This is a genomic window from Acinetobacter sp. ANC 5378 (assembly GCF_013004315.1).
Taxonomy (GTDB): Bacteria; Pseudomonadota; Gammaproteobacteria; order Pseudomonadales; family Moraxellaceae; genus Acinetobacter.
This window is the reverse complement of record NZ_JABERK010000062.1, coordinates 1-56008: the sequence shown is the minus strand read 5'-3', so window position 1 is coordinate 56008 and position 56008 is coordinate 1. Positions and strand designations below refer to the sequence as shown.

Annotated in this window: 68 protein-coding genes, 1 rRNA gene and 1 pseudogene (1 of these 70 cut by a window edge); 50 read left to right on the top strand and 20 right to left on the bottom strand. The window is 40.4% G+C overall.

Annotation, left to right across the window (positions count from 1 at the left end; all coding sequences use genetic code 11):
* The 4 genes from HLH16_RS13030 to HLH16_RS13015 all read right to left on the bottom strand — a co-directional run.
* Positions 1–846 carry the 5' portion of an NAD(P)(+) transhydrogenase (Re/Si-specific) subunit beta gene (locus tag HLH16_RS13030; protein WP_131288677.1) on the bottom strand. The gene continues 609 nt to the left of window position 1, outside the view, so the window shows 846 of its 1455 coding nt (coding positions 1–846); the start codon lies at positions 844–846; its stop codon lies beyond the left edge, outside the window.
* Positions 847–1173 carry a proton-translocating transhydrogenase family protein gene (locus tag HLH16_RS13025; protein WP_131288679.1) on the bottom strand — a complete coding sequence of 109 codons (327 nt, stop codon included), beginning with the start codon at positions 1171–1173 and terminating at the stop codon, positions 847–849.
* Positions 1174–1184: 11 nt separating this feature from the next.
* The gene (locus HLH16_RS13020; protein WP_171529643.1) at positions 1185–2312 is read right to left on the bottom strand and encodes a Re/Si-specific NAD(P)(+) transhydrogenase subunit alpha; all 1128 of its coding nucleotides are present in this window, start codon (positions 2310–2312) and stop codon (positions 1185–1187) included.
* A 124-nt stretch (positions 2313–2436) separates the two neighbouring features.
* Complete coding sequence (locus HLH16_RS13015; protein ID WP_171529642.1) at positions 2437–2622, bottom strand: hypothetical protein; 186 nt, start codon at positions 2620–2622, stop codon at positions 2437–2439.
* Between the two features lie 679 nt (positions 2623–3301).
* Here HLH16_RS13015 and HLH16_RS13010 point away from each other — a divergent pair.
* On the top strand, positions 3302–4228 hold the full coding sequence (locus HLH16_RS13010) for a DMT family transporter (RefSeq protein ID WP_171529641.1): 927 nt from the start codon (positions 3302–3304) through the stop codon (positions 4226–4228).
* Positions 4229–4454: 226 nt separating this feature from the next.
* The gene (locus HLH16_RS13005) at positions 4455–5648 is read left to right on the top strand and encodes an MFS transporter (RefSeq protein WP_171529640.1); all 1194 of its coding nucleotides are present in this window, start codon (positions 4455–4457) and stop codon (positions 5646–5648) included.
* Between the two features lie 54 nt (positions 5649–5702).
* Here HLH16_RS13005 and HLH16_RS13000 read toward each other — a convergent pair whose 3' ends face one another.
* The 4 genes from HLH16_RS13000 to HLH16_RS12985 form a co-directional block, all read right to left on the bottom strand.
* Positions 5703–6347, bottom strand: coding sequence for a hypothetical protein (locus tag HLH16_RS13000; RefSeq protein WP_131288687.1), 645 nt, complete (start codon positions 6345–6347; stop codon positions 5703–5705).
* Between the two features lie 1415 nt (positions 6348–7762).
* Positions 7763–8269: a hypothetical protein gene (locus HLH16_RS12995; protein ID WP_171529639.1), complete on the bottom strand. Its 507-nt coding sequence runs from the start codon at positions 8267–8269 to the stop codon at positions 7763–7765.
* The gene (locus tag HLH16_RS12990; RefSeq protein WP_171529638.1) at positions 8269–9264 is read right to left on the bottom strand and encodes a phage portal protein; all 996 of its coding nucleotides are present in this window, start codon (positions 9262–9264) and stop codon (positions 8269–8271) included. Before HLH16_RS12990 ends, HLH16_RS12995 begins: the two co-directional genes overlap by 1 nt.
* Positions 9264–11051, bottom strand: a complete 1788-nt coding sequence (locus HLH16_RS12985; protein WP_171529637.1) for a terminase large subunit domain-containing protein — start codon at positions 11049–11051, stop codon at positions 9264–9266. The genes HLH16_RS12990 and HLH16_RS12985 overlap by 1 nt, the downstream gene beginning before the upstream one ends.
* A gap of 158 nt (positions 11052–11209) precedes the next feature.
* Between HLH16_RS12985 and HLH16_RS12980 the strand changes: the two genes are divergently transcribed.
* From HLH16_RS12980 to HLH16_RS12855, 26 genes are all read left to right on the top strand, one after another.
* Entirely contained in the window at positions 11210–12028 is an 819-nt protein-coding gene (locus HLH16_RS12980; protein WP_171529636.1) for a GPO family capsid scaffolding protein, read from the top strand.
* Between the two features lie 52 nt (positions 12029–12080).
* Positions 12081–13070: a phage major capsid protein, P2 family gene (locus tag HLH16_RS12975; RefSeq protein WP_171529635.1), complete on the top strand. Its 990-nt coding sequence runs from the start codon at positions 12081–12083 to the stop codon at positions 13068–13070.
* A 10-nt stretch (positions 13071–13080) separates the two neighbouring features.
* Positions 13081–13827, top strand: a complete 747-nt coding sequence (gpM, locus tag HLH16_RS12970; RefSeq protein ID WP_171529634.1) for a phage terminase small subunit — start codon at positions 13081–13083, stop codon at positions 13825–13827.
* Positions 13828–13930: 103 nt separating this feature from the next.
* On the top strand, positions 13931–14395 hold the full coding sequence (locus HLH16_RS12965; protein WP_171529633.1) for a head completion/stabilization protein: 465 nt from the start codon (positions 13931–13933) through the stop codon (positions 14393–14395).
* Between the two features lie 163 nt (positions 14396–14558).
* Positions 14559–14768, top strand: a complete 210-nt coding sequence (locus tag HLH16_RS12960; RefSeq protein WP_004670236.1) for a tail protein X — start codon at positions 14559–14561, stop codon at positions 14766–14768.
* An 11-nt stretch (positions 14769–14779) separates the two neighbouring features.
* The gene (locus HLH16_RS12955) at positions 14780–15172 is read left to right on the top strand and encodes a putative holin (protein ID WP_171529632.1); all 393 of its coding nucleotides are present in this window, start codon (positions 14780–14782) and stop codon (positions 15170–15172) included.
* Positions 15169–15462, top strand: coding sequence for a phage holin family protein (locus tag HLH16_RS12950; protein ID WP_002060568.1), 294 nt, complete (start codon positions 15169–15171; stop codon positions 15460–15462). The genes HLH16_RS12955 and HLH16_RS12950 overlap by 4 nt, the downstream gene beginning before the upstream one ends.
* The gene (locus HLH16_RS12945; protein ID WP_171529631.1) at positions 15459–16316 is read left to right on the top strand and encodes an N-acetylmuramidase domain-containing protein; all 858 of its coding nucleotides are present in this window, start codon (positions 15459–15461) and stop codon (positions 16314–16316) included. Before HLH16_RS12950 ends, HLH16_RS12945 begins: the two co-directional genes overlap by 4 nt.
* Positions 16313–16840 (top strand): phage tail protein, encoded by a 528-nt coding sequence (locus HLH16_RS12940; protein WP_171529630.1) that lies wholly within the window; start codon positions 16313–16315, stop codon positions 16838–16840. The genes HLH16_RS12945 and HLH16_RS12940 overlap by 4 nt, the downstream gene beginning before the upstream one ends.
* Entirely contained in the window at positions 16837–17286 is a 450-nt protein-coding gene (locus tag HLH16_RS12935) for a phage virion morphogenesis protein (RefSeq protein WP_171529629.1), read from the top strand. The genes HLH16_RS12940 and HLH16_RS12935 overlap by 4 nt, the downstream gene beginning before the upstream one ends.
* A 77-nt stretch (positions 17287–17363) precedes the next feature.
* Positions 17364–17996 (top strand): phage baseplate assembly protein V, encoded by a 633-nt coding sequence (locus HLH16_RS12930; protein WP_171529628.1) that lies wholly within the window; start codon positions 17364–17366, stop codon positions 17994–17996.
* The gene (locus tag HLH16_RS12925; RefSeq protein ID WP_171529627.1) at positions 17993–18340 is read left to right on the top strand and encodes a GPW/gp25 family protein; all 348 of its coding nucleotides are present in this window, start codon (positions 17993–17995) and stop codon (positions 18338–18340) included. Before HLH16_RS12930 ends, HLH16_RS12925 begins: the two co-directional genes overlap by 4 nt.
* Positions 18337–19254, top strand: coding sequence for a baseplate assembly protein (locus tag HLH16_RS12920; protein WP_171529626.1), 918 nt, complete (start codon positions 18337–18339; stop codon positions 19252–19254). The genes HLH16_RS12925 and HLH16_RS12920 overlap by 4 nt, the downstream gene beginning before the upstream one ends.
* Entirely contained in the window at positions 19251–19784 is a 534-nt protein-coding gene (locus HLH16_RS12915; protein WP_171529625.1) for a phage tail protein I, read from the top strand. Before HLH16_RS12920 ends, HLH16_RS12915 begins: the two co-directional genes overlap by 4 nt.
* Positions 19781–21082, top strand: a complete 1302-nt coding sequence (locus HLH16_RS12910) for a phage tail protein (RefSeq protein WP_171529624.1) — start codon at positions 19781–19783, stop codon at positions 21080–21082. Before HLH16_RS12915 ends, HLH16_RS12910 begins: the two co-directional genes overlap by 4 nt.
* A 2-nt stretch (positions 21083–21084) precedes the next feature.
* Positions 21085–21504, top strand: coding sequence for a hypothetical protein (locus HLH16_RS12905; RefSeq protein WP_171529623.1), 420 nt, complete (start codon positions 21085–21087; stop codon positions 21502–21504).
* 111 nt (positions 21505–21615) lie between these two features.
* Positions 21616–22788 (top strand): phage tail sheath protein, encoded by a 1173-nt coding sequence (locus HLH16_RS12900; protein ID WP_171529622.1) that lies wholly within the window; start codon positions 21616–21618, stop codon positions 22786–22788.
* A gap of 10 nt (positions 22789–22798) precedes the next feature.
* Positions 22799–23314: a phage major tail tube protein gene (locus HLH16_RS12895; protein WP_171529621.1), complete on the top strand. Its 516-nt coding sequence runs from the start codon at positions 22799–22801 to the stop codon at positions 23312–23314.
* Positions 23315–23383: 69 nt separating this feature from the next.
* Positions 23384–23725 (top strand): phage tail assembly protein, encoded by a 342-nt coding sequence (locus HLH16_RS12890; protein WP_133387604.1) that lies wholly within the window; start codon positions 23384–23386, stop codon positions 23723–23725.
* The gene (locus HLH16_RS15880; protein ID WP_350644072.1) at positions 23722–23868 is read left to right on the top strand and encodes a GpE family phage tail protein; all 147 of its coding nucleotides are present in this window, start codon (positions 23722–23724) and stop codon (positions 23866–23868) included. Before HLH16_RS12890 ends, HLH16_RS15880 begins: the two co-directional genes overlap by 4 nt.
* Before the next feature lie 12 nt (positions 23869–23880).
* Positions 23881–26325: a phage tail tape measure protein gene (locus HLH16_RS12880; RefSeq protein ID WP_171529620.1), complete on the top strand. Its 2445-nt coding sequence runs from the start codon at positions 23881–23883 to the stop codon at positions 26323–26325.
* 6 nt (positions 26326–26331) lie between these two features.
* Positions 26332–26772, top strand: a complete 441-nt coding sequence (locus HLH16_RS12875; RefSeq protein WP_151839274.1) for a phage tail protein — start codon at positions 26332–26334, stop codon at positions 26770–26772.
* On the top strand, positions 26772–28085 hold the full coding sequence (locus HLH16_RS12870) for a contractile injection system protein, VgrG/Pvc8 family (RefSeq protein ID WP_171529619.1): 1314 nt from the start codon (positions 26772–26774) through the stop codon (positions 28083–28085). The genes HLH16_RS12875 and HLH16_RS12870 overlap by 1 nt, the downstream gene beginning before the upstream one ends.
* Before the next feature lie 155 nt (positions 28086–28240).
* Positions 28241–28492, top strand: coding sequence for an Ogr/Delta-like zinc finger protein (locus HLH16_RS12865; protein WP_004670219.1), 252 nt, complete (start codon positions 28241–28243; stop codon positions 28490–28492).
* The gene (locus tag HLH16_RS12860; RefSeq protein ID WP_171529618.1) at positions 28485–28685 is read left to right on the top strand and encodes a TraR/DksA C4-type zinc finger protein; all 201 of its coding nucleotides are present in this window, start codon (positions 28485–28487) and stop codon (positions 28683–28685) included. The genes HLH16_RS12865 and HLH16_RS12860 overlap by 8 nt, the downstream gene beginning before the upstream one ends.
* Positions 28686–28757: 72 nt before the next feature.
* Complete coding sequence (locus tag HLH16_RS12855; RefSeq protein ID WP_004670216.1) at positions 28758–28928, top strand: hypothetical protein; 171 nt, start codon at positions 28758–28760, stop codon at positions 28926–28928.
* A gap of 195 nt (positions 28929–29123) precedes the next feature.
* Here HLH16_RS12855 and HLH16_RS12850 read toward each other — a convergent pair whose 3' ends face one another.
* The gene (locus HLH16_RS12850) at positions 29124–30416 is read right to left on the bottom strand and encodes a hypothetical protein (RefSeq protein WP_171529617.1); all 1293 of its coding nucleotides are present in this window, start codon (positions 30414–30416) and stop codon (positions 29124–29126) included.
* A complete protein-coding gene (locus tag HLH16_RS12845) occupies positions 30391–31605 on the bottom strand; it encodes a nucleoid-associated protein (RefSeq protein ID WP_171529616.1) in 1215 nt (404 codons plus the stop codon). Before HLH16_RS12845 ends, HLH16_RS12850 begins: the two co-directional genes overlap by 26 nt.
* Positions 31606–31924: 319 nt before the next feature.
* On the opposite strand from HLH16_RS12845, the gene HLH16_RS15800 reads away from it, so the two are divergent.
* The 3 genes from HLH16_RS15800 (at position 31925) to HLH16_RS12835 (ending at position 33250) form a co-directional block, all read left to right on the top strand.
* Positions 31925–32119: a hypothetical protein gene (locus tag HLH16_RS15800; RefSeq protein WP_250850277.1), complete on the top strand. Its 195-nt coding sequence runs from the start codon at positions 31925–31927 to the stop codon at positions 32117–32119.
* Positions 32120–32121: 2 nt separating this feature from the next.
* Positions 32122–32940, top strand: a complete 819-nt coding sequence (locus tag HLH16_RS12840; RefSeq protein ID WP_171529615.1) for a Rha family transcriptional regulator — start codon at positions 32122–32124, stop codon at positions 32938–32940.
* Between the two features lie 103 nt (positions 32941–33043).
* Positions 33044–33250, top strand: a complete 207-nt coding sequence (locus HLH16_RS12835) for a hypothetical protein (RefSeq protein ID WP_171529614.1) — start codon at positions 33044–33046, stop codon at positions 33248–33250.
* 55 nt (positions 33251–33305) lie between these two features.
* Here HLH16_RS12835 and HLH16_RS12830 read toward each other — a convergent pair whose 3' ends face one another.
* Positions 33306–33632 carry a helix-turn-helix domain-containing protein gene (locus HLH16_RS12830; protein WP_171529613.1) on the bottom strand — a complete coding sequence of 109 codons (327 nt, stop codon included), beginning with the start codon at positions 33630–33632 and terminating at the stop codon, positions 33306–33308.
* A gap of 102 nt (positions 33633–33734) precedes the next feature.
* Here HLH16_RS12830 and HLH16_RS12825 point away from each other — a divergent pair, with 102 nt between their 5' ends.
* The 8 genes and pseudogenes from HLH16_RS12825 to HLH16_RS12790 all read left to right on the top strand — a co-directional run bounded on the left by HLH16_RS12825 (position 33735) and on the right by HLH16_RS12790 (position 38854).
* Positions 33735–33929: a hypothetical protein gene (locus tag HLH16_RS12825; protein ID WP_171529612.1), complete on the top strand. Its 195-nt coding sequence runs from the start codon at positions 33735–33737 to the stop codon at positions 33927–33929.
* 49 nt (positions 33930–33978) lie between these two features.
* Entirely contained in the window at positions 33979–34218 is a 240-nt protein-coding gene (locus HLH16_RS12820) for a hypothetical protein (protein WP_171529611.1), read from the top strand.
* Positions 34218–36977, top strand: coding sequence for a toprim domain-containing protein (locus HLH16_RS12815; protein WP_171529610.1), 2760 nt, complete (start codon positions 34218–34220; stop codon positions 36975–36977). The genes HLH16_RS12820 and HLH16_RS12815 overlap by 1 nt, the downstream gene beginning before the upstream one ends.
* Positions 36977–37225: a hypothetical protein gene (locus tag HLH16_RS12810; protein ID WP_171529609.1), complete on the top strand. Its 249-nt coding sequence runs from the start codon at positions 36977–36979 to the stop codon at positions 37223–37225. The genes HLH16_RS12815 and HLH16_RS12810 overlap by 1 nt, the downstream gene beginning before the upstream one ends.
* On the top strand, positions 37225–37713 hold the full coding sequence (locus HLH16_RS12805) for a hypothetical protein (protein WP_171529608.1): 489 nt from the start codon (positions 37225–37227) through the stop codon (positions 37711–37713). The genes HLH16_RS12810 and HLH16_RS12805 overlap by 1 nt, the downstream gene beginning before the upstream one ends.
* Positions 37701–38039 (top strand): annotated as a pseudogene (gene ssb / locus HLH16_RS12800) (single-stranded DNA-binding protein); the annotation flags it as partial. The gene HLH16_RS12805 and the pseudogene ssb, both read left to right, overlap by 13 nt.
* A 30-nt stretch (positions 38040–38069) precedes the next feature.
* A complete protein-coding gene (locus HLH16_RS12795) occupies positions 38070–38579 on the top strand; it encodes a hypothetical protein (protein ID WP_171529606.1) in 510 nt (169 codons plus the stop codon).
* Entirely contained in the window at positions 38576–38854 is a 279-nt protein-coding gene (locus HLH16_RS12790; RefSeq protein WP_171529605.1) for a pyocin activator PrtN family protein, read from the top strand. The genes HLH16_RS12795 and HLH16_RS12790 overlap by 4 nt, the downstream gene beginning before the upstream one ends.
* Positions 38855–39094: 240 nt before the next feature.
* Here the strand turns inward: HLH16_RS12790 and HLH16_RS12785 are convergent, their stop codons facing one another.
* Positions 39095–40240, bottom strand: coding sequence for a tyrosine-type recombinase/integrase (locus HLH16_RS12785; RefSeq protein ID WP_171529604.1), 1146 nt, complete (start codon positions 40238–40240; stop codon positions 39095–39097).
* Between the two features lie 101 nt (positions 40241–40341).
* Between HLH16_RS12785 and dusA the strand changes: the two genes are divergently transcribed.
* Positions 40342–41394, top strand: a complete 1053-nt coding sequence (gene dusA / locus HLH16_RS12780) for a tRNA dihydrouridine(20/20a) synthase DusA (RefSeq protein ID WP_171529652.1) — start codon at positions 40342–40344, stop codon at positions 41392–41394.
* A 208-nt stretch (positions 41395–41602) separates the two neighbouring features.
* Here the strand turns inward: dusA and HLH16_RS12775 are convergent, their stop codons facing one another.
* A complete protein-coding gene (locus HLH16_RS12775; protein WP_171529603.1) occupies positions 41603–41980 on the bottom strand; it encodes a cytochrome b562 in 378 nt (125 codons plus the stop codon).
* Between the two features lie 167 nt (positions 41981–42147).
* Complete coding sequence (gene coaBC, locus HLH16_RS12770) at positions 42148–43413, bottom strand: bifunctional phosphopantothenoylcysteine decarboxylase/phosphopantothenate--cysteine ligase CoaBC (protein WP_131288693.1); 1266 nt, start codon at positions 43411–43413, stop codon at positions 42148–42150.
* Between the two features lie 113 nt (positions 43414–43526).
* Between coaBC and radC the strand changes: the two genes are divergently transcribed.
* Together radC and HLH16_RS12760 are read left to right on the top strand one after the other, a co-directional pair.
* On the top strand, positions 43527–44219 hold the full coding sequence (gene radC / locus HLH16_RS12765; protein ID WP_171529602.1) for a RadC family protein: 693 nt from the start codon (positions 43527–43529) through the stop codon (positions 44217–44219).
* Between the two features lie 71 nt (positions 44220–44290).
* Complete coding sequence (locus HLH16_RS12760; RefSeq protein ID WP_131288697.1) at positions 44291–45202, top strand: bestrophin family protein; 912 nt, start codon at positions 44291–44293, stop codon at positions 45200–45202.
* Between the two features lie 101 nt (positions 45203–45303).
* On the opposite strand, the gene HLH16_RS12755 is transcribed toward HLH16_RS12760, so the two are convergent.
* The gene (locus HLH16_RS12755; protein WP_171529601.1) at positions 45304–46155 is read right to left on the bottom strand and encodes a PHP domain-containing protein; all 852 of its coding nucleotides are present in this window, start codon (positions 46153–46155) and stop codon (positions 45304–45306) included.
* A 45-nt stretch (positions 46156–46200) separates the two neighbouring features.
* Between HLH16_RS12755 and HLH16_RS12750 the strand changes: the two genes are divergently transcribed.
* Genes HLH16_RS12750 through mnmC form a run of 4 tightly spaced genes read left to right on the top strand, consistent with a single transcriptional unit; the run spans position 46201 to position 49636 of the window.
* Positions 46201–46815, top strand: coding sequence for an inner membrane-spanning protein YciB (locus tag HLH16_RS12750; protein ID WP_171529600.1), 615 nt, complete (start codon positions 46201–46203; stop codon positions 46813–46815).
* Between the two features lie 26 nt (positions 46816–46841).
* Complete coding sequence (locus HLH16_RS12745; protein ID WP_171529599.1) at positions 46842–47144, top strand: YciI family protein; 303 nt, start codon at positions 46842–46844, stop codon at positions 47142–47144.
* A gap of 4 nt (positions 47145–47148) precedes the next feature.
* On the top strand, positions 47149–47676 hold the full coding sequence (locus HLH16_RS12740) for an SH3 domain-containing protein (RefSeq protein ID WP_171529598.1): 528 nt from the start codon (positions 47149–47151) through the stop codon (positions 47674–47676).
* 40 nt (positions 47677–47716) lie between these two features.
* Complete coding sequence (gene mnmC / locus HLH16_RS12735; protein WP_171529597.1) at positions 47717–49636, top strand: bifunctional tRNA (5-methylaminomethyl-2-thiouridine)(34)-methyltransferase MnmC2/FAD-dependent 5-carboxymethylaminomethyl-2-thiouridine(34) oxidoreductase MnmC1; 1920 nt, start codon at positions 47717–47719, stop codon at positions 49634–49636.
* Between the two features lie 96 nt (positions 49637–49732).
* On the opposite strand, the gene HLH16_RS12730 is transcribed toward mnmC, so the two are convergent.
* Entirely contained in the window at positions 49733–50047 is a 315-nt protein-coding gene (locus HLH16_RS12730) for a rhodanese-like domain-containing protein (protein ID WP_171529596.1), read from the bottom strand.
* Between the two features lie 91 nt (positions 50048–50138).
* Here HLH16_RS12730 and HLH16_RS12725 point away from each other — a divergent pair, with 91 nt between their 5' ends.
* Together HLH16_RS12725 and HLH16_RS12720 are read left to right on the top strand one after the other, a co-directional pair.
* On the top strand, positions 50139–50627 hold the full coding sequence (locus tag HLH16_RS12725) for a YajQ family cyclic di-GMP-binding protein (protein WP_067723050.1): 489 nt from the start codon (positions 50139–50141) through the stop codon (positions 50625–50627).
* A 29-nt stretch (positions 50628–50656) separates the two neighbouring features.
* Positions 50657–51157: a DUF4442 domain-containing protein gene (locus tag HLH16_RS12720; RefSeq protein WP_171529595.1), complete on the top strand. Its 501-nt coding sequence runs from the start codon at positions 50657–50659 to the stop codon at positions 51155–51157.
* Between the two features lie 154 nt (positions 51158–51311).
* On the opposite strand, the gene HLH16_RS12715 is transcribed toward HLH16_RS12720, so the two are convergent.
* The 3 genes from HLH16_RS12715 to HLH16_RS12705 are packed head-to-tail and all read right to left on the bottom strand — an operon-like array spanning position 51312 to position 53070.
* A complete protein-coding gene (locus HLH16_RS12715) occupies positions 51312–51734 on the bottom strand; it encodes an acyl-CoA thioesterase (protein WP_171529594.1) in 423 nt (140 codons plus the stop codon).
* Between the two features lies 1 nt (position 51735).
* Positions 51736–52173, bottom strand: coding sequence for a thioredoxin TrxC (gene trxC, locus HLH16_RS12710; protein WP_131288712.1), 438 nt, complete (start codon positions 52171–52173; stop codon positions 51736–51738).
* Positions 52174–53070: an alpha/beta hydrolase gene (locus HLH16_RS12705; protein WP_171529593.1), complete on the bottom strand. Its 897-nt coding sequence runs from the start codon at positions 53068–53070 to the stop codon at positions 52174–52176.
* A gap of 124 nt (positions 53071–53194) precedes the next feature.
* On the opposite strand from HLH16_RS12705, the gene HLH16_RS12700 reads away from it, so the two are divergent.
* Together HLH16_RS12700 and HLH16_RS12695 are read left to right on the top strand one after the other, a co-directional pair.
* A complete protein-coding gene (locus tag HLH16_RS12700) occupies positions 53195–53530 on the top strand; it encodes a protein tyrosine phosphatase family protein (protein ID WP_171529592.1) in 336 nt (111 codons plus the stop codon).
* Positions 53531–54152: 622 nt separating this feature from the next.
* Complete coding sequence (locus tag HLH16_RS12695; RefSeq protein ID WP_171529591.1) at positions 54153–55526, top strand: dihydrolipoyl dehydrogenase; 1374 nt, start codon at positions 54153–54155, stop codon at positions 55524–55526.
* A 198-nt stretch (positions 55527–55724) separates the two neighbouring features.
* On the opposite strand, the gene rrf is transcribed toward HLH16_RS12695, so the two are convergent.
* Positions 55725–55839, bottom strand: a 5S ribosomal RNA gene (rrf, locus tag HLH16_RS12690).
* Between the last annotated feature and the right edge of the window lie 169 nt (positions 55840–56008).

Below are 56008 nucleotides of genomic sequence, written 5' to 3'. Positions count from 1 at the left end.
GATGATCGAACGGTTCATTGCTTTACACATAATGTAAGACAGAATCGCACCTGATGAACCCACCAGCGAGCCTGCAACAATCAACATATTATTTTCTAAAGTGAAACCAATACCTGCTGCTGCCCAACCCGAGAATGAGTTCAATAGCGATACCACAACTGGCATATCACCGCCACCGACTGGTGCAATCCATACCCAGCCAAATACCAGTGCCAGAGCTGTCATTGCCCAGAAAGCTTGCATATTGCCGGTTGAGAAGAACACGAAGCCAGACGCTAACATCGCAAGGAAAATGATCGCTTGTACTGGTTTAACCCATGCACCTGAAATCGTTTTTGCCCATTTTTTTGCAGCCAATTTGCCATAAGCAAATACAGAGGCAGTGAAGGTAATCGCCCCCACAAAACAACCCACAAACAATTCAAATAAATGAACTTTGCTCATGTGTGCATGTTGAACACCTGCAGCAGTCAAAGCCGCTTCATTTTGTGTAAATAATGCAGTTAACTGGTTGTTATGCAGAATGGCAGCAATTGCAATTAAAACAGCCGCCAAACCGACCAATGAGTGCATCAGTGCAACAGTTTCAGGCATCTGCGTCATCGGAACAGTACGTGCACGTGCAATACCAACTACACCACCGAGTACCATTGCACCGATAATCATCCAGACCACAGGATGTTCAGCCACAAAGAAAGTAGTAATCACAGCAATCGCCATCGCGATCATGCCGTAACGGTTACCTTTAATCGCGGTCTTAGGACCAGACAAACCACGAAGCGTTAAGATAAAAAGAACGGCGCCTACCAAGTAGAACCAATCCGCATAGTCTCGAATAAATTCCATTTATGAACCCTCTTTTTTCTTTTGCTTCGGCTTAAACATTTCAAGCATACGTGCAGTCACGGCAAAGCCACCGAAAATGTTGATACTTGCCAAGAACACAGCGATAGCACCCAAAATGCTCACAATGTTCACGCTTTGGAAAGCCACGTTGGCCTCTACCCCAATTACCGGCAAACCTACAGTTTGAATCATTGCACCCACCACAATAATGGAAGACAGTGCATTGGTGACAGCCATAAGCGGTGTGTGTAAAGCGGGTGTTACGCCCCAAACCACGTAGTAACCTACGAAGATGGCAAGGACGAAAATTGTAATCGTTTCAACCATGATCTATCTCCTTAACCACGCTTTAACAGCACTTGGCCGCCATGAGCGACGAGTAGCGCTTTTTGAATTTCTTCTTCTGGATTAATGACAAAGTTCTTGTCTTGATCAAAAAGAGTTTCCAGGAAATTGAAAACATTACGTGCATACAATGCCGAAGCTTCAGTCGCTACTGTTGCCGGGATATTTGGAATGCCTAAAATGGTCACGCCATTATCGGTCACGACATTTTCGCCGCACTTAGAACCTTCAACGTTACCGCCTGATTCAACCGCCATATCAAGGATGATTGAACCTGGTTTCATTTTGGCAACCGTTTCAGCACGAATTAAACGTGGTGCATCACGGCCTGGTAACAGTGCAGTGGTAATCACGATGTCTGCATTGGAAACCGCTTTATCGACAATCGCTGCCTGGTCTTTGATGTATTGCTCACCTGGCATCCATCCATAACCGTTTTTAGCAGCATCGGCAGCTTTCTGCTTTTCTTCATCAGACATTGGCACGTCTAGCCATTTACCACCTAAAGACTCAACCTGATCTCGAGCTGTTGGACGTAAATCGGTTGCTTCAACTACAGCACCTAAACGTTTTGCCGTTGCAATTGCTTGTAAACCTGCAACACCTACCCCCATGATGACTACACGGGCAGGTTTAACCGTACCTGCAGCAGTCATCAGCATTGGGAACATGCGTTGGTATTCTGCCGCAGCCAAAAGCACCGATTTATAACCAGCCAAGTTGGCTTGTGAAGACAATACATCCATATTCTGTGCGCGGGAAAGCGTACGGGGTAAAAGCTCTAAAGCAAATGCAGACACCTGCGCGGATGCAAATTGGTCAAGTTCAGTATTGCGGTACGGGTCAAACATCGCAATCACTGCGGTGTTTGGAGCAAGTTTCTGAATTTCTTCACCTTTAGGCGCACGAACTTTCAAAATAATTTGACTGCCGGTATAGGCATCATCCGTAATTTTGGCACCGACTTGTTCATATGCACTGTCAATATAAGCAGCTTTCACACCTGCTCTACGTTCAATGACCACTGTATGACCAGCACTGATCAACTTCTTTACTGTTTCTGGCGTTGCTGCCACACGATTTTCACCGACAACAGTTTCGGTTGGGATTCCGATCTGCATGAGCCTTCCTCAAGCTAATTTTTCTTAAGTAAACATTGCGGTTAGCAATGTTTCCCCCTAGATGCATTTTTGTTGAATTTTTGGATTCTAATTGAACTTTTGTAAATTACCACCCAATATTTATTTAATAAATACCCATATTTTGAACTGGTGATTCATAAAAATAATCATACGATATAGCATTTATTGGTTTCGCTTTAATTAAAATTGTTTTTATCCGCTTAAATGTCATTGCAACACTTTTTAATTTTTTGTATTTAAGCGCTGAAGGTAATTTTTTAGCAGGATTTAAAAAATTTGAATTGATCATTCTGACAATTCTAGCTTTTAGCATATATAAAACGCTAACTTAAAGATGCCCCAATTTAGGGCTAAAACAACCTATTTAATCGCTAATTTTAATGAGATTGACTAAAGTGACATTATAAGCAGACGGATTCAGCAGAAAATTAGTCTGTTTTTTAAAAGCTCATTTCTAAAAATTAGCTGCAAAGTAAATCGTATCTGATCTCTATCTTTCTTAATTTCAATTGTTATTTTTATCCACCCAGTCTTATTCACCATTCACCCTAAGTCGAATGAGGTCAAAAAAATAGTTAATTTTTTTTGCTGACCATTTCGCTTGATGATGATTTGATCGTGCTTCTACCTAATCGACTGTTTTTCGCACCAAATTAGGGCGAATATCAAGCATTTACCTCAATACCGCTATTTTTACTGCTTAAGACCATTAATTTTTGGCGTTTTATCTTTTTTTCTACTGCTCATTCACTTCCTTTATCCGATATTTGAAAAGATTCTTCATCCAATTAAGGTTTACTTTATTTTAGCGTCCCTTTCTTGAAATAAATGAAACCCATAAAAAGGATTCATTCCGAATTGGAATCTTAAGCATCAGATTTTTGCATTTCACCTCCTCAACTAAAAACTTTATAATTCATATTTCTATACGTCCTCGTTCATACTCAAAGTACGCCCAAGTAGGTAAAATGAAACTGAGTCTAACAACAACACAATTAGGTTCATTGTTCGCTGTTTGTGCCGCTTTTTTATTTAGCACCAAAGCTATTTTTATTAAACAAGCCTATGCGCTATCCCCGCTGGTCGATGGCACCATTCTCATGGCGCTAAGAATGGCCAGTGCCTTGCCTTTTTTCCTTCTCATTTGTTGGTTAAGTCGACATCAAAGTAAAAAAATTACCAGTCAAGACTGGGGTTTACTGATCTTTGCAGGCTTGATTGGTTATTATCTTGCAAGCTGGTTAGATTTCGCGGGATTGATGTATATCAGTGCCTCATTGGAACGGATTATTTTATTTTTATATCCGACGATGACGGTTCTGGCTTCAAGTGTGATCTATAAACAACGATTAAGCTTTAAAAGTCTTTTTGCGATTTTGCTCAGTTATGGCGGTACGGTCATCGTGATGTTACAGGAACAAAGTAATGTTCCGCATCAAAGTAACTTCTGGTTGGGTGCGAGTTTGGTCTTTGCCAGTGCTGTGGCATTTGCAAGCTATCTGTTATTGACACCGCGCCTGATTCAGAAATTCGGTTCATGGAATTTCACCGGTCTTGCGCTGAGCATTGCCTGTATCGGAACACTGACCCATTATTTAATTGCAATCCCGAATCCGATTGGCTTACTCGCGCAGTTACCCAGTTCCTTAATCTGGTATGGGATTGGACTGGGCTTTATGGTCACGGTTTTACCAACCGTATTATTGATGCAAAGTATTGAGCGCTTAGGTGCTTCGCAATCTGCCATGATTGCATCGATTGGCCCTATTCTGACCATTATTTTGGCGACCTTTTTCTTGGGTGAAAAAATGAATGCGATTCAATGGTTCGGCTGTGCCTTGAATATTGTGGGGGTGATGATGATTACCTTATCGAAAAAGAAACTCGCTCACTAAGCTTATTCATTCAATTACTGTTGATACGGCCGTTTGATAAATTTTAATTAAATAAACACAGCTTCCGAACTGCATTCATTTTTAATTCAGAAAATTAATAGCATGGGAAATAACCACCTTTACTTTTTTGTCGGCTAATTCCTGTCTCAGGTCTTGCTATACTCGGTCTGCTCATTGAAATGAAGCAACCGCTGATTGCCGGTAAAACATCAAGCAAGGGACTTTTATGAACACTTCTCTCGACATTAGTCAAGATAAATCTTTGTTATGGTTAATGGCTATTGCTTGTGGTTTATGCGCGGGGGCAAATTATTACTGCCAGCCTTTGATTTCATCCATTCAGCAATACTATCAGGTTCCTGAATCACAAGTGGCTCTGACCGTCACCTTTGCCCAGATCTCCTATGCATTGGGTTTACTGTTTATTGTGCCTTTGGGCGACATGCTGAATAAAAGCAAACTCATTCCCTTTCTCATGCTGGGCGCAGCCGTAGGCTTATTTATTTGTGCCAGTGCTGTGAATCTGCCGATGCTCTGGATTGGAACCATCATTGCGGGGCTTTTTTCTGTCGCTGCACAGATTCTGATTCCCTTGGCCACCATGGCGGTGAAACCGGAAAAAACCGGAGAAGTGGTCGGCTTCCTGATGAGCGGTTTACTGGTCGGTATTCTGCTTTCAACCAGTATTGCAGGATTACTTTCCGACCTGTTTCACTGGAAAATGATCTATGTAGTCAGTGGCATAGCCATGCTGGGCTTAAGTTTCTATTTAAGAGGTAAATTGCCGAGTCTGCCACGTCTGAGAATAAGCTATGCGGCAATTTTTAAATCCATGGCGATCTTATTAAAACAGGAACCACGCCTGGTGTTGCGTTCGCTTACGGGAGCGTTCGCCTTTGCCGCCATGAGTATGCTGTTCTCTACCATTGCCCTGCTGCTCACCCAGAAACCTTTTCAGCTTTCTGATGTCATGGTCGGTCTGGTCACACTCGTGGGGGTGTTTGGCGCGCTTTCAACTCAGCTGATTGGTAAATGGGCCGATCGTGGCCATATCAAAACACTGAGCTGGATCGGTTGTTCTATCCTGATCAGTAGCTGGCTATTTCTTTATTTTGGTGCGGTGTCTTTACTGAGTTATATTTTGGGCTACGGACTGATTAATCTGGGCTTGGCGATTACGCATAGCTGTAACCAGAACGTGATTTTTCGTTTACGCCCCGATGCTAAATCACGAGTCAATTCACTTTATATGACCCTATACTTTATTGGTGGTGCCTGTGGTTCTGCACTCGGTGTTTATTCATGGCAGCATGGGGGATGGAGCATGACCTGTATCACAGGACTAAGTCTGGTGATCTGTTCAGCTTTGTTTGCTTTACTCGATATGCGTTATCATGCTCGTGCAGCATCTGTTTCATAAAAAAATGAAATTGAAACAGCCTTTTACCTTGGGACTTATTTCAAATCATTGGCCTTAAGACATTTGCGCTACGGGATAAAAGGGTTTACTGAACTCTATATTTTCGACATTTTCCAATAAAATTTGGATAAAGCTCGGCACCAATACAGATAAAACACTACAGGCATTCGCTAATTGTTTCCGGTTAAGGGCGCTATTGTAGGTCGCTCCGCCTTGACTTAACTGTTGATGCAAGGTCGCTAAGCGGCTAAACAGGGATACCAATAAACTGACTGAATCATGGTTTTGCAGGATTTGCTGGAGCTGTTGTTGTTCCGTGTCAAAGGCTGAGCGCCATGTTTCCTCACTGATTTTCTGATTACGCCAGTCCCAAAAACTTTGATCCAGATAAGGGTTACTCAAGAGTAATCGAATGGTTGGCTGTTTTTTCTCCCAAAGGATACGAAATATTTTTTGATCAGCATCTTTATGGTACATCGAACTCAGAAACAGTCTTAAGGTTTGCTGTTGCTGATTGGCCGCTTGCTCCCGTGCATACAATGCATTAAATGCCACCCACTCCATAATAAACTGCATATCAAGATCATCATGAAGCACTAGGGCTTTTTTAAACCAGCTTAAACTGCGCTGGATACGTAAATTAAAAGACGTGGAATATTCATTTTTTCTACTTCTATATATTTCTTCTAGAACCAACATATTATTTTCCCTGTTGTGGTCATATCTCCAAAATACTAAAAAATTACATTACATACAAATTCTAAGCTGACCGCATAGTTGATTTTCTGGCCTTATGTAAAGGTAATGATCGCCGCAAGCTACTGTCGATTTTTTATCAAACCCCGTATAATCCGCGCTTCGGTTTTTCATCATTTCAGGTTTACGCCATGACTGCTCTCCAATCTTTACAGCCTCGCATTTCGGTTGCCCCGATGATGGACTAGACAACATTTCAAAATTTATTATTATTATCAGTGGTTTAATTCAATAATAAAAAGCACGGTGCAAATACGGTGCAAAATAACTATCGGTCCTATTATTGATAGGCACCCTCATGAATGAGGCTACCAATTTATTTTTGACATAAAAAACCCACCTTACGGTGGGATTTCTATAGTTTATTATTCTGCGGTATTGCTGCAACTACACGTTCAGGACATACGATTCCATAGTAGTCAGTTCCCTAATTCCTAGGTCACCCGTTCACGTCATAAACCAAGACATTCAATTCTTGAATTCTTTCCAGAGTTTTCAGCAGTCTTGAATCAAATCAGCCTATCGGCAACCACTCTTAGGTACGATCCTAACTTGAGAGTTTCAGGAAGTTGCTCTCTTACCAATGCTTTTCTCTTTTTATGCCCAGTGCATTATGTGCGCAATTTCATCTGGTACAGGCAAATAATATAAAAACTATCGATATATGTAAAGTTTTATAGATATATGACAGTGAGTTGATGGCCACCGTTTGAAAAAGGCTTTTTTAATGTGATTTTGATGATTTTGAAAATTTCAGGTGAGAAAAAAAAGAGGTTAGAAAAGTTAGAAAATTATAAAACAGCATTCAAATATATGATTTATAAAGATTAATTACAATTTTAAAAAGGTTAGAAAATGGTTAGATTATGGTTAGTTCTAACCTCTAATTTTGGTTAGAAGTTCTAACCTTTTATATTATTGTTTTATATAAATATTTTGACTTTTATAACTTTTTTCTAACCACTTCTAACCTTTATATGGTTAGAAATTTAATTATTAAATATCAGATACTTAAATAGCAAAAACCTTTCATTTTACTGTTTCTAACCTTTTTAAAGCACTATTGATTGAGTTGATGGAACTTTTGATAAATCGCAAGTTGTAGGCATTCATAGAATCCCTGTTGAATTATGTAGAACTGAATTTTGAGCATTCGGCTGTGTCATGCACCAGTACTGCTGTGGCTTAGAGACCCATCGGTCAGGGTCATAAATCTGTTGAATATTCGACACATTTACTGGGCAGGTGAGGTGGGGGGTCAACCGCCCGGCTTGAACCGGATTCTGTGGTTTTAGAAACTTTGGCCAAAAAAAAGCCCTCACACCTGGAGGACTTTTATTTTAGTGAAAATACTGTGATTAGCTTTGCTTATCGGGCTTCACTTGCTGTGGCCATGCCTGGTCTAATCGTTCTGCATCAATTGCGTGTTCATCAGCTGACTTTGAGATTGCTCCACCACGGACTGCCATTGTTTCGAGTACGGAATTGCAGGTCTTGGCGTATTCAATGAGGGCTTGATTGGAACCTGTGGACAGACGTTTGTCTGTATTACTGATCTGCTTTGACAACCGGTCAACAGCCAAAGCACTGTCACTGGCAGCAGCCAACGCAACTTGTAAGTTTTTATTTGCATTTTGTTCTGACTCCAATAATTGATGGGCCCATACTTTTTCCGTTTCAAGTGAAGCTGTAGCAGATTCAGATCTAGCAAGATCACGTTGTGTTTCAGCTAAAGTTTTTTGTGATTCGAGTAAATCAATTTGATGTGACTTACTTGCGCAGATGATGACTGAAAATGCCAAAGCGATGGCCAAGGCAGCCATCACGATGAATTTCCAATTTTTAATTGCCAAAGCAATATTCATTATTGTTTTTCCTGTTTGAATTGAAGTTGATGAAACTCTTTGAAGCGGATGATCTGATCACCTGCCCATTCGTTCACTGTGTTGGCGAATAAATTTTGAAGTGGAACAATTTCGGAATACCAATAGGCTTCGCGTGCTTCACTAATCGATCCGAAGCCACCGGCATTGGATGGAATGATGCCGAGCAATTGCGGTGGTGTACGTTGGGATGCAAGAACGTCATCACGTGTGACGTTTTTAATATTTAAGAATTCATCTTTGGCAGCCAATTCACTGATCGGAATCAGTTGTAAGCCATCCTTTTTCCCACCAGGTGCATGAAGGAATAAATTGCGGAAGTTACCTGGACCACGTGAATCTTTCATGGCTTGTTTAAGACCTTCCACGTCATCATCATCAATACCTGAATCGGTCATGTATAAGATGAAGCCGGCATGAGATCCGTTGTTGTAGTACTTGCGACGAAATAAAGTTGCTGATTCATTTAGCCAAACGGATTGAAGTGCAGCAATATATTCAGGCGTTCCATAAATTTCTTGATCGACATCAATGCCTTTAATGTGGCAAACAGTACCAGGTTTAAAAATATGTTCTTCAAAACCATTCAGTAGCTGTAAAAATTCCGTTGGATCTTTCATGCGTCTGGTGTACTTAGCCATGAGTCCATCATAGTGGTGTGGCTCATTCAATCGATTATCGATCCGCTGTAAATAGCCATTGCCAAAAACCAAATAGTCGAAAGCAATGCGTTCAAACTCAGATGAACTGATCAATTTATTGGGCGTGAATGACGACACCAGTTGATTCTTTTTATAAAAAACTGCAGTCGACAAATAAGGCATTGCCTTAAAAGATTTTGCCAAAGCATTCATACTGATGTGTGGTTCGTAATAATTGCCACAGAACCAAGTTTCATAGAACTGTGATAAGTCACGGCCATTCATCACCGGTTCTGCATCACCGAACGTAAATGCCTGCACTTTGCTGTCGGACATTAGTAAATCTCCATAGAGGATTTTTTAGATTTTGTTTGGTCATCAAGGGTTAAAGGTTCATTTGCGAACGCATGGAAAATGGCAAAAGCCAAATCTGCATGACCGATGTTTTCTGCACGTGATGCTTCAAATGTCATTTGTCTTTGAGAAGCCGTCAGTGTTTTTCGAATAGCCATAATTGACATAGCAACGTCAGTGGATCCGGCATCAAATTCAAAACGTCCTTTATTGATCACGTCCATTGCTTTCATGACCAATTGTGTTTTGACATCGACGCTGTAATTGAAGGTCGTTAAATTTGGAAAGAACTCAAGGACCAATTGAGCAACACCAGTGCCCATACCTGACTTGTCTAAGCCGATATATTTGACGTTATATTTGGTTGTTAATTTCTTGATGTATTGCGCTTGGCTGGCAAAGTCCATGCCTTTGAACTGATGATGTTCAAGCAAACGGAATTTTGGATAATCAGGTTCAGGTGGTGCAATGACGACAAGCCCTGCACTATCTCCACTTTCAGCTGGGTCATATCCGATCCATACCGGTTTATTACCAAATGGACGAAGTGCCAACGGTTTAAAATCTTTGGACCATACTTCCCATGAATCGACCATACATGGCTGAATGATGGACAGTGGAAATACACTATGACCATCATCAACGAATTCACACATATATAAATTGGCAAATTCTTCAGGACTGTTTTCAGCAATCAGTTCATCAATATCGAATAGATCACAGCCTTGGCGTTCAGCATCCTGAATATTGACAATATGTCGCCACATTTTGTCGCCACATAAAGCACCATCTCTTAAATTTGCATGACTGGTGTTGATCTCAATTCGATTTTCTTTGCTGCGACCTTTATTGAAAGCGTCCCCTGTCCAAAAGGCATACGCTTCATGCGTTTTACTTGAAGGTGTAGAAAAATAGGTTTTTTTGTACTGCTTTTGGGCAGCCATTGCCGATGCCACTTTTTTCAGTGTCGCAAAGCCATGCACCCAAAAGAATTCGTCAAAATATAAGTCGCCATGGTATGACTGTGCTGTCTTGGCATTGGTACCTAAAAAAATCAGCTGAACAGTATTACCACATGGAAGCGTGATTGAAATCGGATCGCCTTGCAGATCCACTTCAATGGACTGCATGACAAAGTTTTTGATGTAAGTTTTAAAGCCATGTGCTTGGGCTTTAGATGCAGACAAGAAAATCTGGTTTCGACCAGTGGTGACAGCTTTGATCAATGCTTCACGTGCAAAGTAGAATGTTGCACCAATCTGACGTGATTTTAATAAAGCACGATTTCGCTGTTCACGCGCACGGTACCACACCTTTTGATACTCAAATAAACCATGATCGAAGTCTTCAAGAAGTTTTTCGACCTGTTCTTCAGTCAGGGCATTTGGCTGTTTAGGTTTACGTGGTCCAGCATTTCTATTTTTAAGTTTTGGATTCAGATCGGTTTCGTTGCCACCGTCAGAATATTTTTCAATGCGTGCCATGCGCTCCAATTGGCGCATGAGCAAATCAATTTCCTTGAAATCACCAGGTGTTTTTTTCTCAAGAATAATCAGTTTGATCAGTTGAGCGGTTAAAGCTTCACCGACTCGACCTGCAGGTGCATCTTTGTCCCATTCATCGCGTGTTTTCCAAGCGTGAACATTTTTATCAGGCTCGTCGATGTAATCTGCAATCGAGCTGATTCGCCACCCCATCCAGTACAAAAATTTTGCTAGAAGGCGTTTGTCGAAGTTTAGATTTTTCGGTGTATCAAGTGCTTTATCCATTGGCTCATTAAGCCAACGCTATAACATTTATTCATTGTGGCTACTTTGTAAAACCCACTTAATACAAGCCCTTTGGATTGAATGTTTATGCCGTTCTTCCGATTCTGCTAACTACTTTAAATAGATTTTATCTATCGACATAGACACAGGATTCAGAAATGAAGAAATCCAAATTTTTCCGTGTTGCAGTTGCTGGATCCACGACTGATGGTCGCGTGATTGAAGCAACATGGATTCAACAAATGGCTGACAGCTACGATCCAAATACATACACAGCCTTAGGCAATCTTGAGCATTACCGCGGTTTTTCACCAAGTTCTGAATTTGGCACGTATGCAAAGGTTACAGCTTTAAAAGCTGAAGAAGTAGAAATCAACGGTACTAAGAAACTTGCATTATTTGCTCAAGTTGATGCGTTTGATCAATTGATTGAATTGCACCAACGTGGCCAAAAGCTATTTACATCCATCGAAGTCAATCCAAATTTTGCTGATACCGGTAAAGCATATTTAGTGGGTCTTGCATTCACTGACACCCCTGCTTCATTAGGTACGCAACTCATGGAGTTTGCAGCAAAACAGAATGAAGAAAACCCATTCGCAGGTCGTAAACAAGATGCAGCAAATTTGTTTACTGCAGCTGAAGAAGCATCAATCGAATTCGAAGAATCTGAATCATCAGGCATCTTCAAAAAGTTCATGGATTTGCTGAAGCCAAAACTAGAAGAAAAAGACAATAAAGATAACGGCAAATTCACGGAAATTAATCAGTGTCTTGTAGAAGTTGCAAAAACCTTTAACGACACTCAGACCAAGTTGCAAAAGGTAGAAACTGAGTTTTCGGAACTTAAAACCAAGCATTCTAAATTGGAACAAGACTTCACTGATCTTAAAGCCAAATTAGAAGGCGAAGAAAATCCAGGCACACCACCTGCCCCTGAAAACACTGGCAACTTCTCTGAACAAATCGAGTGCTAATAGTTTAATCACTGTCAGCAGTCTATAAATATTGCTTATAAGCGAGAAAAAAATGCGTAACGATACACGTAAAAAATTCAATCACAGTTTGGCAAAAGTTGCTGAACTCAACGGTGTTGAATCGGCACAGGTGCAATTCACAGTAGCACCTGCCCCAGCTCAAAAAATGGAAGAAAAAATTCAGGCGTCAAGTGAATTTCTTCAAAAAATTAATGTCATGCCTGTCGATACTCAAACTGGTGAAGCGATTGGCTTATCTGTGAATAAAACGATTGCAGGTCGTACAGATACATCAGGTAATGGTGAACGTACGCCAACAGATCCAACTGGTCTTGGTGCAGACAAATACGAATGTAAGCAGACTGATTTTGATGTGGCGATTCCATATGCAAAACTTGATGCTTGGTCAGTTTTCGCAGACTTTCACCAACGTTGGACAAATGCCGTTGCTAAAGCAATTGCATTGGATCGTATCATGATCGGTTTTAACGGAACCTCTGCAGCAGCAACAACTGATCGTACTGTGAATATAAAACTTCAAGACGTGAACATTGGTTGGCTGCAAAAAATCCGTACTAATGCGCCTGATCGTGTAATGTCGACAGTGACAGTTGGTGCAGCTGGTACATACAAAAACTTAGATGCCTTGGTGGTTGATGCAGTCAATGAATTAATTGATGAAGTCCATCAAGATGATACGGATCTGTACGTGATCTGTGGTCGTTCACTGTTGGCAGACAAAAACTTCCCGATTGTGAATGATGCATCTGACAATACCAATGTATTGGCTGGTCAAGTGCTATTAAGCCAAAAACAAATTGGTGGCTTACCTGCAGCACGTGTACCACATTTCCCTGACAATGCACTTTTGATTACGTCTTTTGACAACCTGTCAATCTACTATCAAAAAGATGCAAAACGTCGTTACATCCAAGAAAAACCAAGCAAAAACCGCATTGAAGATTATCAATCTTCAAATGAAGCGTATGTGATTGAAGCATACGAAAAAGTGGCATTGGTTGAAGGCATCACAATCGAATAATAGGTGATTTATGTTGAGTCCAGCTCGACGACATCGCCTTCAGGCTTTGGCAGCGAAAGAAGCTGCCAAGGCTGATGAATTTGGTGGTGTACGTCAAGACGCAAGCGTCTACCAATTACAACTGACCGAACTCAAAAACGATATCCATGTTTTACGTTCAATTCAGTCACAAGAAAAACGTGCTGAAGCGAAAAAAGAACTGATTCCAAAGCACATGCCTTATGTGTTGGGGATTGTTCAGTCAGGCGCAAAAGTTGAACAGGATGAAGTCATTACCACCATCATGCTGTGGTGCTTTGACTGTGGTCTATTCAATCAAGGTTTAAGCCTTGCTGAATATGCTTTAGAGCAAAACTTAAAAATGCCTGATTCATTTAGTCGCAATACTGCCACTGTCGTTGTTGAAGAAATTGGCAATGCAGCACGTGTTGCACACAAGGCAGATAAATCATTTGACCTTGATGTTCTATTTAAAGCAGATCAATTGACTAAAAAAGAAGATATGCCTGACGAAGTACGTGCAAAACTTTATGTCGCACTTGGTCGAGAATGCTTTAAGCGAGAAGATGTTTATTTGTCATCTGCATATTTCAAAGCTGCTTTAGAAAAACATGAAAATTGTGGCTGCAAACAAGAATTTCAGAAAGTTGAAAAAATTCTGAAAGATCTGAAAAAAAATTCACCTGAACCAATGCTAAATGCTGATGGTTCACAGGTCGTCGATGATCAAGGCAACTTGATGTTTCATCCGACGTAACGAGTGCCCCGCGCCAACCGAGGGGCAGAATTGACGCTGTAATGACATTTTTATGCGTAATTACAAACTCAATTCTCCACCCCTCAACTATTTGAGAATGACAATGACCGGACTAATTGCAAACGGCAACCGCAACAATGAAGAAGTTGTCATCACCAGTGATTCATTTTTCCCTGGCATATCGAGCAAAGCCATTCGTGAAGCATTGCGCTTTGATGGAAGTGTCACTGATCAGCGTTTAATTCCTGCAATTGAATCAGCCATCATTGAAGTCAATGACCAGCTCGAGTCCCTGACATCAAAAGCAGTATCACTTGCTGAAATCAGTCCAAAAACCATCACCACCAAAGGGGTGGAAAAGCCCATCACTGAAGTTTTGTATTTCCGTGCCGTTGCAGCAGCGGTTGGTGCTGAACTGACTGAAAAGTATCGTGCTTATGACACCAACAACAATGGTGGCCAAAAAGCAGATGATCTGACACCAACGATTGATGATTACCGTCGAGATCTGCGCTTTGCCATTCGTGATTTAAAAAAAATTCGTCGTTTGAATGTGGAGCTGGTATGACTCAGAAATGTAATTCATGTTTCAAAGGTTTTGATGGACGCAATGGAAATGGCTATCAGCCTTGTTCATGCCTCAAAAAACCTGAATTTGTTCCTGTGCCTGGACCAATCAAAATTGATACACGCTCAAAAAACAGAACTAGCTTCTGGGGAAAGTGGTTTAAATGAAAACTGTTTATGCCATTCAGAATGACACGGTTGACGCAATTTGTTGGCGCAACTATGGACGCTCATCTGGTGTGGTCGAAGCAGTACTTGAAGCCAATCCACACTTGTCTGAATTTGGTCCATTCCTCCCGATGGGGACAAAGGTTCAGTTACCAGAACTTCAAACACAACAAAATAAAACGCAAAGCATTCAGCTTTGGGACTGAGAACAAAAAATATGGCTGAGCCAACCACATCAACGACTGTCGCAATTACCGCTTCTGCCGGCTTGGTATCACTCCTTCCATTTGTGAATGGTGATGCACTGTTTGGTGCAGTAATTGGTGCAGCATTTTTGGCATACACCCAGGTGTCACTGAGCTATGGAAAACGTATTTTTTCACTCATGTTGTCCGTCGCTTTGGGCTATGCCTTAGCCCCTGAAATTTCAAACCGAACTGGTGTGAACAGCCACACGGTCATTGCTTGCTTTACCAGCATGTTTGCCTTGCCTGTTTTGGTGAAGGTCATGAAATGGGTGAACAAGTCGACATTGACTGAGATCTTCAACACCACTTCAAGGTTCTTTTCTGCCCTGTCCAACACTTTTGGAAAGGAGAATAAAAAATGATGCAACTCATGTTGTCGCCATTGGCACAAACAATTTTTTCCATCGTTGCCGTGCTGTGCTATGTGGCATGTGCATTCCGTATTTTATGTTTTGATCGTTTGCACCTGCAAAAATGTTCGTTTCGACTATTTGCAGTTGTTCTGATCGGTGCATTCCTTGCACAAAGTATTCATATCATTTTCATTAAAGATCCGGTCACGATTTGGGATGCCATTCTCGCGGTGTTCTTAGTGGTCTTTATTTTTCGAAGTAAAGGCAATGTCGTTTCAATGCTAAGGAGCACACCATGAGCATTTTAAAATTAGGTTCAAAAGGTTCAGCCGTCACTGAATTGCAAAAACTGCTGATTAAAAATGGCATTACTGGACGCAATAAAAAACCAATCAGCATTGATGGCGATTTTGGTGAAAATACTGAATATGCAGTGATTCAATTCCAGAAAAAGCAGAATCTTAAAGTTGATGGATTGGTCGGTGACTACACACTAAAAGCCCTACGTGGTGAATGCACCAGTAAGCTTTTAAAAGAAAGCGACTTAATTGCCGGTGCCAAACGACTAGGTGTTCCAGTAATTGTCATTAAGGCAATTGCTGAAGTTGAAACGCTGGGTGAAGGTTACTTGCCAAATGGTAAGCCTAAAATTCTATTTGAACGTCATCGCATGTATTTCTATTTGAATCAGAAATTCGGCAAAACCAAAGCCAATGCACTCATGGCTAAACACCCGAATATTGTGAATACCAAAACAGGTGGTTATCACGGTGGATCTGCTGAGTACACACGTTTAAGTCAAGCCAAACAGCTTGATGAATCATGTGCATTACAGTCGGCATCTTGGGGACGTTTCCAGCTCATGGGTGAAAATTGGAAAGCACTAGGTTATGCATCTGTTCAGGAATTTGTAGCGCAGCATGAACAAAGTGAAAGCCTTCAGTTTGAAGCATTCCTTCGCTACTGTGAAACCAAGTCTGGTGAAGTGGATGACAAAAAGTGGATGCTCATCGATGGGTTACGTCAAGAAAATTGGCACGTGGTTTTTTCACTGTATAACGGCAAAAACTATAAAAAACTGGGCTATGACACTAAGTTTTTACGTGTGATGAACCGCCTCGATCCAAACTATAAGAGTGCAAAAGCTGCATGAAAAAGCCCAATCAATTAAGAGAATATTTACTCAAAGCGATTCCTGATCTGAGTCCTGATCAGGATCGCTTATTGATCTTTACTAATAATGGTTCGCTTCGCAGTACCATGGTCAGTGGTTTTAGTTTTGAAATGTCATACACATTGGATCTGGTCATTACTGACTATGCCGGTGATGTCGATGTTATTGGTGTGGTGCTGTTCACGTGGATTGCAGAAAATCAGCCTGAATTGATGGCCAACCATGAGAAAGGCAAACAAGCCATCAGCTTTGAAGCTGAACTGATTGATAACAGTAAATATGACATTAACTTTCAAATTCCACTAACTGAACGTGTCGTCGTGAAAAAGTTGTCAGACGGTAAATTAGAACTCAGTCATCCTGAAGAACCGAAGTACACAGAATTTGAACCTGCCACTGATTTTGAAGTCATCGATCCATCGGGTGAAGTCGTTGCTTCATGGACCACTGCTGAAAAACAAGGTTGGTCATTAGATATGCCACCGACAGGTCGAAACCCATGACGAACAATGTTGAAGAACTTGCCACCTACTTACAGCCGTATTTGGAACGGTTGTCAGTGGGTGAACGTGCCAAGCTTTCAAAACAGATCGGTCGTGATTTAAGAAAAAATCAGGGCAAACGTATTTCTACACAACAAAATCCTGATGGTTCAACATACACCCCAAGGCGCAAACGCCTACGTGAACAAAAAGGCAAAATTAAGCGCAAAATGTTCACCAAATTAAAAAATACTGCTCATTTAAAATTGCTCAGCACCGCTGATGCCATTGCGATTGGCTTTGTGGGTCGTGTTGCACGTATTGCCCAAGTACATCAGGAAGGTTTAAAAGATCGTGCGGAACGTGGCGCACCGAGTGTGGTCTATCCAAAACGTGAACTTTTAGGCTTCACAGATCATGATCTAAAACTGATTGAAGACTCATTCTTAAAACATATCAATCTTTAAGTTTTTATCCTTGTAAAAACTACTTAATACAAGCCCCATCAGCTGAAATGGCTTAGCCCTTGACGCAAAGTGTTTGTATGAATGCAGATGCTAACCGTCGTCTTGAAAATATTGTTCGATTTGGAACCGTCAAGACCATCAATCCGTCTAAACCTATTCCACGTGTCATCGTCAATTTAGGCGATATCGAGACACCAGAAATCCGTTGCCTAAATATTCGTTCTGGTGACGATGCAACTTGGGACATGCCATCGGAAAATGAAGAATGTGTGGTCATTTCACCCTGTGGTGATATCGGCCCAACTAGTTTTGTTTTATATGGATTTTATAACGACGATCACCCTGCGCCCTCTGATGATTTAAACAAAAAAATTCGTATGTTTTCCGATGGCTGTGTCATCGCCTATGACATTGCGGCCCATCATTTATCTGCTGTTTTACCTTCAGGTGGCACAGCCGTTTTGACTGCTGATGGTGGAGTCACTGTGAATGGTGATACGACGATCAATGGAAATTTACAAGTCAATGGAAGTACCGCCATGACAGGAAACAATACCGTTGGAGGCAGTCAGTTAGTACAAGGATCTAGTCATTCATCAGGTCAATTTAGTACTGAAGCCGATGTTACTGCAGGCAATATCAGCCTGAAGAACCATAAAACTTCTGGTGTTCAACCTGGATCTGGTACATCGGGAGGGCCTACACCATGATGTCTAGATATACAGGATTGAGTTTGCAGAATGAAGCTGAACAGATACGCCAATCTATTCAAGATATTTTAACTACACCCATTGGTTCACGAATCATGCGTCGAAGCTATGGTTCATTACTACCTCAAATGATTGATGCACCATTTAACGATGTCACTAAATTGCAACTATATGCAGCTAGTGCAACAGCACTAATTCAATGGGAAAACCGAATAAATATTGAATCCATTTTAATTGAACAGCTAGATCAAGGTAGATTCATTTTGGAATTAAAATTAAACATCATAAATAGTAATCAGAACGAGTCTTTAAGCATCCCATTAAACTTTGGTGCTATATCATGAATATTGTCGACTTTTCTCAATTACCAACACCAACTCTCATTAAAGAATTGGATTTTGAAACTCTGCTCAACGCACGCAAAGAGAAATTTATTGCGTTATATCCAGCATCCGAACAGCAGAAATGGCGTTCAGTTCTTTCACGTGAATCAGAACCTGTTGTGAAAATACTTCAGGAAAACACTTATTTAGAAATGCTCTATCAGAATAAGTGCAATGCAGATGCACGCTCGCTGTTGCTTGCTTATGCTGAAGGTGAAGACTTAGACCATTTAGCACTCACAGAATATGGATTAACACGTTTAATCGTAACTCCTGAAGACATTTCTGCCACTCCACCATTGCCAGCTGTTTATGAATCTGATGAGCGATTACGTGAACGTTGTCTACTGTCGTATGACGGAATGAATACCGCTGGTGCGACAAATGGATATCGTTATTTCACATTATCAGCAGATGGTCGTGTTGATGGAATTAAAGTCAAATCAGATGAAGAAACACCGTGTTTTTTAGACATTGTGATTACACAAGTCGATAGTGAAAATGGTGAAGCATCAGAAGAACTGGTTCAAATTGTTCAAGCTTCTTTAGATCCAGATACAGTTCGACCAGTTGGTGATAGACCAACCGTCAAATCAAGTATTGCAACAAATTACCAAATTGAAGCATCTCTATATGTTGGTAAAAATGCTGAGGATGCATTGTTACTTGAAGCAGCACATATTCGTTTAGATAAATACATTAAAAATGCTCAAAAAAACGGTGAAAGTATTTATCTATCTGCAATTTATGCTGCATTGCATGTAGATGGTATTGAACGAGTAGAGATTATTTCACCGACATCAGATTTGGTGATGGATAGTTACCACCACCCATACTGCACTGCTAAAAATATTACTGTTGGAGGTGTAGTTTGAAAACTTTACTCCCTCCAAATTCCACAGAACTAGAACGAAAACTTGCTGAAGTAGGTAAAGATGCTTTTGATTTACCATCGATTCGTATCATCAAAGATATTGATCATGTGCCATCACAATTTTTACCTTTTATTGCTTGGCAAAAATCAGTCGATTATTGGGATGATGACTGGCAAGAAGAATTAAAGCGGAAAGTCATTAAAGAATCGAGAGATTTGCACCGATTAAAAGGCACACCTGCAGCAATTAAAAAAGCCTTAGAACCGTTTGGATATGAAGTCAATATTATTGAATGGTTTGAAGTAGAGCCTAATTTAGTACCAGGTACTTTTAAATTAGAAATCGATTTAATTGGGAAACCTCTCAACTCTGATACTACAGCAGAAATCAATCGTCTTGTTGGTGAGACTAAAGCTGCATCAAGACCTGTTACTGACATTCAATTTACGACCAATTCACCTGTTCCAGTTTATATTGCCACTGGTTATCAACGAGCAGTGACGGTATCTAGTTATACGAGATCAATATGAGCGATTACTACAATATTTTAACTAATCTTGGGCGTTCTAAGATTACAGACTTAATCACATCTGATACTGCACTTGAAAACATTCAAATTGCATTTGGTGATGGTAATGGTTCAGTCCCAACACCGGACCCTACACGTACAGCACTAGTAAATGAAGTACATCGCAGACCTGCCAACAAATTACAAAAACATCCAACTTTAACCAATAGTATTGTTGTTGATGTGGTTATACCTAATAATGTGGGTGGGTTTTGGATTCGTGAATTTGGTATTTATTTCGATGGTGTTTTAATCTGCAATGGTTCATTAGCCCCAACTTTTAAAGAAGCATCTGATGATACTGTGAATACATATCGTCTGAAGCCTTACATCAATGTTGAATCAGATCGACTTAAAGTTGTTGAAATTGAAAGTGACTTAATTAATGCAACTGAAAGTTGGACTCAAGAAAATTTCATTAATCGAAGTGAAATCGTAGACAACTTAACAACCAATGATGCAACCAAGCCTGTTTCAGCAAAACAAGCAAAAGTTCTGCAAGATAATAAGCTTGGTAAAACAGAAAATGCTGCAAGCGCAACAAAACTAGCTACAGCGCGAACAATCGCAATTTCAGGTGCAGTTACAGGTACAGCAACCTCATTCGACGGATCTGCTAATGTTGCGATTACAACCACATCATTAGATGCAACTAAACTGTCAGGTACAGCTTCTATTGCAACTACTGGTAATGCTGCAAGCGCAACAAAACTAGCTACAGCGCGAACAATTGCAATTTCAGGTGCGGTAACAGGCACAGCAACAGGGTTTGATGGTTCGTCAAACATTGCAATTTCAACAACTGAAATTGATGGTTCTAAAATCAGTAGTGGTACTGTACCTGTTGCGCGACTTCCTGCTGCATCAACAAGTGCAGCGGGTGCTGTAAAACTCAATAACACACTAACAAGCACAAGCATAAGTGAAGCCGCAACCGCTGCTCAAGTTAAGGTGCTCAATGACAAAAAGCTTAATAATAATGCATTCGGAAATGGTGTAAACGTCACATCTAGCAGAATATCAGGTGCAACTTATACAAATCCTTACGACAGACCATTAATCGTAGTCATGTCACTTGGGGATACAGACGATGCAAATTTTAAATTAAAAATAGGTGATCTTGTTTACACATCTCCTTACGATTTTCCACAAACTGGCATGTTTGCATTTACTTTTGTAGTCCCTCCTAATGCAGAATACATGGTTAAATGGGCCCCTGGATCGTGGCCTATCGGTTTAAATTTTTGGTGGGAGTTTTAATCATGCAGGTGAAGTATTTTAAAGATGCGGATGGTGAAATTCACGGTCTAATCAATGAAGTTCAGGATCATCTGATAAAAGAAGATTTTGTACCATTAACTAAAAATGAATTAGATAGATTATTTTTTCCAGAAAAGTATCTAACTGAAGAAGAAAAACTCGCGTATAAGCGTTCACAGTATCCAAAGCTCACACGCTATCAATTTATGCGTGGAATGCTTGAATATGGTTACAAATCATCTGATATTGAAGCTCAAATAATGCTCATTAAAGATGAATATACACGCGAACTCACAATGCTTGGATTTAAAGATGCTGGGTATTTTGAACGCAATGATCAAAGCATTACTGTTATGCGTAACATTCTAGAAAAAACAGATCTAGAAATTGATGAGTTTTGGGAGTTGAGTATGACTTTTTAACAAGTATCTACTTTGTAAAACCCACTTAATACAAGCCCATGCACTTGGGCTTTATTAATCCACATGCAAGCCTGTTTACTGAAATAAAACCTCAATAAACAGGCTTTTTTTATGGCAGATTCATACCACCACGGACTGCGTGTCGTTGAAATCAACGAAGGGACACGTCCGATCCGAACCATTGCCACTGCTGTTCAAGGACTCATTGCCACTGCAGAAGATGCAGATGCAACCGTTTTCCCATTGAATACGCCAGTGCTTATTACAAATACCCAAGCTGCAGTTGCAAAAGCCGGTACCGAAGGCACACTAAAAACAGCACTGCAAGCCATGGCCAATCAAGCAAATTCAATCTGTGTAGTAGTACGTGTTGCCACTGCTGAAGATGAAGCAGCACAAACAGCCAATGTCATTGGTACCGTAGATGCCACTGGGAAATATACCGGTGCAAAAGCATTGCTATTAGCGAAAGCAAAACTAGGCGTACAGCCACGCATCATTGGTGCACCCGGTCTGGACACCCAAGCCGTTGCCACTGAACTTGCAACCATTGCAAAAAAACTTCGTGCCTTTGCCTATGTCTATGCTTGGGGATGCAAAACCAAAGAAGAAGTGGTTGCCTATCGTGATGCGTTTGCAGCGCGTGAACTCATGGTGATTTGGCCAAACTTCGTGGCATTCAATGTCGACACAGCACAAACCGAAACTGTACCTGCAGTTGCAGTGGCGATGGGCTTACGTGCCAAGATCGACAACGAAATCGGTTGGCATAAAACCCTGTCAAACGTTGCAGTCAACGGTGTTACCGGTATCGATGCTGATGTGACTTGGGACCTTCAAGACCCTGCAACCGATGCTGGCTATCTCAACAGCAATGAAATCACCACACTGATTCAGCATGACGGCTTCCGTTTCTGGGGCTCACGCACCTGTTCAGACGATCCACTCTTTGCTTTTGAAAACTACACACGTACAGCACAGATCATGGCCGACACGATTGCAGAAGCACATATGTGGGCCATTGATAAACCAATGCACGGTTCATTGGTCAACGACATGTTGGAAGGCATCAAAGCCAAACAACGTGAATGGACACGCCTAGGCTATCTGATCGGTGGCGATGCTTGGTATGACCCAGAGCTAAACTCAAAAGACACGCTCAAAGCCGGCAAATTGTATATCGACTATGACTATACCCCAGTGCCACCGCTTGAAGACCTTACCTTCCGTCAGCGTATTCAAGACAGCTATTTGGCTGACTTCGCTTCAACGATCACTGCATAGGAGTTGATGCATGAGCCTTCCTCGTAAACTCAAAAATATGAACCTATTTAACGAAGGTAAAAGTTACTTAGGTGAAATTAAAACGGTCGTATTGCCAAAGCTCACACGCAAGATGGAAGACTATCGCGGTGGTGGTATGAATGCACCAATCAAAGTGGACATGGGCATGGGCGATGATGGCCTAGTGCTTGAATCCACTTTTGGTGGCTTAGACCTGCTCACATTGCGTCAGTTCGGTATGGAAAAAGTCGACGGTGTGTATATGCGTTTCGCTGGTGCTTATCAACGTGATGACACAGGCGAAGTCGATGCAGTGGAAGTCGTGATTCGTGGTCGTCATGAAGAAATTGATGGCGGTGACTCAGAACCAGGTGAAGACACTGAACATAAAGTCGTGACCAACTGTGCTTATTACAAACTCACAGTCAATGGCAAAGTTGAAATCGAAATTGACGTGCTGGGCTTCAAAGAAGTCGTAGATGGCAAAGATCGTCTCGAAGCACAACGTAAAGCAATCGGACTCTAAGTTTTCCTACCCTTGCATGGATACGTTCTGTGCAAGGTTTTTTTAATTTGTCTCTTTTAGGAATGCGACATGAATACTCAAGATCAAGAATTAAATCAGCAACTGATTCAAAACCCGAACCAAGAAACCGTTCAGCTAGAACAACCGATTCAATTTGGTGGCAATACCATTACTGAAATCACCATCCGTAAACCAAATGTCAAAGCGTTAAGCGGTGTCAGTTTACAAGCCATCTATCAGCACGACGTAAACGCATTAATCAAAGTTTTACCACGTGTCACCACGCCAGCATTAACGCCACAACAAGTGCTTGAACTAGATCCAGTCGACTTTGCACAGCTTGGAGGTCACTTGGTCACTTTTTTGTACCCGAAGGATCTACAGAAAGCGATCAAAGAGGATCAGCAATAAAACTAGTCGATGACGTAGATGAAGCGATTGCCAATATTGCTTGCATCTTCCATTGGCCACCCAGCGCATACGATGACATGGACATTATCGAATTAAGTAAATGGCATCAACTTGCGCTGAAGCGTCACCAAACCACTGTTTAAAAGAGTCCACCAATGTCAAAACTAAAATTAGAAGTCCTATTTGGAGCAGTTGATAAACTCACAGGACCAATGAAAACCATCGTTGGTGGCTCTAAAACAATGGCTGACGCACTCAAAAAAACCAATGGTGAGCTGAAGGACCTTGAAGCACAACAGCGTAAAATTTCAGGTTTCCGTCAGCTCACCGCTCAATCTGAAAAGACAGCACAGGCTTTAGCCAAAAATAAACAAACCATTTCTGAACTAAAAGCTGCATTAAAAATCAATCCTGAAGTTCAGGAAAATGTCACAGCATTGGCACGTGCTGAAGCTGCCCATAAACGCCTAACTGCTGTGCAAAAAAGCCAACGTACAGAACTCACTGGCATGGCTCAAGAATTCAACAAAGCCGGGATACAGATGGATCGGTTGAATGATGAAGAATCAGATCTAAAAAATAAGATTCATTTGACCACCATGGAGTTAAACAAACAAAAAGAATCCTTAGGCAAACATACAGAAGCCCAAAAGAAATACGAAAAAATGCAAGAACGCATGGGCAAAGCCAATGAAATGGCAAAAAAAGGACTCATGATCGCTGGTGCTGGTGCAGCTGCTTTAGCAGTACCAGTTAAACTTTCTATTGATTTTGAATCTGCCATGGCTGATGTAAAAAAAGTGGTTGATTTTGATACCCCACAGCAGTTTAAGCAAATGGAAAACGATATTATCAGCATGAGTACACGACTGCCGATGGCCGCCAAAGATATTGCAGCTATTTATGCAGCAGGTGGACAATCTGGTATTGCAAAAAATGAATTGACTCAGTTTGCTGAAACAGCTGTGAAGATGGGTGTAGCTTTCGACATTACAGCCGAAGAATCAGGACAGGCAATGGCAGAAATGCGTACAGCATTCAAAATGTCACAATCTGAAGTAACAACATTAGCGGATAAAATTAACTACCTAGGCAACAATACCCCTGCCGCGGCTAAAGGCATCATGGATATTGTGCAACGTATTGGTCCGTTGGGTGAAGTCGGTGGCTTTGCTTCTGGATCTATTGCCGCATTAGGGGCAACAATCCGTGGCATGGGCGTAGCTGAAGAAGTGGCTGCTACAGGTATTAAAAATATGATGCTTGCCTTGGTTGCAGGTGAGTCTGCCACAAAGGGACAGCACAATGCTTATATTGAATTAGGTATGGATGCTAAAAAGGTAGCTCAAGACATGCAGAAGGATGCTGAAGGAACCACATTATCTGTATTGAAAGCCATTTCAAAAATGGATAAGTACAAGCAAGCTGCCATGTTAAAAGAATTATTCGGCTCTGAGTCACTTGGATCTATCTCACCTTTGCTGACCAACATGAAAGCCCTTGAAGACAATTTAGGGAAAGTTGCAGATAAGCAAAAGTACGCTGGCAGTATGGAAAAAGAATATGCAGCACGAGCAGCAACCACTGCCAATAATATTTTTCTTGCAAAAAATGCAATGGCAGCACTGGGAATTACCATCGGCAATCAACTATTACCAGGTGTTAACAGTATTACCGAGAAATTTACTGGTGTAATAAAATCCGTACAGACTTGGGCACAAGCGAATCCAGCCTTATCCAGTTCACTAACAAAAATTGCAGTCGGTGCTATTGCCATTGTTGGTGGTCTTTCTGCCCTATCCATTGGTGCAATCGCCATCTTTGGTCCAATGATGATGGTTGGTCGAGCATTTGGTGTAGTAGCACTGGCTGCCAAAGGTATGAGCATGGCGTTACTGACCAATCCAATTACATGGATTGTTCTTGCCATTGCTGGTGCTGCCTTCCTGATTTATAAAAACTGGGCCCCGATCTCAGCATTCTTTGTCGGCATTTGGAATACCATCAAGACCGCATTCAATGGTGGCATTAAAGGCATATCAGCACTGATCATCAATTGGAGTCCAATCGGACTGTTCTATTCAGCCTTTGCCAAAGTACTGTCATGGTTCGGTGTAGATCTTCCAGCAAAGTTCACCGGCTTTGGTGCCATGATTTTAGAAGGACTCAAGAACGGTATTTTATCCAAAGTGAATGCCGTCAAAGATGCCATCACAGGTGCTGTCAGTGGTGTCATTGATAAAGCCCGGGGCATTCTAGGCATTCATTCACCCTCACGTGTCTTCATGGGCATTGGTGGCTATACCATGCAAGGCATGGCCAACGGCATTTCAAATGCCAATGGGTTACCAATTGCAGCAACATCCACCGCCACACAAGGTGTGGTCAATACTGCTGCCCAAACCAAGCCAGTCAAACCCATCAATGTTGGTCGCAATAACCCACGTTCATATATCAGCCAAGACACGATTGAAGTGCATATTCATGTCAAAGATGGATCCGTGGTCAAAGGAACGGCTGAAGCAATGCGTCAGGAACTCCAGCGAGTGGCTGAAGAACAGCAGATGAAAAAACGTAAATTTTTAACAGACACGGAGTAAAGACACATGATGATGGCTCTAGGCTTGTTTGTCTTCTCATTACGAACAGCGTCATATCAAGAACTGCAACGTGTCACCAATTGGCGACACCCTTCAAATAGTCGTGTCGGAGACTCCCCTGCTTATCAATTTATTGGTAAAGGTGAAGATGTCATTACACTTAAAGGCGTGATTTACCACGAATTGACAGGAAGTCGCGTCACATTAGACACGCTCAGACAAATGGGCGATACAGGCAAGGCATATACCTTAATTGAAGGCACAGGCAAAATTTATGGCTTAGTCATCATCAATGATTTAGATGAAACCAAAACCTATTTCTTTAAAGATGGTGCAGCACGTAAAACTGAATTCACTTTAAAACTGACCATTGTACGCGATTGGCAACCGACCTTATTAGGCACCCTGATCGGAATGGGTGTTGGCGCACTGAATAGGATTCTATAATGCTGAATAAAGTCATGAACGTCGTTGGTACGGCATTAAATTCTGTTGAAAAAATGACGGAATATCCTTACCCCATTTTTAGAGTTGAAGTCGATGGTGTGGATATCTCATCCCTTATGGCTTCACGTTTAATGTCTTTGAGCATCAAAGACAATCGTGGGCTTGTGGTGGATTCAGTGGACATCGAACTGAATGATGCAGATGGCATGCTCAGTATTCCACCCAAAGGTGCCATCATTCAGGTGTGGCTAGGTTGGTCCAATACCGGTTTATTCGACAAAGGCAAATACAAAGTCGATTCCACATCCCATCGTGGCGCACCAGATGTGCTCAGTATTTCTGCCATGGCCAATGACGTGTCAGAAGGTTTAAAACAAAAGCGTGAACGCAGCTGGAGCGACAAAACCATTCAAGAAATATTTGAAAAGGTTGGTGCTGAATATGAACTGAAAGTCATTGTTCATGAAAAATTCGCAACAAAACAAATTAAATACATTGCTCAAAATGAATCTGATGCAAATCTCATCACACGTATTGCCGATGAAAATGACGCAATAGCCACAGTGAAGAATGGGCATTTGATTTTATTACCACGTGGTGCAAGTACAACTGTTTCAGGTTTAGCCTTACCACGTGTGCAAATCACCAGAAATAAGGGCGATCAGCACAACTACACCAATGGCACAGGTACGGACAATATCACAGGCGTCAAAGCCTATTACTACACCGAAAACAAAGCCAAAAAATTGCATGTCGTAGTCGGTGACAGTGAAGACAACATGAAAGAGATCCGCTATGTGCATCGGGATAAAACCACCGCTGAACTGGCAGCAAATGCGGAATACAATCGCTGTAAACGTACTGCCCAAAAACTGACATATACTTTAGCTTTTGGCGATCCAACTTTAATCCCTGAACAGGAATTCGAATTCATTGGCTTAAAACCTGAAATTGATGACATTATCTGGTTAGGGACAAACGTCACCCATTCACTCAATGACAATGGCTTCACCACCTCAGTTGAATTAGAAGTTCAGCTGCCCGATGCCGATGATGTATCGACACTGTTTGAAGGCAAAGAAGAAAAGACTGAAGAAGAAAAAGAAAAGTCCAAAACCAAAAAGCGCACTGGTAAAAATTATGCAGATTATACCGGTGTCATTGCCTATTACAGTGAAGGTGGAAAATCCGTCAAAATCACATCGGGTGATCAGACCAAGCCTTTAAAGTTGACCCATGTCTATAAATCGAAAAAGACCGCGAATAATGCCATAAAACGTGAGCAAGAAAAAATTGACAAAGCCAAAAAATAGGACAAAAAAAAATCCTGACTTTGGGGTGGAGTCAGGATTAAATGGGTAAAAACAAAATAACGATATTTAATAACTTTTACAATAGAAACTTTAGATATAACGTAATTTTGTTGTATATTTGTTGAATATTATTTATTCAGCAGAGGCAGCAAAAAATGTCTAAACCAGGACGTACGATAAGTAATAAATGCCCTCATTGCGGCGAATCTCTTTGGATCCGTTCAAGTGAACAAGTCGATCCACTTTTAAAACGGTTATACGGTCAATGCACCAATTTACATTGTGGTTTTACAGCTCAAGGTTTTTTAACTTGGGATGCTGAACTATCCCCTTCTGCAATGCCAAACCCTGAAATTCATCTTCCTAAGTCATTAGCAAAACAAGGAAAAGGGGGAGCATGTGTCTAAGAGATTCGATATCGCACAACAGAATCAATTGGATCAAGTTCACGTGGTACCACGTGATTACAGCACACCATCACTTGATGAATGTGAACAATGCGGTAATGACATTCCACCAGAACGACAAAAGCTAGGTGCAGTCACTTTATGCATTGAATGTAAAAGTTTGGAAGAACGCCATGCCAATCGTTATCGCTGAACCATCAGATCCAATCGAATGCCCCTGCCCTGAATGCACATCACAAGATTAATAAGCAAAGGAAAAATAAAAATGGACCAACAAACTGCACTGATTTTAATTGTTGTAAACCTATTGGCTGCCGTGGTACTCATCATATGGTACTTGTTCGACCGTTATACCAAACGCATTGAAAGCTTAATTCAGCAAAATAACAAACCAAGCTGTGCATTTATTCAAACCCAAACCAAGCGTAAAGGATAAAAATATGTGGCTCTATCCTTTTTTAGTCGGTGCTATGCTGGGTGTGATCGGCAGTGCTTTATTATTTCTACACACAGTAGGATGGTTTTAAAAAAACGGTTATAATAACAACAGGATGACAGCAAAATATTCAATATGCTGTACGTGGCGTGACACGTTTTTCAGCTCCAATAAATAAGCCCCTTTCGGGGCTTTTTATTTCTCTATATTAGGTTTTTCATCAAATACATATATTGTAATTTTTATAAAAAACAATAAAACTATCACCCATAAATTAAACTCGATCTGATCCAAACCAGATATAAAGTCGTATATCATTGGAATATTTAAAATACAAATACCAATTAACACACCAATAAAAGAGGAAACTACTACTAAGTATAGTTTATGCCAGAATATTTTTTTATTAACAGGTTCAATTTCACTAGTCCATTGGAACGCTAATTCTTTTGGAAGTTTTGAAATCACATTAAATTGTTTAATTTGTATTTCAATATGTTTTAAATTATATGCTTGCTGAAAACTTGCATATAAAACCATAAATAAATAAATCAAAAATCCTGTATAGATATATTCATTAACAGTACTTTCCGCTCTGAATACAGTAATAACAGAAACAGCAAGCGGAATAGCCAGAACTTGTGTTTGTAAATCGGAAATAATTTTATTTACTTTTACAAGAAATTCATCTGCATATTTATTTATTTTCTCAATAAATTTTGAATATTTAAAATCATCTAAATATAAACTATATTTAGATCTAGTATCATTAATAATGTTTTCTACATTTTTAATTAAATGAAAAACCCTCTCACTTTTATCAATGGATGCTAAATTTTCTATAATTTCTGTAGCAATAATGACGTACAATTCATTTTTATGCGCACTTAGGACCTCAGTACCTTCTTCGGACTGTACTTTTTGTTCCATAATCCAATCTAAAAAAATTTTTAAGGATTTTTGCAGAATATCATTTGTTTGATAAAGCTTGACTAGTTCAATATATCTTTCAGCAGCTCTAGGTTGTATTGGTACTTCACAATAGTTTTTGGAGAAAAAAATTAATACATTATTCTTCTGATAGTAATTATCAGAAAGACAACGTATAAATTGAGCAAATAACGTTAATTCAGGAATGTAATCACGTTCACCATTTTTCACACGCTCAAGATTTTCATAAATTATATCAGTATCATCTAAATTAACTTTTTTACTGACATCAAATTTATGTTCAATATAACTTTGATATGACGCATAGTTCTTTGAATCTTGTAATAAATTCAATCTAAATGAGCTAGCTTCATTTTGTCTAGGAATTATATTGTGATAAGTGAAGTCATCTGCAAAAGTTCTCTCAATAAATACAGAAATTAGAGCAACATCAGCCTCTGTGACAGGTGATACTGTTCCAGAGATACTGTTATTTTCAAATTTGAGATCACTACTTAAAGCAAGTAATAGCTCAATCTTCTCTCGCTTCTGATTCATTACTGTTACCTTGGTTTAATTTCTGTCTAATCGCCTCCACGTCACGTGGTTCAACTTTAATTTGAACAAATGGATTACTCGGATCATCATTATTCAAATCTATAGTATTACCTGCATGCGATCGCATACCAGAAATTTTTATTGGCTCACTACCTGCAACATTGATATCAAATTTTAACTGGCCTAAACCTCTTACTGCTTTACTATCAGGATAGAATACATTTCCAACCTCATTATCCTGAAATCCATTTGCAATTCTATAGTCTTTAAACAAATTTGTAGATAAGTCTATTCCAAGCTGCTCCGCCATTGTAGTAATGATCGGATCGATATCAGTTGTGATGTTAACAGATTCTTTCTTTTCAGCTTTGTGGTTAAGTAAACTGTAAACTGACTTATCAATAGCATCTCTAGCATCGGGGGTAAAGGAACTTGTATCTAGATATCCCCTAAGTGTCAGCATCAAATGTTTTGTAGTTTTAGCATCATCAATTTTATATTTAACAGGAATAAAATGCTGGATGTATTGTGGAATTTGATCTTTGCCTTTTTGAACCCACCAGACATAATTAGCAGGCGTTTCATCCAAACCATTTTTTATACTTTCATAATGGTCAAGCATACCATTCAAACTTACTTTTACAGCAATTTTAAAAGTATTCGAGTTCAAACTTGTTGTATCTAAAATTTCGCCCGTATTTTCATCAATCGTTATATCATCTTGTACATTTAACAGTGCGATATAAAGATAACAAATATCATTTTGTTCATAAATTATAATTGGTACGTGGTCACCTGTTGTCCCTGGCGTATTATAAACATGGTGATCCAAAGCATGAGTAATAACTGCCATATACCGACGGCATTGCGTTTCATGAATATTTTCGACCGTTAAGTTCGTTGATTCTGTATCATGTTTATCTTCTAAAAATTTTCCATCAAAAAAATATTCTTTAGAGAGATTACTTAAGGTAGGGGACTCTCTGAAATTAGAAGCGTGTGAACTTGCAGATCCATACTTTTCTCGTTGTGCTTCTAAAAAATCAATCAACTTTCTTGTATTTTTATTATTTGAATGTAAATTACCTCTAATTAAAGGAGCACTACGATCTTCTCTTTTTTGATGTTGCGCACGAATGATTTTATTAATAATCATTGCATGAACAATAATTTCGTTAGAACTACTCACAATAGCTACCACCCCAAAAAATAATTCTTATAAAGCCACTTGACATTAACACTTTAACACTGTTACAGTTTTAGGACTACAGCAAAATCTGTGGTCAGGCGTGAGAACCTGAAACGAACACAAAAGGCGCAAATAAGTCGCGCAAGCGGCTGTTTTTTTGCGTAAAATTCGGCTATGCCTTTTTTGGCAGGCTGGATAGGGCAGCTTCGCGCTGGCCGTTTCCTTTTGTGGCGGTATTCTCACCCCTGTTCAGTCTGTCACCATTACCGTGAGAAGTGATGGTGTCAGGTTTAAAACTTGAACACAAAAGGAAAAGCCAATGAAACCATTCGCTTCTACGCATTCGCGCACCCAAAATAACGTAAAAGAACATTCCCCTATTTACGACCTTCCAGCGTATGAAACACGCCAGCGAAAACTTAAACGTAAACAAATTTTAAAAAACATCCTAGACACAACTGTGTTCTTTTCAGCATGTTCTATCGTCTTCTCATTATTGTTTTGGGGAGTATGAGCATGAACGCAATTGCACATATTGATGACGCGGTTTTTATTCAAGACCAGCAAGTTAAAACCACCAGTTTAAAAGTGGCTGAAGTTTTTGCGAAACAGCATAAAGATGTTTTACGCAAAATTGAAAGCTTAGATTGTTCGCCTGAATTTACATCAGCGCATTTTTGCGCTCATGTTCAAACCATTGAAATTGGCAATGGTGCAACACGTGAATCCAAATACTATGAAATGACCAAAGACGGTTTTATGTTTTTGGTCATGGGCTTTACTGGTGCAGCAGCCGCAAAAATCAAAGAAGCCTACATCAACACCTTTAACCAAATGGCAGCCATGCTTTACAACCTGCATGGCAACAATGAATGCATCCATATTGGTGCAGTGGTACAGCTCAAATCTGGTGGTCCTATTTATACCGTCAGTCAAATTCACCACGACAATAACGGCTTTATGCAAAATGCCGAAGTGCTTTGGCACAACAAAGGCAATCTATGCCGTGACGTATTGCCTATCGCCTGTTTATCACTAGAAACAAAGAACATCATCGACAGTAAAATGCTGAATGACTTCTGGGCAAGTGTGAATAGCTATGGCTTACATAGACTCAATCACAGTCGTAATCCATATATCTTGGCACTTAATATTTCTCAGATTTATCAGTGCATAGAAGGTTTACCACTCAAGCACCAGCTTTTTGCCATACTCATGCAAAGCCAAAGCCCTCACCCCGTGTTTATGCAAAATAACCGACAGATTTACAGCGCATTACACAGCAAAAATATCAAATGCTGGTTGTTCCAAACAAATCCACCACTCTTGAATTAGTTACAAAATCGGCCACCCTGTGCGACAAAAATTGTCGCACATGACTGTATTCTTTAAACAATTTTCAGCAAAATAAACCCACTATAAATAGACAGGGGGAACAATGAACTCAATACTGGACATTAACAGCCATAACACCATGACTGCAGAAGAAATACTGGACGAAATACGCTTTCCAATTCAAAACTTGGAACAAACACTCTCTGTACTGACCAAACTATCAATACAGCATGAAATCACAAGCGAAGAACTAAACGCTCTCCTCAACACCCTACACCACCAAGTCGTTCAGATCGCCAAAGCAATATAAAGCACTAAAAAACCCCAACTAAGGTTGGGGTAGATGATTTAGGCTTGCCCTGAAATTACTGTGCCACATAAGCCTTGACCATTTTGACAAAAGCAGCCTTGGCATCATCACCCAGACTACGATATGCCGTGACAATTTCATGCTCAGGCTCACTTAAAGTATCAGCTCTTAAACCAAACGTAATATAAAAGACATCAAATCCTGCATTACTCAAAGCAATCAGCTGATCCTGGTTCAAGGCATCACCATGCTTTTCATAACGGACTATAGATCCGACTGCTTTACCTATAATTTCAGCCATTTCAGGTTGAGTCAGCTTCAAACGGTTTCTTTCCGCTTTCAAACGCGCCCCACGCTCTAAAAAATTATCATTTATCGACATTTTTACCTCTAACACTATTGAATATTTCGATATTTCGTAATATGATCACTTTAACAGTTTAACACTGTTGATATATCGAAACTTTAAAAAAAGGTAACTCAAATGTCTACAGTCAAAGAAAACCGAACAGAAATGAGTGGCGCACATTTTACCCAACCCGAAAAAGACTACATGCGTATCCATGCAGCTAAAAACCGCACGACTATTTCTAATGTGATTCGTCAAGCCGTTGCAAATGAATTGTCAAAAATTGCAGACCCTGATAACCCTTTTTTCATTGCGAAAAATAACACCTAAGCATCTGAAAAGGCTTAGGAGTTTACAATTTCACGCAAGAGTAAACATAATGTTAACACTTCAAGATTTATCAAATAAGCGTAAAGCACAGCTTAAAAACCGAAATGGTACTGAAGCTTTATTGCAATGCATACAAGAAATGCAAAAAGAACAAGGCAATCAACGCATGATTGCTGCAATCAAACTCAAAGGCTACATAGAAGCCCTTTATGACCAGAACCACATGACTTACACAGATGCATGCGACTGGCTTCATATCATTGAAACTAAATATCAGGGTGTGAATTAATGTCAGAGATAAAGCACCGCATCATTGACCGTCTTGAACAAATGTTCAGCTTCAAGACACGTGGCGAATGGTTCCGTGAAGGGATCTGCCCACAATGCGGTAAAAAAGAACTTTATACCCATGCCCACAATCCACGTATCGTGAAATGTGGTCGCTTGGTAAAATGTGGCTATGAAGAACACGTCAAAGATATTTGTGAAGACTTATTCAAAGACTGGTCTGAATACCATCCGCAAACCGACACCAATCCAAACGCTGCAGCAGATGCATTTTTATCTGAAGGTCGTGGTTTTGACATTTCAAACCTGATTGGTAAATACACCCAACAGTTCTACAAAGATTCAAACACTGGCGAATCAAGTGCCACTGTTCGCTTTATGCTAGATGACAAAAACTATTGGGAACGTCTGATTGACCGACCAGAACGTTTTGGCAATAAAAAAGCACGCTTTAACTATGGGTTTAAAAATGCTGGCCAAGCATGGTCAGTACATGAATTAGATGAAATCTGCCGTCTAGGGGAAAAAGGCCAAGCGATCTGGATCACTGAAGGGATCTTTGATGCCATTGCACTGAGTCAGTCAGGTGTCAAAGCCATATCTTGTCTATCATGTGTCAACTACCCTTCTGCATTCTTAAAGCAAATTGCAGACCGTTGTCATGAACTCAAAATTGACAAGCCACGTTTACGCTGGGCATTCGACAATGATTCGGCAGGTAAAGGTTATACCGTTAAATGGCATGAACGTTCACGTGTTGAAGGTTGGTCATCTACTGCTGCACAACCACCGGCAAATGGCGGTAAAAAACTCGATTGGAATGACTTGTTTCAGTGGGACAAACTCAACCCTGATCAATTTCCAAAGTACAAACACTATGGTGAATTGCTCATTGCTGAAACTGCAGAAGAAGCCGGTCTTTTAATTTACAACTTCTATGAAGGTCGTCGTCACACGTTCTATTACAACCACAAATTTCGTTTGTACTGGTGGGAACTGGACTATGACAAATTCAATAAAGCAGTTCAGCACCTGGAAGACCGCAACAATGAAGCAGCAGAAAATGGTGGTCAGATCCTCACTGATAAAGAGATCCGTGCCAGTGCATTGAAGAACTGTTCAGCAGCAAAAGAAATCTGTAATGCTCAGATTGAACCGTTGTACTTCCAGCGTAATGAAATTACCGATGAATCTTGGTACTACTTCAAATTGCAAAGCCCATGGTCAGAAGCAAAAACCACATTTACTGCTGATCAAATGTCATCACGTTCTAAGTTCAAACCACGTGTCATGTCTGTGATGTCCGGTGCAATGTGGACAGGTACAGATATGCAGCTGGAGACGTTCATCAAACGTGAAACTGAACGTTTGCGTGAAGTCAAAACCATTGATTACATTGGTTATAGCCGTGAATACCAAACCTATATTTTTGAAAAATATGCCGTTCATCAAGGGCAAATCATCCCGATCAATGAGCATGACTTTTTCAAAGTAAAACGTCAGGAAATTAAAACACTGGCAAGTTCACCAGCGATCACATTGAACCCGAAAAAACAGTTTGATCCGTCATGGTGGAATGACTTCCATAAAGTCCGTGGTGCCAAAGGCATTGTGGCTTTGGCTTGGTGGATGGGTTCATATTTTGCTGAACAAATCCGTGCCATGCACAGCTCATATCCATTTATGGAAATTGTCGGTGAAGCCGGTGCAGGTAAATCACGTTTAATTGAAATGATGTGGAAACTTTCAGGTCGTAAAGACTATGAAGGCTTTGATGCCAACAAATCCACAAACGTGGCGGTGTACCGTAACTTTGCACAGATCGCAAACTTGCCAGTGGTCCTGATCGAAGGCGACCGTAATGACGTGAACGGTAATGCTGTTCAAAAGTCAAAATTCAGTTGGGATGAATTAAAAGATGCTTTCAACGGACGTGCCATCCGTTCCAAAGGTTTAAAGACTGCAGGCAATGAAACCTATGAACCACCGTTCCGTGGTGCCATTCTGATTTCTCAAAACACCGCAATTCAGGCTTCAGAAGCAATTTTGACACGTACTTTGCACTTGTACTTTGACCGTAAAGGACAGTCACTGGAAACCAAACGCATTGTCGATGAACTGGATCGCATGGAACTTGAAGATGCATGCACCTTCATGACCCATTGCCTGCGTAATGAAGACAAGATCTTGGAGACATACGCATCAAAGTTACAGTCAATTGAAGATCACTATCATGCAATTGGTATTACCCATACACGTATTGCCCTATGTCATGCACAAGTGGCCGCACTGATCGAAGCAATGACCAAACACGTTTTGCCAATCGACTTGGAAGACATGCTTGAAGCACAAGAAATGCTTGAACAAATGGCGCGTGAACGTGTTGAACAGTTGAATGGTGATCATCCTGACGTGGAAAAATTCTGGGACGCTTACGAATACCTTCAAGGCAATCGTTCACCAGAATGGGGTTTAAACCATCACCCTGCCGATGCTCAAACTGTCGCAATCAACTTAAACGAAATTTACAAAGTGGCTGCACGTAATTATCAGCAGCTGCCTGAAATCAATGAAATGAAGAAGTTACTTCGCACATCGCGCAAGTACAAATTCATTGAAAGCAACAAACAAGTGTACTCAGACCGTTTCCCTGCAGATGACGTGGCAGCTGTGTCAAAAAATCGTGATGTACCAGGTAAACCAAGCCGAAATGTGAAGTGTTGGATATTCACCAATCCAAATTTAGGGGCAAAAAAATAATGATTCAAAGAATTGAAAATCCATTAAATCTAGGTGTTGAACAAGTAGAAATTCTAATTGCTGAGCTACAAGACAGTTTTGATAAATATTCTCAAGATTTACCTGAATTTTTATCGCTAGAGGAATCAGGTTGTGCAATTGAGATCAAAACCAAAAGCAGTGAATACAGTTACACCCTAGAACAGTTAAAACAGCTTAAAAAAGAATTTTTAGACCCAGTAATGAACAGCGTGAAGGAAATTTCGTGATGAACGCTCAAATTCAAGATCAAAGCTATTTCAAAATGATTGCTGAACACCAAGACATTTCAGCGCGAGTACTGCGTTTGCATAATGTTCTGAATCAGCACCCATGCATTCAGCACATGCCAACTGAAGCATGCATTCTGATCAACGAAATGAAAAACATTGTTGAAACTGGCACAGCACAACCAGGTGGACTTGAAACCGCTGAACTCAATTTTGATAACGCCCTACCCTTCACAGATCCTGAAATCAATACCGTTCACGATTTTAAAATCGGTGACACCGTATGGATTCCAAGTGAATTTGCACGCTACAAATTTATTGTCAGCAGTCATCAGCGTTTTGAAGTGAAACAGATTGTCGGTACAAATCAACTTTATGTCTGTCATATCGAAAACCCAAAGATCCCATTTACCAACAATCAAAAATGCTTCACAGCACATTTCAGTCATTTTGCAAAAGTTACAGGAGAAGAATCATGCGTGGCGTAAATAAAGTAATTTTGCTCGGCACGCTAGGTGCTAATCCTGAAAGCAAAACCTTTCCAAATGGTGGTTCAGTTTGTCAGTTTTCAATCGCCACTTCTGAAAAATGGCAGAACAAACAAACTGGTGATTGGATTGAACAAACCGAATGGCACCGCATTGTGGCCAACAATCGTTTAGGTGAAATTGCCCAACAGTACTTAAAGAAAGGCTCAAAAGTTTATATCGAAGGCTCACTTCGTACACGTAAATGGAACGACCAAAACGGTCAGGAACGCTACAGCACAGAAATTCGTGCAGATAATTTACAGATGCTGGATTCAGCACCACAGGCAAATGGATATTAATTAAGGAATTATAAAATGACTCAACAAAATACATTACCAAGTTTTCCGCGTGAATTGGCTCAAGAAATGTGGAATAGCAATGTTGGTTTTGAAGCAATTCTTCACGTTCCAACGTTATCTGTTTTAAAACCTAGTGATGAATTTAAAGAATTCTGTGAATCCTGTCATGATGGAATACTCCAACCACTCACTGAACAATGTCCTGCATTTTCATATGTATTGAACATGATGCAAGAAGATGAAAATGGTGAATACGATGATGAACATGCATCAAATCTTTCTTTGTACTGTTCTGACTTTGAATTTCTTGTGAAAACTCAAACAGCGATTCCGACTCGTTTTAATTTTACAGATGAAGGTGAATTTCAATCATGCAGTATTGGTGGCTGGTACCAAAACAATTGGTTTTTTGCTAAAGACATGAAACATGCAGCACAACAAGCAATTGCTTGTGCTCAAGAAATTTTCGATAAAAAAATGCTAGATGCAAAAGAAAAATTGAAAGATGGGGATGCAAGTAAATGAACGCTGTATTGAATCAGTTTGATTCAAGTTTCTTATTGGCCATGAAGTATCAGTCTCCAGTGGTTCCACTGGAGGTGATCGTAAAGGACTTTTTACCGCATCTCAAAATTGAAACAGCAAAGAAGCGCGCAGCCGTTCAAGACCTGCCCTTCCCAACGTTCAAGGCAGAAGATTCAAACAAAGCCCCTTACATGGTGAGTATTGCTGACGTTGCTTTGTGGCTTAACAAGCAAAGTCAGATTTCAAAACAAGATTGGATAAATATGCACGCCTAAAAAACGTGCATTGAGGTGAATATGCAACATGCTTATCAAATGATTAATATAAAAAGACAAAGACCAAAGGTTGGACAGAAAGTTCTAATTTACCGCCCATTTTCTCATGAAAAACCGCATTGTGATCCAAACTTTAAAATTGCAACATATTGTGGGGAAGGTCTTTGGATCGGTAGCCACTTTGAACATGAAATCACGCACTGGTTGCCACTAATAAAGCCCCAATAAATGGGGCTTTTTTTATAACAATTTTTTGGCCACTTTCATGGCTTCCACAAAATCTAATCGATCACGACGGCTTTTCAAATTCACATAACGTCTCAAACTTTCCCAAGACTCATGCAAACTGATCTGCTGCAGCTGTGGAATGGTCAAACCATCTTCAGCCAATCGGGTAATACCTTCATGACGCAAATCATGAAAACGTAAATCTTCAATTCCTGTCATCTTGATCGCTTCACGCCAGCGTGATGCAAATGATTTTGCATTCAACGGCAACAACACCGACGGATCTGCAGAATCTAAACGAAGCATTTGATCACGCACATCAGGCTTCATTAATTCTTTGATGACACGTTCAGCCTGTTCAGTCACTTTAAAACTTTTATGATTGCCGGCACTGCCATTCGGATTTTTTAAATCAAAAACTTTCCACTCATGATGCACCTGGTCATATTCATTTAAAAAAAGCCTGGTCAACTCATCTTCACGCCTGCAGGTATAGATGGCCAACCACATAATCAGATGTAAAGGCATGGACGTTTTACTGGTTTTCCAACGTCTATAGAAATAATTGGTCAGTAATTGCAGCTCATTTGATGCGGGTAAACGGTCACGTTTCTTGGATTTCGTGATCACACGCGCATTGCGAAGACCTTTCATCGCCTGTTCCAGCTCAAAAAGATTCACTTTTTCACCCCAAACGAGATCCGCATGCGTCAAAACTACCTTAAGATATTGCAAATCTTGCAAGGCCGTACTTGATTCAATCGGATCTGCACCAATTTCTGGATACCCTTTCCGCCTTAAATATGTATGATCAGTGAAATCTTTCCTGGTCAAATCACTGATTTTGACATTTCCGATTGGCCAATGAGTTAAAAAGCGGATGCCCATGCGTTTGGATCTTCCAAAACCTTCAACTTCATTTAAATATTTTTCTAAAGCAGCAGCTAAGGTCATGCCCTTTGAAATATTTGCAGAAATCATCAGTTCTGGATTCAATTCAAGTTCATATTCTCGTTTTTTAATCCAGGCTTCAGCCAATGACCTTTTACTAAATGTCTTAGACTCTGTAAAATTCGGCAGTCCTTGTCGCTTCACGCGCACCTGCGCCCTGTATTTTTTCACACCAGTGGACAGAACTCTTTCTGTAACTGTACCCATAAATTTGCACCCTGACCCAAAACCCATTTCACGGTGCAAATATGGTGCACCGAAATACTGAAATATGGGGGAATATGAGTAAAAATGCGAGTAAATGCAATATGCAAAATGTAGATAAAGCCCTGAAAAATCCACAACTTATTGATAACTCAATAAAACCTCGTATTTCCGTTGCCCCGATGATGGATTGGACCACGCGTGACTATCGTTTTTTTGCCCGCCTGTTTAATCCAAATATCATTATGTACACCGAAATGGTGACGACTGGTGCCATTTTATTTGGTGGTGCGGAACGTCATTTGGACTATAACAATGAAGAACACCCGATTGTGCTTCAACTCGGTGGCTCAAATCCAAAGGATTTAGCAACCTGTACCAAGATGGCTCAAGACTGGGGCTACGATGAAGTCAACCTGAATGTCGGCTGCCCAAGCGACCGCGTACAAAACAATAAAATTGGTGCATGCTTAATGGCAGAGCCTGACCTGGTTGCTGAATGTATTGCTGAAATGCGTAACGCTGTAGATATACCTGTTACGGTCAAACACCGAATCGGTATTGATGACATGCAGTCGTATGAAGAAATGCTGCATTTTGTCGATACTGTTGCCAAAACCGGTTGTGACAACTTTATTGTGCATGCCCGTATTGCCTTGCTTCAGGGTTTATCGCCTAAAGAAAACCGCGATGTTCCACCTTTACGTTATGAAGATGTCTACCGTTTAAAACAGGAACGTCCCAACCTACTGATTGAAATTAACGGCGGTGTAAAAACCTTGGCTGAAACCCAACAACATTTAAAACATGTCGATGGTGTGATGATTGGTCGTGAGGCTTATCACAATCCATATTTATTGGCTGAACTTGGACAACTGTGGAATCTGGAAGCACCTGACCGTTTTGATATTATGGCGCAAATGATGCCGTATATTGCCAAACGTATGGAAGAAGGTGCCCCACTTTCCATTATCACCCGTCATATTTTAGGTTTATTCCAAAACTTGCCGGGTGCACGTAAATGGCGTCAGGCATTAAGTGGCGGTAATGCCAAAACTTTAAAAGATGTGGAAACGGCGTTAATCAATATTCAGGAAGCGATGCAACGCACTGAAGATTATTTGAAAGAAAATCAGAGTGATCTGGCTTCAAATTGATTGTAAGCTTTCGCGTGATTAGCAATGCCAGACCATTCAGAAATGGGGCTGGCATTTTTTTAATCTTGATTTTTCAGCTGTCTTTATATATTGCTAAATGAAGAAAGCTTTGCACAACGTCTATGGCAGCCACTAAAAAAATAGAAAAACTGTCAGCTTATGCTACGTTTTCAGCACTCATTTCTCTGAATGATGAATATGCATAAAATCAGTGAGGATTGTAAACTGCATGTCCCTGTTCTTTCACCAGAGCAATTTTTTTGCCTTCCACTTTAGCCTGATCTAATTGACCTACCTGTACCAATATTCTGGTTTTATCAATCTCTGCCAGCAATTGGTCATATAAAGTATCTGAGGTCGGTGCGTTTGCATCATGTTTTTTTAATTTCACTTGTTTTGCATCTAAAGCTGCAGTTTTCATATGATCCAGTGCTTTTAGCGCATCGCTCTGATTCTCCGCCTTATTAAACATTTTAAAGTTTTTCACAAGCGTACTCATACTCTGCCCAAGCTCGCCGGCAAAACTCAGGCTACTGAATGACAAAGTGAAAGAAAGTATCATTGTGGCTAAAATTTTTTTGATCATGTTTGACGTCCTTTTAAAGATCCATTTAAAAACTTTGGTTATTATTGTTGATGCTATTGTTGCTTTTTAATTGTTCTGACTATTTGCATTTTAAGCATTAAACCTAGTGTAAATTCCATAAAAAATGCAACGGATTCGTTGCATTTTAATCCAGAACTTCAGCTTCTTTAAACCGGTTCTATTTCATTGTGCAAGGCATCATGAATTGCTTCCACCAGCTGCTGCGCAATTTCCTGTTTTGAAGCTTTTTCCAGATCACGCTTCTGCATTTGATACTGTTCGGCAAAGAACACTATCATGGCATTTTCATCAGAGGCAAAACCAATATCAGGCCGTGATACATCATTACAAGCGATCATGTCGAGTTTTTTCGCCACCAGTTTACCCGCTGCATACTCTTCGACATTGCGGGTTTCCGCTGCAAACCCCACCATAAATGGGCGTTTTTGTTGCTGGGCAATGGTCGCGACAATATCTGGGTTTTTAATTAAAGAAACGTTCAGCTCATCACCGGCTTTTTTAATTTTATGCTCGGCAACTTCAGCAACTCGGTAGTCCGCAACTGCGGCTGTCGCAATAAAAATATCGCAACCTTCATCCAGCATTTGCATGCTGATGTCCAACATTTGTACAGCAGAGGAAACATTAATCCGGCGTACACCATTCGGTGTATCCAGACTCACGGGGCCAGCAATCAGAGTTACTTTCGCACCTGCTGCATAACAGGCAGCGGCCAAGGAAAAGCCCATCTTCCCGGTACTATGGTTGGAAATATAACGGACTGGATCAATCGCTTCACGGGTCGGTCCCGCAGTAACCACCACATGTTTACCTGCCAGCATGCCAAATTTTTCGGCAATCGCACGTTGTGCTTTGTGGAAATACTGAGTCACTTGTCGTGCTAAATCTTCAGGCTCAGGCATACGTCCCAAACCAACATCGCCACAGGCTTGTGAACCTGCATCCGGCATAATCACATGTACACCATCTTCAACCAGCGTATTTAAATTACGCTGCGTGGCTTTGGCTGCCCACATTTGCTGATTCATGGCCGGAGCCACCCAAACCGGAGATTTGGTTGCCAGATATAAAGTACTTAATAGGTCATCGGCCAAACCGGCAGCAAATTTCGCTAAAGTGTCACAGCTTGCAGGTGCAACCAGCAATAAATCAGCCCAACGTGCCAATTCAATATGCCCCATGCCCGCTTCTGCTTCAGGATTGAGTAATTCAGTATGTACCGGATTTCCCGACAAGGCCTGGAAGGTTAACGGAGTAATAAATGCTTGCGCACCTTGCGTCATCACCACACGGACATTAAAGCCCGCATCTTTTAAGCGACGAACTAAAATGGCACTTTTATAGGCCGCGATACCGCCAGTTACAGCTAAAACAATGTTTTTATTTGGAATCACACTCAAATCGAAGCTCACAAACAGGCTACCTTTGTGTTGCAGTGGCGCTCACAATAGCATTAAATAAAGTCATGCCCAAGTCAGCACTTAGGTCTAATTACTCTCACTAATAATAAAAAAGTCTAAAAACAATGAATTCATCGATTAAACATTGGCCAGAACAAGAACGTCCACGCGAAAGACTGATTCAACAAGGTGCAAGCAGTTTGTCAGATGCAGAACTGCTGGCAATCTTTTTACGTTCCGGTTCCAGACAACATTCCGCTGTTGAACTGTCACGAATACTGTTACAACATTTTGGCGGACTCAATCCAATTTTTGATACCACCCTTCAGGATTTAAGCCAGTTTCATGGCATTGGCAAAACCAAATATGCACAGCTGATGGCGGTAAAAGAATTGGGACGGCGTTATATCTCACAACATTTAAAACAGGAAAAAATTGAATTAAGTAACTCAAAAACACTTTTAGATTTTTTAAAGTTTGAATTATTGGGTGAAACTCAAGAGGTTTTTGCAGTGCTTTGCCTCGATGTCCATTTAAGAAAAATAAGCTTTAAAAAAATGTTCTATGGCTCAATAAATTCGTGTGAAATTTCGATTAATCAATTGCTACGCCATGCAATTAATCAACATGCGAGTAGCATCGTGATTGCGCATAACCATCCTTTTGGAATGCCGCTGCCTTCCAATACCGATATTGAATTAACCCAACATATTTCAACGGCCTGCGATTTATTAGAAATCCGCCTGATTGACCATTGCATTATTTCCCCGGAAGGGAGTTATTCTTTTGCTGAACATGGGCTTATTCAGCCCCAATAAAAATGTAACAAATATTGACAAAAGCCCAGCCAACACTGAAGATCAACAAAAATTTTGATGATACTAATAACATGATTGTTCGTGATCAACCTAGTGTATTCAAGCTGCTATTTTCCTGGCGCGGAACCATTCTGCCCAAGGTTTTGCCTCCTTTAGGTGTGGTCATGCTCATTTCCGCCGTGATTGGTGGATTATCTTATATTGGTTATTTTCATTTCCCGGAACTTCCTTTAGTGGGCTTTACCCTCATTGGTGTCGTGCTGTCCATTTTTCTGGGTTTTAAAAATACGGCCTGTTATGATCGCTGGTGGGAAGCGCGTAAACTTTGGGGAATGCTGATTGCCAATGCCCGGCACTTTGACCGCGACTGCCGTATGCTCAGCCAAGGCCGCCGTGAACGTGTGATTCAGCACGTGATTGTGTTTGCCAATGTTTTGCGTGATCGTTTACGTCATCAAACTGCAAATCAAATGACATTGGTTGAAACCAGTGGCATGAGCCAGCAGGCTTTAACCCAGCTTTATCAGCAGGCCAATGCACCACAATACACTTTAAGCTTGATTCAATGGGAATTGATGCAAGCCCTTAAAGATGGTGAAATTTCCGATATTATTTATATGCAGATGAACCAGCACGTGGCTGAATTGAGTCTGGTTCAAACCGGTTGCGACCGTATTGCGACCACGCCTTTGCCCTTTGCCTATTCGGTTTTGCTGAACCGTACCGTGTATTTCTTCTGTTTTATGCTGCCATTTAGCTTGGGTTCAACCCTAGGTTTAGCGACTCCCTTAATGGTCGGTATTTTGGCGTATACCTTTTTGGGCTTAGATGCCTTAAGTTCGGAAATTGAAGAACCTTTTGGTACGCAAAGTAATGACTTGCCTTTAGATTCAATGGTGCGCACCATTGAAATTGAACTGTTAGGAACTTTAGGTAAACCGACACCGCCACCAATTCAGGCGCAGGATCATAATTTGCTTTAGACTCTCATCCCAACCTTCTCCCAAAGGGAGAAGGAGCTTTATCATTTCTGAATTTAAATAATGGAAATCCCCTCTCCTTCTAGGAGAGGGTCAGGGAGAGGTCAAACAAAACTCTCCCAAATCCCGACTTGCCCTTCTTTAAGGCGAGGAATATTACCCAATCGAATCCACGGCATATGATCGCCATGAAAATCACTGCCCACAGAAACTTTTAAATCGAATTCCTCAATCATACGATCAACCATCTGCCGGGTAGAGGCCGGTTCAATCGCTGGAGGAAGTTCAACAGCGTCTCCACCGAATTTGGCAAAGATCTCAATCAAATAACGAATGTTCGTCGCCGATAAATCATATTTGGTCGGATGTGCCAATATTGCATAGCCACCACTTTCATGAATAACCTGAATGGTTTCTTCTAAACCCAGACCATCAAATTTCACATAGGCTTTTTTACCTTCTTTTATATATTTATCGAAAGCCTGTTGCGGGCGGCTCACAATCTTTTTTTCGACTAAGGTTTTGGCAATATGGGTGCGGGTAATACGGTCTGCAATGCCATCCACTTTAGAAATCACATCTGCATAAATATCCTGACCAATCAGCGGAATCAGCAAATCACAAATCTGTTTGGCACGGATCGCGCGAATCTGTTTTTGTTGTTCTAGCACTCGCTGCAACGGTTCTGGATCTTGCATATTTAAGGCCACAATATGTACCGCATAACTTTTTTGAGTTGCAGGTCGTGACCATTGACTAGAAATTTCTACACCTGAAATAATGTTCAATGGTAAATCCAAGGCAACTTTTTCAGCTATTTTTAAGCCATCCATAGTATCGTGATCAGTCAGCGCAAGGGTATGAATACCTTTTTCAATGGCTGCATGCACAAGTTGTTCTGGAGATAAAGTTCCATCAGAAATATTACTGTGTGTATGTAAATCTACGCCTTGCATCACTTATACTACGTCATTTATTTGATCAGATTTAGATACTCTAACATGAAAGCACTTTTAGACTTTGTGCCACTCATTATTTTCTTTTATTTATATAAAACCGTCGATCCCAAAGATACTGAGCATCCCCTGCTGCAATTGATTGGTTCTGCAGGCGGTATAGATAACAATAATATTTTGGTTGCAACCTCAGGCCTGATTATTTCCATGCTTGTGGTATATGGGGCTTTGTTTGTTATACAAAAATTCCGTTTAGACAAACAACAATGGATTGTGTTGTTTATGACGGTGATTTTTGGTGGCGTCACGTTAATGCTCAGCGACGATTTTTATATTCGTTTGAAAGCAGTTCTTTTAAATCTTATCTTCGCGGGCGCATTCTTACTTTCGCCTTATTTTATGAAAGATAAGAAACCACTGATTCAGCGTTTATTTGGTCCAATTTTCAATTTAACGGCAAAAGGCTGGAAAAATTTAAACATCGCATGGGCTGCAATGTTCATATTCATGTCTTGCCTGCATATTTTCTTCGCTTTTTTATTTTTAGGTGGAAAATATTGGGGTGAATTCACTGCATTTGGTGACATGATTGTGATGTTTTCCTTTATCATTATTCAGTTTATTGTCTTGCGCAAATATTTTAAGTCGCCTGAAGAATAATTTAGGTCAACAGATCGAGAAAGAATATGCCTTTATTCGTCGTAAGCTGTACAGATAACGAAGGTACAGTAGAAAAACGTCTTGCTACACGCCCACAACATCTTGAACGTCTACAAAAATTAAATGATGAAGGTCGCTTAATTGTTGCTGGTGCCATGCCGAAAGATCCAGGCAATCCACAAGCGGGTTTCTATGGCAGTACCATTATTGTCGACTTTGAATCGCGTGAAGCGCTTGATGCATGGCTACAAGAAGAGCCTTTCTTAAAAGAAGGCGTATACGGTCATATTGATGTGAAACCTTTTAATAAAGCTTTCCCTCAAGGATAAAATCATGCGCGTTGTTGTTTCAAGCTTATTGGGTTTATCTCTTATATGTTCAACTGCATGGGCGGTAGAAACCGCTCCTGCTGCTCCCGCTCCTACTGTAGCGACTGCTGCTCAAGCAACGACTGCAACACCACCGCCACAACCCCAAAAGCCACAAACGTTGCCTGCAAATAAACCCGGCACTGTTCCTGCTGCTGGTAACGTTGATGCCAACGGTCTACCACAAGAAGCAAAACCTTTAACAGCAGAACAAATTGCGAAAAATAAAGCCTTGCAAGATGCCAAAGTTAAAGCTTTAGTTAAGGATCAAGCCACCCGTTTACAACAATTGGAAAAAGCCAATCTGGATGCCTTATCGCAAAACCAAGAGCTGCAATTAAAAAATGACAGCTTGGGCGTTCAAGTACAAGTTTTACAAAGTGAACGTAGTGCACAAATGTTTTTATACGGCGCTGCAACCATTGCAGTCGGTGTCTTGCTTGGGTTCTTGGTTGCAAGTTATGTCTATACCAAACGTCGTCGTCAGTGGTAAAACACCGCTATCTTTTTTTGTTTTAAAGGTTGCTTAGGTTTTGTCTAGTGCAATTCAAACTGCTGATCTGGATTGGCAATGTGTGGATGGGATTGATATTCCTGTCTCCAAACAATTTGGAGACATCTATTTTTCTAGAGACAATGGTTTACTCGAAACCCGACATGTCTTTTTGAATGGTAATGACCTCGCAATACGTTTGGCAAAGCTGCAAGATTTTGAATATTTTTGTGTCGGCGAAACCGGTTTTGGTACAGCTTTAAATGCTTTAGCGTTATGGCAAATGTGGCAACAACTACGCCCGAATAACCGAAGCCATCTGCACTTGATCAGCGTGGAAAAATTTCCACTCAGCAAAGCTGATTTTATTCGTGCACTCAATGCCTGGCCAGAACTGCAACCTTTAGCCCAACAGCTGATCGAGCAATATCCATTGCCTATTGCCGGTTGTCACCGACTGAGCTTCCCTAAAGATCGTTTTTCCATCGATTTATGGCTCGGTGATGCCAATGAGGTCTTGCCGGTCATTGCCAAAACCAAAGCCGTAGATGCGTGGTTTTTAGATGGTTTTTCACCTGCTTGTAATCCCGATCTCTGGCAAGAGCATATTTTAAGCCATATTGTCCGACTGTCTGATTATGGAACGACCTTTGCCTCTTTTAGCGTGGCGGGTATTTTAAAGTGTGGTTTAAGTGGGCATGGAATTACCATTTCTCTTCCACCCGGTTTTAAGCATAAACGTCAGATGCTCACAGCGATCTGGAATCCTCCTGAAGCTAAAGATCAACAAGTCCTTAAATCAAAAGCCACAGAAATAGAACAATCCGAATTAATAAATTCAGTTTCAGCATTTAAACAACGTAAAATTGCGATTATTGGCGCAGGAATAGCTGGCTTAAGTTGTGCCTATGCCTTTGCCGGGCGTGGTCATCAAGTCACGATTTACGACCAATCAGCGCCTCTTGCGGGAGCTTCTGGCAATCCACTGGCCTTACTCAATCCCAGATTAGGTCGTATTGAGCAAAGTGCTGAGCATCTGGTCACTTTGGCATGGCAATATGCCATTCCGCATTATCAAAAATTCAAAGCTTTTCGTCCGATTCAGGTGAACCAATTGGCGCTTAAAGAGGATGATGATTTACTTGAACTCGCAGGGCAATATCCACACGGGGTATTTGCGGAAAAAGTAAATCAAAGTGATCTTGAAACCGAATTTCCGAGCTTAAAATTATTACAAGCAGGTACGGTTTCACCGCATCAATTACGCGATCAAATTTTAGCGCATCCTGCTATTCAATTTCAGCAAGCGGAAATCGTTGAATTAAAGACTGAATCTAACATTCAAGTGATCGACAGCACGCAGCAATGTTTGGGAGAGTTCGATCACGTGATTGTTTGTGCGGCACTGAACAGTAAAAACTTTGCGGAACAACTCCCCAAACTTAAACCGAATCGCGGGCAAGTCAGTTGGGTGAATAATGTGAATCAGCCGTTGCAACCTGAACAGGCTTATAGCTATGGGGGTTATTGCATGCAGCTGGATGAGCATCATCTGATTTTAGGGGCTTCTTTTTATCCACACCGGGATGATGATGAAGTGCTGCTAGAAGATCATGTGCATAACTATTCACTGATCCACAGTGTCTTTCCCAATTATGCACAATCTTTGCCGCCTGTTGAAACCTGGCAAGGTCGTGCTTCTGTACGGACACAAAGCCCGGACTATTTCCCACTGCTTGGAAAAATTCAGCCCGATGTGGAAATCTATACCTTTACCGCTTTAGGCTCTAAAGGCTTTTTATTTGCACCGTTATGTAGTGAAGTCTTGGCTGCTCAAGTTTTAGGGGAAGCCTGCCCGCTGACTTCATATTGGGTGAATAAACTTAATCCACAACGCTTTATTAAAAAAGTAAAACCCAAAAAGCCTTACTATCAAAAACTAGTCCCAAGCTCGCTCTAAAAAACCAGCAAAATAAAAAATCTCCCTTTATACCAAGAGGGATTAAACGGAATTCATTTTTTAGCCATTAAAAAAGCACCTTACGGTGCTTTTTTCTTAAGCGCCCTGTTCTAAAGGGAATCCTGCATCGCGTGCAGCACGAGTGCCACCCATCAATACAACATACTCACGTGAGCTATCTAAGTGATCTAACTTTTCAGCAGCACGTGGTGCTTTACTACCACCACCACATAAAATGTAAATGGTCTGATCCGACTCCACTTGAGTTAAGCTGTCTGCACTCAAGTCATCGATGGGCTGATTTACAGCACCTTTTACATGACCTTCAGCAAAGGCTTTTGTATCACGAACATCCCAGATAACCGCATTTTCTGGGAACTCAAATGTTGTAATTTCTTGCTTACGGATCATTGTGCACTCCTTTGATGTAAACAACACTTGGCAAATGAAGAAAACATCCCTAGCATCTCAGATATTCTTTCCCTTTGTAAAGGTCTAAACCATGCCTTCTTTCGATATTGTATCTGAATTAGAAATTTTTGAAGTAAATCATGCTGTTCAAAACACGCAAAAAGAAATTGCGACACGTTTTGACTTCCGTGGCCAAGACGTTTCTATTGAATTGAGCGAAAAAAATAAAGAAATCAAGATTACGACTGAAAGTGATTTCCAATGCGAACAAGTGTATAGCATGTTGGAAAATCATTTCTTTAAACGTAAAGTGGATATTCAAGCCCTTGATCCACAAAAAATGACCGCTTCAGGTAAAAATGTCATTCAAGTGATTAAGCTTAAAGATGGTCTTGACTCTGATACTGCAAAAAAAATTAATAAAGCCATTAAAGAAAGCGGCATTAAAGCGCAATCTTCTATTCAAGGTGACAAGATTCGTGTAACTGACAAGAAGCGCGATACTTTGCAACAAATTATGGCGTTCTTAAAAGAACAACAATTTGGTGTGCCTTTGCAGTTTAATAACTTTAAAGACTAATCTACTAATGCAGTAAGTCGAGGAACTTCATGACACCGACCAATCGTTTATCAAAACTGGTTAAAGCCACCTCTAAACTCCCGAAAGGCATTCGCAGTACCCTGTGGAGCAAAGTGTTTGGTCGGGTCGTGCCGATGGTGGGTAGTGCCAATATTAGCTATCTCGAAGTAAGTCACGCCAAAGTGGTGGTGAAAATCGAAAACCATCGTGCGATGCAGAACCATATTGGTCAGGTACATGCCTGTGCCATGGCACTGATTGCTGAAACAGCCACCGGTTTTGTCACCGGGATGAATGTTCCTGACTCCTGTATTATGCTCATCAAAAGTTTAAAAATCGATTTTAAACGCCCAACTAAAGGTGCCATGACTGCCACTGCAACACTCACCGATGATCAGCAAAAATTAATGCAAAGTACTGAAAAAGGTGAAACCTTAGTTTCAGTTCGTGTTACAGATGAATCAGGTGAAGAGCCAATTCAATGCGAAATGCTCTGGGCTTGGGTATCCAAGTCACAATTAAAAAGATAATTTAATTTTTAATTTTCGTTGCCTAAAGCTAAATCAAGTGACGAATTTTTACTTATGTAAAGAATATTGCTTAGTTCAAAATAAACCAGATGCTGTTTTAAAAAATTCAAAATATAAAAAAGCCCAATCATTGTTGGGCTTTTTTATATGATTCTTACGCGGGTTGCGATGCTAAATATTTTTGTTTTGCATCATCGGGAATTTGACGTTTTCCACCTTTCACGTCTACCGCCACAAAGGTAAATACCCCTTCGGTCACACGGATCGGTTCACGTGAATCATCATGGCTGTCCCACACTTCAATTTGCATTTGAATTGAGGTATTCCCCACTTTTAAAATCTTGGTATAGCAACTAATCACATCACCGACTTTTACCGGAACCAGAAAAGTCATCTGATTAATCGAAATGGTTGCACAGCGCCCTTTACTGAAACGCTCTGCGTGAATTGCACCTGCCAAATCCATTTGTGAAACAATCCACCCACCAAATACATCACCACTCCAGTTGGTATCTGCTGGCATCGCAATGGTTTGAAGGGAAAGGGTTCCTTCAGGTTTTACATAAGTATCTGACACATTAGCTCCCAGTTTTGGCATTCAATTGTTGATCTAGCCACTGTTGCAGCTCTGTAGATCGTAAAGCACCACTTATTCTAGCAATTTCGTTGGCTTTATTCATCAAAACTAAGGTGGGAATACTTCGTACATTAAAAGCACCACTGAGTCGGGGTGATTGTTCGGTATTAATTTTCGCAAAAATCACTCTTGGATTTTGTTTTGCCACTTGTTCAAAATGAGGGGCCATCATCTTGCAAGGACCACACCATTCCGCCCATAAGTCAATCAGTACAGGCAACTCACTATGGGTGACAAAGTTACTAAAATTGTGCTCATTCAATTCAATTGGAGCCAGAGGAATAAGCGCATGTTGACACTGACCACAGTTTGGATTTGCCTCTAGTTTATCTTCAGGTACTCGGTTTCTAGCACCACACGCAGGACATACAATAATCATTTAGCTCACTCCAATATGTTGATGTAAAAATTCTAATTGGGTAGTTATGGCTTTTTCAAACCATTGACCATGATAAATATCAAAATGTTGCATATCCCACTCATGGTATTGTACATAAGGTGCAATATTGGTTGCTGTTTCACGACTCGACTCAAGGGGGATCAGGCTATCTTGTTTGGAAGCAATAAATAAAACAGGAACACTAATTTTACGCACATCTTGAATAGGACGATAACGAATTAAATTAAAAAAGATCCGCGCCGGAATCTCTCCACTCCAGAAATAATCTGGATTGACAATGGATAAATATCCGTCATAACTATCGGCTGTCGGCATAAAACATAAGCCCGTCCGGTCTACGACAGGCAAGGTTTTTGGGGACATGCCCACTTTTGCACCCATATAGTCCTGACTTGATATTTTTAATGCTTTCGGTAGTTGTTGTAAAGGGTAAAGCTTGGCACTTTCTGTTCCATCAACAAAGGGAATTTGTGCGATTACGGCTTGAATATTTTTTAATTCTGCAGCCAAATTTAGGACATAACCACCGCTTAAAGAGGTACCCCAAAGTACGATCCGTCGCGTATCTACTGATTTTCGCTCTAAAATATGCGCAATCATGGTTCGCCAATCTTCTAGTTGAGATTGAATCGACACCAGCTCTCGTGGGCGGCCCGTACTTCCACCCCAATAACGATAATCAAACAATACCACTGCATAACCGGCTTGAGCAAAACGCTTGGCATACTGAACCAGTTTAAATTGACGCAAGGCTGCCAAACCATGCGCCATAATAATGACAGCAGGCTTATGTTCAGTTTTGGGACGGTAAAAATCTGCAGCAATAACCTCTTTCCCACTATTTACATAAAGTGGTTCAACTGTATAGGAATGCATACGCGCTCCATTGCGTTATTTTATGGTTGTAATCGCTTATAAAAATTTCAACAGATTAAGCTCCAGTTTCAGCTTAATGCTATCATAAAGCATAAATCTATTTAACGAATTATGGAGTGACGAAATGAGTGAAAATGTCGGCTTTGCAGGTCAAATCACCCCGGAACAGGTAGCACAAGTTGCCGAGAAAGGTTTTAAATCGATTATCAACAACCGTCCGGATATGGAAGGTGGTGCAGAACAACCTACAAGTGCACAAATTGAAGAAGCTGCGCGCAATGCGGGTTTAGATTACGTTTTCCAACCTGTCGTTGCTGGTCAAATTACTGAAGTCGATGTACGTACATTTGCAAATCACTTCAATGAACTTCCGAAACCAGTATTGATGTTTTGTCGTACAGGTAATCGCTCAAATAATTTATATCAAATCGCAAAACAAATGGATTTACTGGAAGATTAAGCACGTTGTTTATAGTGCTTAATTTAGTTTAAGTTTGACCTGCAATACATAGATCTTTGCAGAAACTACTGATTTAACCCGTAGTTTAAATTCTTCTGTAAGTGTTACAGGTCAAATGATGGTAAACAAATTTGAAACTTTGATACATCAAGGTTTTAGATCGGTCATTGTGAATCGTTCTGATCAGTAACAAGACAATCTGGTTTCCATCAATCAATTGCGCAGTATTGCCGAACAAATTCATGTTAATTTTATTTATTATCAACAGATTATCAATCGGTAAAGTTTCTAAAACAGACGTGATTGAATTTTCAAAATATTATAATGAGCTTCCAAAACCAATTTTAATGATATGTCGAAGGGGCACACGCTCTTCTCTTATTTAATGAAGCTAAAAAAACTGGGATTGCTCAATGAATAAAATAATTTTTCTACTGCTTATTTCATGTGTCATGTTTGGATGTAGCTCGATGAATGTTCGACCTACGGTTGGGGTGAGTGTGGGGACATCCATTTAATTTTTAAAACAGTATTTAAATAGCATTTTTTACAAACTCTGTAGTGACATACCTTTAATATACTATGAATATAAAATATCACTTCATAGAGCTGACAATTTTTTATGTACGACATCATTATCATCGGTGCGGGTACTGCAGGAATATCGGCATATAAAGCAGCAATAAAGCACACTCAAAACATTCTTATTATTAATGATGGTCCTTGGGATACCACGTGTGCCCGTGTCGGCTGTATGCCAAGCAAAGTGCTCATCTCTACAGCTAACAGAATGCATGAAATTCAACATGCTCAAGAAGTTGCATTAAGGGTTTCAGCTAAAATAGACACGTCTCAAGTGATGCGACATGTAAGAGAACTACGGGATCATTTTACCCATGCAACACTCAAAGAAGTTAATCGTTGGGATAATGCCCATAAAATCTCTGGAAAAGCTCATTTCATCGATTCAAAAACGGTTCTAGTTAATCAACAACATTACCAAGCTAAAAGTTTTATTATCGCTGTTGGATCTACCCCCACTATTAATAGTGATTGGAAAAATGAACTTGGGGATAAGCTCATCACATCTGATCAAATCTTTGAACTAGAAACCTTGCCTAAATCATTAGCAGTGATCGGTAGTGGAGTTATTGCGATTGAACTTGCACAAGCCATGCAACGTGTAGGGGTGAAAACGACTGTTTTTGCACGTAGTCGTAAAGTTGGCTCCCTTACTAGTCCAGAACTACAAAAGATTGCTCAAAATATTTTAAGTGAAGAATTAAATATCAAGTTTGAAGTACTCCCAGAACAAGTTAGAAAATTTCGCAATAAAGTTAAAATTAATTACACAGAAAAAGGAACTCAAAACAGTATTACTGCAGATTATTTATTGGTCGCAACAGGACGTTCCAGTTATTTAAATAGTTTAAATCTAGAAAATATCGATTCTAAATTTAGTGATCTAAAAAAACTTCCTGTAGATGAAAAAACTAAACAATTAGACGATTATCCAATCTTCATTATTGGCGATGCTCATACCAACTCCCCAATTCAGCATGAAGCTGCCCATGAAGGGCGAGCTGCGGTTTATAATTGTTTAAACTTTCCTAAACTTAAAAATATCAAAACTCTCTCTCCACTAGGGATTGTTTTTAGTCAACCTGAAATGGCTATTGTGGGACAGAGTTTCAGACAGCTTACTCAATCCAAGATCGAATTTGTGACTGGAATCGTTTCATACGAAAAACAAGGGCGAGCGATGGTTTTGGGCAAAAATAAAGGTACTATTGAAGTTTATATTGATAAGGCAACACGTAACTTCTTAGGAAGTGAACTTTTTGTTGAGTCAGCTGAACATATGGCGCATTTATTATCTTGGATCATCGCTGAAGATTTAACAATTGATGAAATCTTAGATAAACCTTTTTATCATCCCACTTTAGAAGAAGGGCTAAGAACTGCGTTTAAACATGCACGTAGGCAACTGGAATAAAATAAGATGAGTAAAACTTTTTCATCCTTATTGAAACTAAAAATTTGATAAATAATCTCATAATTAAAAACTATTATATTTTATGTATTTTTCTTTAAATAGGAAGAGTTGGCAGATAAGGGCTTTTCTTCCTTTTATTAAATCCCGCCCATAAAAAAACACCCCCTTCTCTTGAAGGGGGTGTTTTCAGGAATAATGAGCTGGCGATGACTTACTCTCACATGGGTAACCCCACACTACCATCAGCGCAAAGAGGTTTCACTTCTGAGTTCGGGAAGGGATCAGGTGGTTCACTCTTGCTATTGTCGCCAGCACAACTGTTTATGGATACTCGCTTAGTCTTACGTTTGTGCTAAGGTTTTTCCAAATCTTTACAGATTGGGCTGTTTGAGTTGCTATTGTCTAACTAACGCTTCACTAAATCAAGTTTTTTGTAGTGATTCAATCGAACCATACAACTGTTTGGGTGTTGTATAGTCAAG

Bases quoted from the DNA above. Each gene is read 5' to 3' on its own strand.
- HLH16_RS13025 (WP_131288679.1), bottom strand. From the start codon at position 1,173: ATGGTTGAAACGATTACAATTTTCGTCCTTGCCATCTTCGTAGGTTAC.
- HLH16_RS13020 (WP_171529643.1), bottom strand. From the start codon at position 2,312: ATGCAGATCGGAATCCCAACCGAAACTGTTGTCGGTGAAAATCGTGTG.
- HLH16_RS13015 (WP_171529642.1), bottom strand. From the start codon at position 2,622: ATGATCAATTCAAATTTTTTAAATCCTGCTAAAAAATTACCTTCAGCG.
- HLH16_RS13010 (WP_171529641.1), top strand. From the start codon at position 3,302: ATGAAACTGAGTCTAACAACAACACAATTAGGTTCATTGTTCGCTGTT.
- HLH16_RS13005 (WP_171529640.1), top strand. From the start codon at position 4,455: ATGAACACTTCTCTCGACATTAGTCAAGATAAATCTTTGTTATGGTTA.
- HLH16_RS13000 (WP_131288687.1), bottom strand. From the start codon at position 6,347: ATGTTGGTTCTAGAAGAAATATATAGAAGTAGAAAAAATGAATATTCC.
- HLH16_RS12995 (WP_171529639.1), bottom strand. From the start codon at position 8,269: ATGAATATTGCTTTGGCAATTAAAAATTGGAAATTCATCGTGATGGCT.
- HLH16_RS12990 (WP_171529638.1), bottom strand. From the start codon at position 9,264: ATGTCCGACAGCAAAGTGCAGGCATTTACGTTCGGTGATGCAGAACCG.
- HLH16_RS12985 (WP_171529637.1), bottom strand. From the start codon at position 11,051: ATGGATAAAGCACTTGATACACCGAAAAATCTAAACTTCGACAAACGC.
- HLH16_RS12980 (WP_171529636.1), top strand. From the start codon at position 11,210: ATGAAGAAATCCAAATTTTTCCGTGTTGCAGTTGCTGGATCCACGACT.
- HLH16_RS12975 (WP_171529635.1), top strand. From the start codon at position 12,081: ATGCGTAACGATACACGTAAAAAATTCAATCACAGTTTGGCAAAAGTT.
- gpM (WP_171529634.1), top strand. From the start codon at position 13,081: ATGTTGAGTCCAGCTCGACGACATCGCCTTCAGGCTTTGGCAGCGAAA.
- HLH16_RS12965 (WP_171529633.1), top strand. From the start codon at position 13,931: ATGACCGGACTAATTGCAAACGGCAACCGCAACAATGAAGAAGTTGTC.
- HLH16_RS12960 (WP_004670236.1), top strand. From the start codon at position 14,559: ATGAAAACTGTTTATGCCATTCAGAATGACACGGTTGACGCAATTTGT.
- HLH16_RS12955 (WP_171529632.1), top strand. From the start codon at position 14,780: ATGGCTGAGCCAACCACATCAACGACTGTCGCAATTACCGCTTCTGCC.
- HLH16_RS12950 (WP_002060568.1), top strand. From the start codon at position 15,169: ATGATGCAACTCATGTTGTCGCCATTGGCACAAACAATTTTTTCCATC.
- HLH16_RS12945 (WP_171529631.1), top strand. From the start codon at position 15,459: ATGAGCATTTTAAAATTAGGTTCAAAAGGTTCAGCCGTCACTGAATTG.
- HLH16_RS12940 (WP_171529630.1), top strand. From the start codon at position 16,313: ATGAAAAAGCCCAATCAATTAAGAGAATATTTACTCAAAGCGATTCCT.
- HLH16_RS12935 (WP_171529629.1), top strand. From the start codon at position 16,837: ATGACGAACAATGTTGAAGAACTTGCCACCTACTTACAGCCGTATTTG.
- HLH16_RS12930 (WP_171529628.1), top strand. From the start codon at position 17,364: ATGAATGCAGATGCTAACCGTCGTCTTGAAAATATTGTTCGATTTGGA.
- HLH16_RS12925 (WP_171529627.1), top strand. From the start codon at position 17,993: ATGATGTCTAGATATACAGGATTGAGTTTGCAGAATGAAGCTGAACAG.
- HLH16_RS12920 (WP_171529626.1), top strand. From the start codon at position 18,337: ATGAATATTGTCGACTTTTCTCAATTACCAACACCAACTCTCATTAAA.
- HLH16_RS12910 (WP_171529624.1), top strand. From the start codon at position 19,781: ATGAGCGATTACTACAATATTTTAACTAATCTTGGGCGTTCTAAGATT.
- HLH16_RS12905 (WP_171529623.1), top strand. From the start codon at position 21,085: ATGCAGGTGAAGTATTTTAAAGATGCGGATGGTGAAATTCACGGTCTA.
- HLH16_RS12900 (WP_171529622.1), top strand. From the start codon at position 21,616: ATGGCAGATTCATACCACCACGGACTGCGTGTCGTTGAAATCAACGAA.
- HLH16_RS12895 (WP_171529621.1), top strand. From the start codon at position 22,799: ATGAGCCTTCCTCGTAAACTCAAAAATATGAACCTATTTAACGAAGGT.
- HLH16_RS12890 (WP_133387604.1), top strand. From the start codon at position 23,384: ATGAATACTCAAGATCAAGAATTAAATCAGCAACTGATTCAAAACCCG.
- HLH16_RS12880 (WP_171529620.1), top strand. From the start codon at position 23,881: ATGTCAAAACTAAAATTAGAAGTCCTATTTGGAGCAGTTGATAAACTC.
- HLH16_RS12875 (WP_151839274.1), top strand. From the start codon at position 26,332: ATGATGATGGCTCTAGGCTTGTTTGTCTTCTCATTACGAACAGCGTCA.
- HLH16_RS12870 (WP_171529619.1), top strand. From the start codon at position 26,772: ATGCTGAATAAAGTCATGAACGTCGTTGGTACGGCATTAAATTCTGTT.
- HLH16_RS12865 (WP_004670219.1), top strand. From the start codon at position 28,241: ATGTCTAAACCAGGACGTACGATAAGTAATAAATGCCCTCATTGCGGC.
- HLH16_RS12855 (WP_004670216.1), top strand. From the start codon at position 28,758: ATGGACCAACAAACTGCACTGATTTTAATTGTTGTAAACCTATTGGCT.
- HLH16_RS12850 (WP_171529617.1), bottom strand. From the start codon at position 30,416: ATGAATCAGAAGCGAGAGAAGATTGAGCTATTACTTGCTTTAAGTAGT.
- HLH16_RS15800 (WP_250850277.1), top strand. From the start codon at position 31,925: ATGAAACCATTCGCTTCTACGCATTCGCGCACCCAAAATAACGTAAAA.
- HLH16_RS12840 (WP_171529615.1), top strand. From the start codon at position 32,122: ATGAACGCAATTGCACATATTGATGACGCGGTTTTTATTCAAGACCAG.
- HLH16_RS12835 (WP_171529614.1), top strand. From the start codon at position 33,044: ATGAACTCAATACTGGACATTAACAGCCATAACACCATGACTGCAGAA.
- HLH16_RS12830 (WP_171529613.1), bottom strand. From the start codon at position 33,632: ATGTCGATAAATGATAATTTTTTAGAGCGTGGGGCGCGTTTGAAAGCG.
- HLH16_RS12825 (WP_171529612.1), top strand. From the start codon at position 33,735: ATGTCTACAGTCAAAGAAAACCGAACAGAAATGAGTGGCGCACATTTT.
- HLH16_RS12820 (WP_171529611.1), top strand. From the start codon at position 33,979: ATGTTAACACTTCAAGATTTATCAAATAAGCGTAAAGCACAGCTTAAA.
- HLH16_RS12815 (WP_171529610.1), top strand. From the start codon at position 34,218: ATGTCAGAGATAAAGCACCGCATCATTGACCGTCTTGAACAAATGTTC.
- HLH16_RS12810 (WP_171529609.1), top strand. From the start codon at position 36,977: ATGATTCAAAGAATTGAAAATCCATTAAATCTAGGTGTTGAACAAGTA.
- HLH16_RS12805 (WP_171529608.1), top strand. From the start codon at position 37,225: ATGAACGCTCAAATTCAAGATCAAAGCTATTTCAAAATGATTGCTGAA.
- HLH16_RS12795 (WP_171529606.1), top strand. From the start codon at position 38,070: ATGACTCAACAAAATACATTACCAAGTTTTCCGCGTGAATTGGCTCAA.
- HLH16_RS12790 (WP_171529605.1), top strand. From the start codon at position 38,576: ATGAACGCTGTATTGAATCAGTTTGATTCAAGTTTCTTATTGGCCATG.
- HLH16_RS12785 (WP_171529604.1), bottom strand. From the start codon at position 40,240: ATGGGTACAGTTACAGAAAGAGTTCTGTCCACTGGTGTGAAAAAATAC.
- dusA (WP_171529652.1), top strand. From the start codon at position 40,342: ATGCAAAATGTAGATAAAGCCCTGAAAAATCCACAACTTATTGATAAC.
- HLH16_RS12775 (WP_171529603.1), bottom strand. From the start codon at position 41,980: ATGATCAAAAAAATTTTAGCCACAATGATACTTTCTTTCACTTTGTCA.
- radC (WP_171529602.1), top strand. From the start codon at position 43,527: ATGAATTCATCGATTAAACATTGGCCAGAACAAGAACGTCCACGCGAA.
- HLH16_RS12760 (WP_131288697.1), top strand. From the start codon at position 44,291: ATGATTGTTCGTGATCAACCTAGTGTATTCAAGCTGCTATTTTCCTGG.
- HLH16_RS12755 (WP_171529601.1), bottom strand. From the start codon at position 46,155: ATGCAAGGCGTAGATTTACATACACACAGTAATATTTCTGATGGAACT.
- HLH16_RS12750 (WP_171529600.1), top strand. From the start codon at position 46,201: ATGAAAGCACTTTTAGACTTTGTGCCACTCATTATTTTCTTTTATTTA.
- HLH16_RS12745 (WP_171529599.1), top strand. From the start codon at position 46,842: ATGCCTTTATTCGTCGTAAGCTGTACAGATAACGAAGGTACAGTAGAA.
- HLH16_RS12740 (WP_171529598.1), top strand. From the start codon at position 47,149: ATGCGCGTTGTTGTTTCAAGCTTATTGGGTTTATCTCTTATATGTTCA.
- HLH16_RS12730 (WP_171529596.1), bottom strand. From the start codon at position 50,047: ATGATCCGTAAGCAAGAAATTACAACATTTGAGTTCCCAGAAAATGCG.
- HLH16_RS12725 (WP_067723050.1), top strand. From the start codon at position 50,139: ATGCCTTCTTTCGATATTGTATCTGAATTAGAAATTTTTGAAGTAAAT.
- HLH16_RS12720 (WP_171529595.1), top strand. From the start codon at position 50,657: ATGACACCGACCAATCGTTTATCAAAACTGGTTAAAGCCACCTCTAAA.
- trxC (WP_131288712.1), bottom strand. From the start codon at position 52,173: ATGATTATTGTATGTCCTGCGTGTGGTGCTAGAAACCGAGTACCTGAA.
- HLH16_RS12705 (WP_171529593.1), bottom strand. From the start codon at position 53,070: ATGCATTCCTATACAGTTGAACCACTTTATGTAAATAGTGGGAAAGAG.
- HLH16_RS12700 (WP_171529592.1), top strand. From the start codon at position 53,195: ATGAGTGAAAATGTCGGCTTTGCAGGTCAAATCACCCCGGAACAGGTA.
- HLH16_RS12695 (WP_171529591.1), top strand. From the start codon at position 54,153: ATGTACGACATCATTATCATCGGTGCGGGTACTGCAGGAATATCGGCA.